This window comes from Achromobacter sp. JCM 18799, from assembly GCF_055395645.1.
Genome location: NZ_AP043866.1, coordinates 4,991,919 through 5,046,638 on the forward strand (window position 1 = coordinate 4,991,919; position 54,720 = coordinate 5,046,638).

The window sequence follows — 54,720 nt, forward strand, 5'->3', positions numbered from 1 at the left end:
ACCAGAGAACCAGTAGTGGTAGAACACTTGGCCATGGACGCCGGCTTTCTTCATCTGCTCGGCCTGCGTGCGCAGCGTATCCGCCGAATCGAGCATGTAATAGCCAATGTCTCTGTGCGGAATGTGTTGTTGGTAATGCCCCTTGAATAGGGGCTGCGCGGCGCCGACCTTGGTCCATTCGGTGAAACCTTCTCCGTGCCATGCGTCATTCAATGGCGTCGGATGGAACTGCGGCAGGTAGTAGGACAGTATCTTGATATCTTTGTGAACGAGCGAGGTGGTGTAGTCGCGCTGCGATTCATACTCGCTATAGTCGTCGATGGCGTCCTGCTTGAAAATGCGATAGATGCGTCCGTCGCTGCGGCTCGCGAGTATCGGCAGTATCCGCTCCAGGGCATAGCCAAGGTGATCATCCAGTAGCAGCGAGCCGGCCGCATCGTCGGCGTGCGCGGCGGGCAGTTTGAAGAATGCCTGGAGGCTGTCTCCTCGCGCCCAGAACATGGAGCCGTTCGGGCTATGGAGTACGGGAAAAGCATTTAGAGGCAGTTCGGCATGCTTGGCCAGCAGGCGTGCCGTGAGCGTGTGTTTATGCGTCACGCCAAATGACGCATCATGCACTTGGTAGGCGACGCCGTCCGGATAGATGAGCTTGGCGTCCTGCCGCAGACTTTGCAGGATATGGGCGAGGCGGGCGCTGCTTGCGCCGATCGGCCCGATCAGCATGTCCAGCAAAGCGCAATCCCTGGCAGGTGCGTCCGCTTTGAGGAAGAAGTGGCCGACCACGTCGTATTTCGAAAGACGCTCGCCAAATTGGATGGTGAATGGCACGATGGCGTCTTCGGTAGGAAAGCCGCTTTCAACCACGATGTCGCGAGCCGAGGGCAAGGAGCGTGACAGTCCGTCGCGCACCGTATCGATAAGTGCAGGGTCATCGAGCGAGACGAACAAATCGAACTCACCGTCGAAGGCAGCCATGCGGCTTGTGAAGGCATCCAGCTGCGTAGCGTTCGAGAGATGCAGGTGCACCGCGATTGAAACGCCTTCTACGCGCACGCCGGCCGATTGATTCAGCAGGGGATCGACATACAGCGGCACGAATAGCATCTCGTCCTCGCTGGAGCGCAGTGCGGCCTGGGCCGCCTGGCTTCGGTCGTTTTCCGTCTGGAGCACGCGCAACCTTAGCCGCACGCCATGCAAACCTTCTTTGCGCAGAATGCTCAAGGCCTTGCCGCCGGCCGACACTATGCCGCCTTTCTGGCGGATTGCCGCAGGCGCTAATGCCGCAGCACGGCGTGCGCGCGACATGTTGCGCGTGAGGAAGCGCAGGCTGGAGGTGGCTCGCCAGCTATTGCTGGCGTAGATTTCCTGGATAGTCGCCAGCAACGCAGTGTTTTCGACTTTTTGGCGCTCGGCCAAGTTCTCCAGGTGACGCAGGCTTTCGTCCCGGGTGATCAAGTGCTCGCGCAACTGTTGGCTGATTGCTTCGGCCTTGACGATCTTCGCCTGCAACCTACTTACTTCGGCGCGCGCAGACACCATGTCCTCTTGCTGCCTGCCTGCTGCCGCCTGTGCAAGCTCCAACTCCGCGTGTACTTTGCCTGCCTCGGTGTGCGCAGACACCAGTTCCGAGTGCAGTCTGCCCGCCTCGGCGTGCGCAGCCCCCAACTCTGTGTGCAGTCTGCCCGCTTCGGCCTGTGTGGACTCCAATTCCTTGCGTAGCGTGCCCTTCTGTGCATGCGCGGACACTAATTCCCTGTGTTGTATATCCACCAGGCGCAAGGGCACCTGCAGCCGATCGAATTCGGCGATCCATTCCCGAGTCAGTGCCGCGGGCGGACATCCTCCGTTGACCGAGTCGTCTTCGGAAGCGCTTAGGAGCGATGTGTATACCTCTTGCAGGAGTGGCGGCCAATTGGAATCCTTGTGAAGCTCCTCGAGCTCAAAGACCGAATGGCGTAGAGTCGAGTCGAGGAACTCGGTCTTGTACACGTTCAGCTCGGTTTGATCGATTGTCGTACCGAGGAAGCGGGAAAGCCGCTCCATTTGACTGTCTGCGTCACGCATGAGGCGGTCGTAGTCGATAACGATCAAGCGTTGTTGCTCGGTGTAGGCCAAGCTCGTGACAACGTGTTCTATCCATAGGAGATAGCTTTTTTTGGGATCGAAGGCATCGCGCTTGGCGAGCGATTTCTCTATGCTCAAGGGATTGCGGATAGCCAGCACGTAGTACGGCTGGATGCCCATTGCCTTGAACACTTCAACCCAGAACGGCAGCAGTTTAGAGGTGCGGGGGTCCTTAAATCCATAGGCAGGAGTCTGGCTAAGTTTGGCGCTTAGAAGAACTGCGGCGCGGTCCACGTAGCCCTGGTAGCGCAGGGTTTCGACGTCTGCGGCAGTGATAGCAGCAAGGAAGTGCCAATCACTTTTGAGCGCCGCCAGCATCTCGACGTTGAGGTCGACAATCTCAAGGTCTTCCCAAAACCCTTTTTCATTGACGCCGGCCAATGGCGGCATGAGCTTGTCACCCAGGCCGACTCCAACGGCCTGAAGGCCGCGTGTGATGGCGCTCGTGCCGCTTCGATGCATGCCGAGCACGACTACAAGCTTGCGGTTGAGATTTGTGTCGTTCATAGTCAGTCTAATTATTAGATTCAGAGTTTCTTTATTTCCGGACTGCAAGAGAAATCCACCACGCCTGTCAGTATGGATTCCCCGTCTGCCTGTACGCGGAACATGGCAACATCCACCAGCCGATGTAGATAAGTTTCAGCGCCATTTACTTCGCCGGTAGTTCCGGCGTTGAGGAAATACACGCCGGGTGCGAGCCGGCAGTCGAACTTGAATTCGACGAGGTAGTTCGTACCCTTTTCCACGTAGGGCAGGCTGGTCCTCGCAGAGGCTGCCGACACGGCGCCGCCAAGTTCGATGCCGCTCGTCGTCTTGATCATCATGCCGAAACGTACGTTGTTCCCGCCGTGCTCGAACCTGACGCGGTAGCGATACACATATGTTCTGCCTCGCACGATATTATTCACGCGCTTGCCGTCTAGCGTGTAGATGGCCGGCTCATCAATCTGTGCGCCATGGGATTCGAATGCCATCGTGCTGACTGGGCGCAGGGCCGGGTCATAGCTTTCGCCATGGTCAGCGGCATCCTGTTCTCGCTCGGGCAAAGAGGCGGCCTCTTTGGATATCTCCGTCTTTTCCGAGAGAATGTCGCGCTGATCCTTGATGGCCTCGCGCAGCTCAGCACGCTTATCCGCAGGTGCATACAAAAGCTTCTGATAGCAGCTTACGATATGCTTGGGTGGACCGATGGCCAATTGCTCGCCACTGTCGAGCAATACTGCTCGATCACAGAGTTCGACCACCGTGGCTCCCGAGTGGGAGACAAAAAGAATCGTCGCGCCTTGCGCTCGTATTTGTTCGATACGCGCAAAGCACTTGCGCTGAAACAACTCGTCCCCAACCGAAAGCGCTTCATCCACGACAAGGATCTGCGGGTCGGCATTGATCGCTACCGCGAAAGCCAGTCTTACGACCATCCCACTGGAATAGGTTTTGATTGGCTGGTCGATGAAGTCGTTGATATCGGCAAACGCCGCGATTTCGTCGAAGCGCGCGTCGGTTTCTTCCTTGGTTAAGCCCAGGACGGCGGCATTCAGATAGACGTTTTCACGCCCCGAGAATTCAGGATTGAAGCCCGAGCCGAGCTCGAGCAGGGCCGCAATTCGGCCATTGGTCCTGATATCGCCTTGCGTGGGCGTCAATGTGCCGCAAATGATTTGCAGCAGCGTCGATTTTCCGCTGCCATTGCGGCCGACGATACCAATGGTCTCGCCCTGCCGGATCGTCAGGGAAACGTTGCGCAGTGCCCAAAATTCGCGGAAGTACGTCGTTCCATTTCGCCGGGCTGAGGGCTTGAGCCGCGGAAAGAGAAACTGCTTGAGGCGGTCTCCCGGCTTGTCGTAGATCTGGTAGCACTTGCTCAGGCCGTCGACCTGGATTGCAATGCTTTCGTCAAAGGACATCGGCGAATCCTTTCCTGGTCTTCTGAAACCAAGCATATCCACCCCAGGCAGCGATGGTCGCTCCAAGGAGATAAACGCACAGGCCGAGCCAATTTGGCTGTCGGCCCCAAATCACGACTTCGCGCATTTGTTCAATGATGAAGGTAAGCGGATTCGCCATCAGCCAGGGACGAATGTGCTCGGGAATTGCTGAAATAGGGTAGAACACCGGGGACATGAACAGCAGAACCGCGGTGATGATGCCGACGGTCTGGCCTACGTCGCGTAGGAACACGCCCAGCGACGCCAGGATCCAGGCAAACCCCAACGTCAACACGATAAGTGGAAACAATACCAACGGGGCAAGTATGACCGTCCAGTGCAGGAAGCCATTCAGAAGCAGGAATGCGCCAATCAGCACCACTAGGCTCACCAGGGTATGGAACAGCGCCGCACCCATGGTGATGATGGGTAGAATTTCCAAGGGAAAAACCACCTTCTTCACGTAATTGGTGTTGCCGAGGATGAGCGTGGGCGCCCTGTTGACGACTTCCGCGAAGAGCGCATGCACAAGCATGCCGGTAAACAGGACGAGAGCGAACTGGCCTTTGTTCTCTTCCACGCCCGTTCCCCAGCGCGCCTTGAAAACGACGGCAAAGACAAAGGTGTAAACGCTCAGCATGACCACTGGATTGAAGAACGACCATGCCAGACCCAGCGTGGAACCGCGATATCGGCCAATGACATCACGCTTGCTCATCTGGAGGATAAGCTGTCGATGTTCCAACAGGCTGCGAACCAATGAACCCAGGGAAACTGGTTTTGGCGCGTGAGGATTCGCCGCGTGCGGGGTGGGAGGGCCTGCATTCATGCAAAACACTCCGCTGCCGCAAAGAGCTTACCCTGCTCGTCCTTGGGCGACAGGCGCGGCTCCACGCCCTTGGGCCAGTCAATGGCGAGTTGGGGGTCATTCCAGATGATGCACCGCTCCAGACCGGGTGCGTAATAGTCCGTCGTCTTATACAGAAATTCCGCGCTATCGCTCAGCACGAGGAAACCATGGGCGAAACCGGGTGGAACCCAAAGCTGGCGATGGTTCGTTTCGCTGAGTTCGGCGCTAACCCACTGTCCGAATGTGGGCGAATTCTTTCGAATGTCGACGGCGACATCGAACACCGAACCGCGTACGACGCGTACGAGCTTGCCTTGAGCCTTCGGGGAGAGCTGGTAGTGCAGACCCCTGAGCACGCCTTTCGAGCTCTTGCTGTGGTTATCCTGAACGAAGGTCACGCCCAGGCCTGTCAGTTGTTGGAAAACCTCTTGGTTGAAGCTCTCCATGAAGAATCCGCGGTCATCACCGAAGACCTTGGGTTCGAATAGCACGACCTCGGGAATAGTCAGGCGGGTAGCATTCATCAGTAGACCTTCTCAACAAGCAGACGCTGCAGATACTTGCCGTAGTTGTTCTTCGATAGCGGGATTGCCAACGCTTCGAGTTGTTCTGAAGAAATCCACTGGCGACGATACGCGATTTCCTCGGGGCAGGCGACTTTCAAACCTTGGCGATTTTCTAAGGTGGAAATGAACTGACTGGCCTCCAGAAGCGACTCGTGGGTGCCAGTATCGAGCCAGGCATATCCCCGGCCCATGATTTCGACGGCCAGCTCGCCTTTCTCCAGGTACATCCGATTGACGTCGGTGATTTCCAGTTCACCGCGGGCGGAGGGCCTGATTTGTTTGGCAATATCCACGACCTGCTGGTCATAGAAATACAGGCCGGTCACCGCATAGTTGGACTTCGGCGTCACGGGCTTTTCTTCCAAAGACAGCACTTTCCCGTTCGCATCGAATTCGGCGACACCGTAGCGCTCGGGGTCATGGACGTGGTAGGCGAAAACGCTGGCACCATTCGCGCGCTGATTGGCGCTGCTCAGCAGGTGGGCAAAATCGTGACCATAGAAGATATTGTCGCCAAGGACCAATGCGCAGGAATCGTTGCCGATGAATGACGAACCGATGATGAATGCCTGCGCCAGCCCGTCAGGCGAGGGTTGCACCGCGTACTGTAGGTTCAGGCCCCATTGCTCGCCGGAACCCAGTAGTTGTTCAAAGCGAGGCGTGTCTTGGGGGGTCGAAATGATCAGGATATCGCGTATGCCCGCAAGCATGAGAGTGCTGAGCGGGTAATAGATCATCGGCTTGTCGAAAACAGGCAGCAACTGCTTGCTGATCGCCAATGTCGCCGGGTGCAGTCTGGTGCCGGAGCCTCCGGCAAGAATAATGCCTTTGCGTTTCATGCGGATCGTTCCAATGACATAAGTTGATGCACCGTGCGGTCGACGTGTGCGGTCCAATGAGGTAGCTGCAGCTTCAGTGGGCCAGTCAACGCCCGTGTGCTGAGCCGTGAGTTCTTGGGGCGGGCAGCCGGCAGGGGGTAGTCCTGTGTGGTGATGGGCCGGATGGCTTCGGCGTTTAAGCGCAGCGCGGCGCCGTGCTGTAGTGCCTGCGTGACCACGTGCTGGGCGAGTCCGTGCCAGGTCGTTTCGCCCGAAGCTGACAGATGATAGAGCTCGCGGTCCAGGTTTCCGTGCAGCTTTCCGATGATTGCATGCGCGCTGACATCCGCGATCAGTTCGGCCGACGTGGGAGCCCCATGTTGGTCGGCAACAATACCCAGGGAGTCGCGCTCCTTGGCCAAGCGCAGGATAGTTTTGACAAAATTGCCCCCGTGAGCGGAAAACACCCAGCTCGTGCGCAGGATCAAGGCGCGGCAGCCTGTGTTGAGAATGGCGAGTTCGCCATTGCGCTTGGTGGTGCCATAGACGCTTTGAGGATTTGTTGCGTCGTCTGTTTCATAGGCTGTGGATTTAGCGCCATCAAAGACGTAGTCGGTCGAGTAATGCACCAGGAGGGCGTTGTGATGCTGGGCATATTCGGCCAAGAACCCGACTGCATCCGTGTTGATGGCCCGTGCAGCAACGGTATCGGACTCGGCCTTGTCCACGGCAGTGTAGGCTGCTGCGTTAACAATGATGTCTGGCGAATGTGTCTCGAGTGCAGCTTTCATCTGTCGGACGTTTGTGAGATCGCCGTCTCGCCGGTCGAGAGCTACGAGTTCGCCCAACGGCAGCAAGGTACGCTGCAGTTCATGGCCTACCTGTCCGTTCTTGCCTAAGAGAAGGATTTTCATGGGGAGCGTCAGAGTCGGTTGAATATTGCTGCGGCCAGGAGTCCAAGGTCTCCCAGCCGCGTTTGATGATAGATGCCGGCGCGTAGGATACCGAGAGTACGCGGCAGCACGCAGCGTTGGCGTGCCGATTCGAAGCGTTCATAGAGAGTGCGATTGGCTGGCGTCATTTCCGGCACGAGGGGCCTTAGGGCGCCAAGGTTGGCATCGATCCATTGTTTCAGGCGGCCTTTGCAGAGCATCTTGAGCCGATGTAGCGTGGCACGCAAGCCGGCATTGGAACCGATAAGATTCTCGGAGTGCTGGCGGTACCGCAGCGAGGGGCTTGTGTCGTAACACACGTTGCCGCCACAGGCGCTAACCACGATATAGACCCACCAGTCGTGGGCAACCACTTGCACGTCTGGGCCTGCAAGCATCAGAAGCTGGCGGGCCGGGTTGTTGAACACCATGGTGTTGCCGCCGGCAATATTCTGCACCAGCGCATTGGCGAACGCGGGTTTGCGGGTAAATTGACGGGAGGTGCCGATGAGCATGCCGCACTCATCAATCAACTCTGTACGCGTGCAGTACAGCGCCGGGACATCGGGCGGCACGCTGGCGAGCCATTGCACTGCCCGCGCAAGTTTGTCCGCGTGCCAGACGTCGTCTTGATCGGAAAGTGCGTAGTAGTCTGCTTGAATCTCCGGCCGGCAGATCAGCGACATGAAATTCGCCACGAACCCTTTGCGCGGACCCTCATAAATCTTTAACTTGCCCGCATCCCAGCTTTTTTGATAGGCTTCTAACAGTTGGCGCGTGCCATCCTGTGAGCCATCGTCCGACACCCACGTCGTCCACTGCGCGTGTGTCTGCGCATGGAGGGAGTCGAGTTGTTCGGTCAGGTGCTGCTCACCCTGATACGTACATAGAAGAATAGCGACGTGGGGGCTCATCAGGCCACTCATGCTGATATTAGGTGTATGGCAGGACAGGTCCTGAGAGTGCGGAAGGACCGGCGCCTTTCCGACGCGCGATAGGGTGCGCGGAATGTTCGTGAGGATTTGCGGCTTCTATTCGGTGTACTGGGTCTTCACCCAGTCGCGGTATGCGCCGCTGGTGATGTTGGCGACCCAATCCTGATTGGCTAGATACCACTGCACGGTCTTGCGGACCCCCGAATCGAAGGTTTCCGCAGGCTTCCACCCCAACTCGCGCTCCAGGCGTGAGGCGTCAATCGCGTAGCGCTGGTCATGCCCCGGCCTGTCCTTGACGAAGGTTATCTGGTTCTTGTACGGCAGCCCATCGGCTCGAGGGCTGAGTTCGTCCAACAGTGCACAAAGTGCATGGACAACGTCGAGGTTGGCCTTTTCGTTCCAGCCCCCCACATTGTAGGTCTCACCCAGCTGTCCGTCGGCGAGCACGCGGCGTATCGCTGAGCAATGGTCCTTCACATACAGCCAGTCACGGATCTGCTGGCCGTCACCATAGATTGGCAGCGGTTTGCCGGCGAGGGCGTTGTGGATGACCAGCGGAATCAACTTTTCGGGAAAGTGATAAGGGCCGTAATTGTTTGAGCAATTGGTGGTCAGCACCGGCAAACCGTAGGTATGGTGATAGGCACGCACCAAGTGGTCGCTGGCGGCCTTGCTGGCCGAGTACGGGCTGTTGGGCTCGTAGCGGTTGGTTTCGCTGAAGGCGGGATCGTCTTTTTCCAGGGAACCGTAGACTTCGTCGGTGGACACATGCAGGAAGCGGAACGCGGCGCGTTCATCGTCCGGCAGACCGTTCCAATATGCGCGCACGGCTTCGAGCAAGTGGAAGGTGCCCACGATGTTGGTCTGGATGAATTCACCGGGACCATGGATCGAGCGGTCGACATGCGATTCAGCGGCGAAATTCAGAACGGCGCGGGGCTTGTGTTCGGCAAGCAGGCGGCTGACCAGCTCAAAGTCTCCGATATCGCCCTGGACCAGCTTGTGAGCGGCATTGCCCTTGAGAGAAGCCAGGTTTTCGGGGTTGCCCGCGTAGGTGAGCTTGTCCAATGTCACGACGGGTTCACTGCTTTGCTGGAACCAGTCGAGTACAAAATTGGAGCCGATAAACCCTGCTCCGCCGGTAACAATGATACTCATTCTTGTCTAGTCCTTGAGCTTTGAGCGTGCATGCAAACCCGCTAATTAACCCTCAATTATGCCGCAAGTGCTTTAGCCCGACCTAAAAAATGAAACAAACCATGGGGTGAAATAGAGACGTTCCAGGTACGCCTCCAGCGATGGCCAGAATTTCATCTTGCATTTCATCTCATGAGTTACGTGGTCTTACGCGCATTGGGGCCGGCCCAGAACACATCAGCCGTTCCCCGTGCGCGATTAATGCAGCGCGCCAGGACAAAGAGCAGATCCGACAGCCGGTTCAAGTATTGCCGCACCGGCGGGTGCACCAGATCGACCCGCGCCAGTGCCACCACGGCCCGTTCTGCCCGGCGGCAGACCGTGCGCGCCACATGCGCCTGCGCCGAACCGCGCGAACCGCCGGGCAGGATGAATTCGCGCAGAGGCGGCAAGGCCGCGTTGTAGTGGGCCAGGCGCGCGTCCAGGCGGGCGATGTGCTCGTCCGTCAGGGCGGTGTGACCGGGGATGCAAAGTTCCGCGCCCATGTCGAAAAGGTCATGCTGGATGGCCAGCAGATCCGCGGATATCTCGGCGGGCAGATCCTCGGTCAGCAATACGCCGATTACGCTGTTCAGTTCGTCGACGTCGCCGATGGCCGCGATGCGCGGGGCGTCCTTGGGCGTGCGGGATCCGTCCCCCAGACCCGTGGTGCCGTCGTCTCCCGTGCGGGTGGCGATGACGGATAAGCGGTTGGCCATGGGAGCTCCTGAAATGAGTGACGAAAGGTAGGGGTTTTGCGTCCAGCCATGTATCGGGGCGGCGCGGCCCGCGTATTCCGCAATCAACTGTCAGAATTGTTGCGTCAGGGCGGGGGAACTGTTGCACGAGGGCGGTATCCTAGCACTATGGAAAGCGGGGACGCCGGTTCCGCGCTTTTCCTGCAATCGGAGGATATCTGCATGATTTTTGACCGCAAGTATGCAATGCCCATGGCCGCCGCGGCGACGGTGGCCGTCGTCACGCTGGCCGCGCCGCTGGCGTTCGCGCAGCAGGCCGAGGCCAGCGGGGAAGTGCGGCGGGTGGATCCGGCCGGCGGCAAGGTCACGATCAAGCATGACGCCATCAAGGCGCTGGACCTGCCCGCGATGACGCTGGTCTATGAAGCCGATCCGGCGCTGCTGGCCAAGATCAAGGCGGGTGACAAGGTGCGCTTCACGGCGGTCCGCAAGGACGGCAAGTACATCGTGACCGCGATCAGCAACTAGCGTTCCGGGTAGGCGCCGCGTCCAGGCCGGGCCTGCCGCCCGGCAAAAGAAAACGCCGTCCGCAGCGCCAGGCTGCGGACGGCGTTTTGCTGGCGGCGCGCAAGGCGCGGCCGCGGGGACTACAGCACGTAGCGCGCCAGGTCCTGGCTGCTGGCGGCTTCCGCCAGTTGCGCGTTGACGTAGGCGGCGTCGATCTTGACGTTCTTGTCGCTGCTGGCGGTGGCGTCGAAGGACAGCTCGTCCAGCAGTTTCTCCATCACCGTGTACAGGCGGCGCGCGCCGATGTTCTCGGTGGTTTCGTTGACTTCGAAGGCCAGCTCCGCCAGGCGGCGCACGCCTTCTTCGGTGAACTCCAGCTGCAGGTCCTCGGTCGCCATCAGCGCCGTGTACTGCTTGGTCAGCGAGGCATCCGTGTCGGACAGGATGCGCACGAAGTCCTCGGCGGTCAGCGATTCCAGTTCGACGCGGATCGGGAAACGGCCCTGCAGTTCAGGGATCAGGTCCGAGGGGCGCGACAGGTGGAAGGCGCCGGACGCGATGAACAGGATGTGGTCGGTGCGGACCATGCCGTAGCGCGTGTTGACGGTGGTGCCTTCGACCAGCGGCAGCAGGTCGCGCTGCACGCCCTGGCGCGAGACGTCCGCGCCGCCAGATTCCTGGCGGGCCGCGATCTTGTCGATTTCGTCCAGGAAGACGATGCCGTTCTGCTCGACGTTGTTGATCGCCACGGTGCGCAGGTCTTCTTCGTTGACGCGCTTGGCGGCTTCTTCGTCGACGATCAGCTTGAAGGCTTCGCGCACCTTCATCTTCTTGGGCTTCTTCTTGTCGCGCGCCATGCCGGCGAACATGCCGCGCAGCTGTTCGGCCATTTCTTCCATGCCGGGGGGCGTCATGACGTCCATCTGCGGCACGGCCTGGGCAACTTCGATCTCGATTTCGAGGTCGTCGATCTTGCCTTCGCGCAGGCGCTTGCGGAAGGTCTGGCGGGCGCTGTTGTCCTCGCCGCGTTCCGGTTCGCCGGAGGCGCCGCGCGGGGGCGGCACCAGGGCGTCCAGGATGCGGTCTTCGGCGGCGTCTTCCGCTTGCGTGCGCACGCGGCGCATTTCCAGTTCGCGGGTCTGCTTGATGGAGTATTCGGTCAGGTCGCGGATGATGGTGTCGACGTCGCGGCCCACGTAGCCCACTTCGGTGAACTTGGTGGCTTCGATCTTGATGAAGGGCGCGTTGGCCAGCTTGGCCAGGCGGCGCGCGATTTCGGTCTTGCCCACGCCGGTGGGGCCGATCATGAGGATGTTCTTGGGGTGGATCTCGTGGCGCAGGGGTTCGGCGACCTGCTGGCGGCGCCAGCGGTTACGCAGCGCCACGGCCACGGCGCGCTTGGCGCGGTTCTGGCCGACGATGTACTTGTCGAGTTCGGAGACGATCTCTCCGGGCGTCATGTTGGATGCGGACATGAGGGCGGATCCTTGAAGCTAGGGCAGGCTGGGGTGGCGGCCGCGGCGCGACGGGCGCGCCGCGTGGCGGGCGTCAGTCGCCCAGCGTTTCGATGACGTGGTTCTGGTTGGTGTAGATGCAGAGGTCGCCGGCGATTTCCAGCGATTGCTTGACGACGGCTTCCGGCGAAAGCTCGGTGTTGCGCAGCAGCGCCAGGGCGGCCGACTGGGCGTAGGCGCCGCCGGAGCCGATGGCGGCCAGGCCGTGTTCCGGTTCGAGCACGTCGCCGTTGCCGGTCAGCACCAGCGTGTGCTCGGCGTCGGCCACGATCAGCATGGCTTCCAGGCGGCGCAGGACGCGGTCGGTGCGCCAGTCGCGGGTCAGTTCGACCGCGGCGCGCATCAGGTTGCCCTGGTGTTTTTCCAGCTTGGCCTCGAAGCGCTCCTGCAGGGTGAACGCGTCGGCGGTGGCGCCGGCAAAGCCGGCCAGAATCTTGTCGTGGTACAGGCGGCGGATCTTGCGGGCGGTGCCCTTGATGACGATGTTGCCCAGGGTGACCTGGCCATCGCCGCCCAGTGCGACGCGGTTGCCGCGGCGCACGCACACGATGGTGGTGGCGTGAAATTGTTCCATGCGTTCCTTCCTATGAAGGGATTAGCTGGGGGCGGTTGCGGGGAAATCAAGGCAGGACGCTTGCGTCCCCTTTGCGTGCCGGCCAAAGAAAAAGGCCATGCTGGAAACCAGCATAGCCTTTCAGCGTAGGGCCTGAATACGGGACGGATCAGTCGCCGTAGAGCTTCTGGCGCATCTCGCGGCGTTCCTGCGCTTCGAGCGACAGGGTGGCCGTGGGGCGGGCCAAGAGGCGCGGGATGCCGATGGGTTCGCCGGTTTCCTCACACCAGCCGTATTCGCCGCTGTCGATGCGGGCGATGGACTGTTGCACTTTCTTCAGCAGCTTGCGCTCGCGGTCGCGGGTGCGCAGCTCCAGGGCGTGTTCTTCCTCGATCGTGGCGCGGTCGGCGGGATCGGGCACGAACTGCGTTTCGCGCAGGTGCTCGGTGGTTTCGCCGGCGTTGGCCAGGATGTCCTGCTCGAGTTGTTTGAGCCGTTCCTTGAAGAACGCCAGTTGGCGTTCGTTCATATAGTCGGACTCGGGCATGGCCAGCAATTCCTTCTCGCTGGGCAGATCAATCGCCGTATCGCTCGTCGACTTGCTTGATTTCTTGGTTGCTGCCTTGGTAGCCATGAAAACACTCCACTATGAATCGATCCTGGCGCGGGCGTTCATTCCCGGTCCGTATTACTTGTTGCCTACGCTATTCGTACCTCACAGTACTGCCTTCGTCGCATCACGTCACGTCAGGAAGGGGGATTACCCCGCCAGGCACTGCTCCAAGCCCCGGGTGAAAATCTCCTGGGGCAGCTTACGGCCGATGAAAACCATCTTGGTGGACGGTTTTTCGGCTGCGGTCCACGGCTTGCCGGGTTCGGCGCCCATCATCATGTGCACACCCTGGAACAACATGCGGCGGTTGATGCCCTTCATGTACAGGATGCCCTTGTAGCGCATCAGGTCGGGGCCATAGACCTGCACCACGCCGCCCAGGAATTCCTCAAGGCGCGCGGGATCGAACGGCTTGTTGGAACGGAACACGAACGCGCCGATTTCGTCGTCGTGCTGGTGGTGGTGATGATGGTGGGCATGATTGCAATGCGCCCCGCAGTCGCCTTCGTGATCATGGTCGTGATCGTGGCCATGGTCATGTCCATGGTCGTGATCGTGGCCGTGGTCATGGGCGGCGTCGGGGTGCTCATCGGCCAGGAAATCCGGGTCGATGTCCAGAATGGAATTCAGGTTGAAGCCGCTGATGTCGATGATGGACTTCAGGTCGACTTCGCCGAAGTTGACCGGGGTGATCGGCGCGCGCGGGTTCATGTGAACCAGGCGGTGGCGCAGCGCTTCGTAGTCGACTTCGTTGACCAGGTCGCGCTTGGAGATCAGGATGCGGTCGGCGAAACCGACCTGCTTCTGGGCTTCGGGTTGGGCGTCGAGGGTGGCCATGCCGTGCTTGGCGTCGACCACCGTAACCACCGCGTCCAGGCGGTAGTACTCGGCAATGTCGTCATCCATGAAGAACGTCTGGCACACGGGGCCGGGGTTGGCCATGCCGGTCGTTTCGATGATGACGCGTTCGAAAGACAGTTCGCCGGCTTCGCGCTTGGCGCGCAGTTCGCCCAGCGTGCGCATCAGGTCGCCGCGCACCGTGCAGCAGACGCAGCCGTTGGACAGCTCGATGATTTCTTCGTCGCGGTCCTGCACCAGCAGGTCGTTGTCGATGCTTTCCGGCCCGAACTCGTTTTCGATGACCGCCACGCGGCGGCCATGGTATTCGGTCAGGATGCGTTTGAGCAGGGTGGTCTTGCCCGCACCGAGAAAGCCGGTGAGGATGGTGACGGGAACCATTTTGTCCAAACTGCGCGGGGTGTTCATGGCGAAGCTGCTAGCGTGAAGTCAAGGCGTTAAACAGGAACTCTCGGCGGGGATCGCAACCCTGTCTTGCAACGCCGTCTTGCGACGTTTGGACGGGGTTTCCCAGTCTTTGCCGGAGGATGTTTGCCGCAGGCTGCGTGGGCCGCCTGCAGCGGCCGGACGCAGGATTACAGCACAGTCGGGGGCAGGGGGCAAACCCAGGGTCAACCCTGGGGCCGTAGCCATCCAGATGGCGTCCGTACGCCGTCAAGTATCGGGCGATACCACTATTTGGGGGCGGTTTGCCCGATTTCAAGAGCGCGATGCGCGCATCCGGATGAAACGTTCTGCGCGGGCTTGCATCCGATGGCGGAGAGCGGCGGGCGGGGCTGCCTGCCGGCACTAGTTCTTAATGATGGTGGTGGCCGTGGCCGGCGTCCGCGGCGGGTTGCTTCTGCTGGCACTGGGGGCACAGCGCGCGGATTTCGGTTTCGTGCGTGGCCAGGGCATAGCCGGTCTGGGCGACTCGTTCGGCCAGTTGGCGGCTCATGGCGGGGTCGGACACTTCCGCGACCGCGCCGCAGCCCGTACAGACGACCAGCAGGTCGTGGGGCGCGCCGCCCGCGTCGTGGCAGGCGCTCCAGGCGTTGACGGCGTCCAGGCGGTGGATCAGGCCCTCGTCCATCAGGAAGTCCAGGGCGCGGTAAACGGTGGGGGGCGCGGCGCCCGGATGCACGGCGCGCATCGCATCCAGCAATTCATAGGCCTTCAGGCTGCGGCCGTGGCGCAGCAGCAGTTCCAGCACCTTGCGGCGGATGGGGGTAAGGCGGCGCCCGCGCTGCTCGCACAGCGCTTCGGCGACGCTGAGCTGGGCGCCGACGGTATCGCTGCGAGGGGGGCGGGACGGTGCGGACATGGCTGGCTTTATCTCTATGGAAAACGCGCGCGATGCGCGCGAGATGCCTGGAAGGTAGCAGAAAACCTCCAGATGCGGGCGAACGCCGTGGAATCAAGCCGTTTGGTTATGATATAACATAATAAAACTGGCTGTAGCCGCTATTCGCCTCCGCATTCTTTCCATGTCCCATTTCACGCTTTTGCCCCGGCGGCCCGAAGCCGCACCGCGGCAAGCTCCCCCGCCGCGTTCCGCCTTCCTGGTCTCCGCCTGGCGCCGCATGGCCGCCGCCCTAGCTGCCGCGGCCGCCTTGTGGGCCTTGACCGGGTGGGCGCTGGATTGGTGGGCGCGATGAACGCGCCGGTCACCATCGAACTGGCCGACGCGTCCTTTGGCTGGCATGGGCACGCCGCGCTCAAGTCGGTATCGGGGTGTTTCGCCGCGGGCGGCATGACCGCCGTGGTCGGTCCCAACGGCGCGGGCAAGTCCACCCTGATCAAGGGCATCATGGGCGTGCTGCGTCCCATGGCCGGCAGCGTGCGCATCGGCGGCGCGGGCCGTTCGGAGTTGGCCTGGCTGCCCCAGGCCGCCGAACTCGACCGTTCGTTCCCGGTGTCGGTGCTGGATCTGGTGGCCATGGGCGCCTGGCGCCGAGTGGGGGGATGGCGCCGGTATGCGAACCAGGAGCTCGAGCGCTGCATGGACGCGCTGGAGACCGTGGGCATGGCCGACGCGGCCGGACGCGGCGTGGACGCGCTGTCGGGCGGGCAGATGCAGCGCGCGCTGTTCGCGCGGATGCTGGTGCAGGATGCGCCCGTACTGTTGCTGGACGAACCCTTTGCCGCCGTGGACAGCCACACGGCTGACGACCTGATGGCCCTGCTTTGCGGCCTGCACGGCCAGGGCCGCACCGTGATCGCGGTGCTGCATGACCTGGATCTGGTGCGCGACCATTTCCCCGAATGCCTGCTCCTGTCCGGTTCGGTGGTGGCGTGGGGGGACACCGAGCACACGCTGAACGACGCGCATCTGAAGCGGGCGCGGCAGTGGTTGGCGGAGGCTCGCGCATGAGCCTGGCGCAATGGGTCGTGTCGCCCTTCCTGGACTATGGCTTCATGCGGCGTGCGCTGGCCGGCGCCTGCGCCCTGTCGCTGGGCGCCGCGCCGCTGGGCGTGTTCCTGGTGCTGCGGCGCATGAGCCTGATGGGCGATGCCATGTCGCACGCCATCCTGCCCGGCGTGGCGGCGGGCTTTCTGCTGGCCGGTCTGTCGCTGGGCGCGATGATGCTGGGCGGCATCGTCACCGGGCTGGCCGTGGCGCTGCTGGCAGGACTGGTGGCACGCATGACGCCGCTGCGCGAGGACGCCAGTTTTGCCGCCTTCTATTTGATATCGCTGGGGCTGGGCGTGCTGCTGGTGTCGCTGCGCGGCTCCAATATGGATCTGCTGCATGTGCTGTTCGGCACGGTGCTGGGGCTGGACGACGCGGCATTGCTGCTGGTGACGGCGACGGCCAGCGTGACTCTCTTGGCGCTGGCGGCGATCTACCGGCTGCTGGTGGCCGAATGCCTGGATCCGGGTTTCCTGCGCGCCAGCGGCGGCGGTGGGGGCTGGGTCCACATGGCGTTCCTGGTGCTGGTGGTGGTGAACCTGGTGGCGGGCTTTCAGGTGCTGGGCACGTTGATGGTGGTCGGCATCATGATGTTGCCGGCCGCCGCCGCGCGCTTCTGGGTCCGCTCCGCCGCCCGCCAGGTTCCGCTGGCCGCGGGCCTGGGCGTGGCGGCGTCCACGGCCGGTCTGCTCATTTCGTACCACTTCAACGTGCCGGCCTCGCCCACCATCATCCTGGCGGCCGGCGCCTGCTATCTGTTTTCCATCGTAGGCGGCCCGCAAGGCGGGCTGCTGCCGGCGCGGCGCCGCATGCGCCGCGCCTGACTCATCCAAAGGAGATACGCCATGCGTTTCCATTCCCTGGCGCGCCGCCGCGCGCTGCTCGCCACGGCCGGCCTGTGCCTGTCGGCGCTGTTCGGAACCGCGCATGCCGCCGAGCCGTTGAAGGCCGTGGCCAGCTTTTCGATCCTGGGCGATATCGTGCGGGAAGTGGGCGGCGCCGACGTCAGCGTGGCCACGCTGGTGGGGCCCGATGGGGACGCGCACGAATATGAGCCGACGCCGGGCGACGCGAAGAAGCTCGCAGCGGCGCGCGTGCTGTTCGTCAACGGCCTGGATTTCGAGACCTGGATGCCGCGCCTGGCGAAGGCGTCGGGCTTTGCCGGCGCCACCGTGGTCGCGTCCCAGGGCGTGAAGACGCGCACGTTCGCGGGCGGCGGGCATGATGATGGCCACGACCACGACCACGACCACGACCACGACCACGACCATGGTCATCATCACAGCGGCGCCGATCCGCACGCATGGCAGAACCTGGCCAATGGCGTCATCTACGCTCGCAATGTGGCCGAAGGCCTGGCCGCTGCCGATCCCGCGCATGCCGACGCCTACCGCCAGCGCGCGCAAGCCTATATCGCGCGCCTGCAGGCGCTGGACGCGCAGGTCCGCAAGACCTTCGCCGCGATTCCGGCCGAGCGCCGCAAGATCGTGACCTCTCACGATGCCTTCGGCTATTTCGGCGATGCCTACGGCGTGGCGTTCATTCCCGCGATGGGCGTGTCCACGGATGCGGAACCCGCCGCGGGCCAGGTGGCGCGCATCATCGAACAGGTCAAGCGCGAGCGCGTGCCGGCGGTATTCGTGGAGAACATCAGCAGCCCCAAGCTGGTCCAGCAGATCTCGCGCGAAACCGGCGCCAAGGTGGGTGGTACGCTGTATTCCGACGCCCTGTCCAAGCCCGGACAGCCCGGCGCCACCTACCTGGAAATGTTTGAATGGAACGCACGTCAGCTCGCCGCGGCCATGCAGCCCTGACCGCGGCGGCGATGCTGCTGGCGGCGGGCGCCGCCAGCGCACACCCGCATATGTGGATCGATGCCCGCGCGGCGATCGATATCGATGGACAGCAGCGCATCACGGCGCTGAGGCAGGTCTGGCTGTTTGACGAGATGTTCGGCGCCTACGCCACGCAGGGATTGAAGAAGGGCAAGGACGGTTCGCTGTCGCCCGAGATCCTGCAGGGCATGGCGCGCGATTGGATGCAGGCGCTGGGCGAGCCGATCTCGCACTACTTCACCCGCGTCACCGTGGACGGCAAGACCTCGGCTTTCGCAGCCCCGCAAGATGCGCGCGTCGACTGGAATCCGAAGACCACGCGGCTGACGCTGTCCTTCACCTTGCCGCTGGCCACGCCCGTGGCGCCGGGTGCAGGCGGCGCGCAGGTGGACATCTACGATCCCACCTATTTCGTGGCCTACGCCTTCGATCAAAGCGGCGCGGTATCGCTGGACGGGCAAGGCGCCAAGACCTGCAAGTCCGCCTACCGCAAGCCCAAGGAACTGGATTGGAAAACCATGCAGCAATTGGCCGCGATCCCGGCCGACCCGGACGCCTTGCCGGACGAGTTATTCGCGATCACCAAGGGGTTGACGCACCGCATCGAGGTGCGATGCGAGTAGTGCTCGCGCTGCTGGCCGTGCTGCTGCTGGGCGGCGCGGCTGCGGCCGCGGCCCAAGGCGCGCATCCCTTCGGCGTGCCGGAGGGCGGAGCGAGCGTGGGCGGGCCGGGCTGGCTGGCCGGCTTCTTTGGCCAGGTGTCGGTCTGGCAAAGCCATTTCTACCGGCAGCTGACGGGCGCCGTTCGCGCCTGGCAGGCCGAGGGCGGCGCGGCCTGGGCCTTGATCGGGCTGTCTTTCGCCTACGGCGTATTCCATGCGCTGGGGCCGGGGCATGGCAAGGCGGTGATCTCTTCCTATGTGCTGGCCAACCGCCAGACCGCACGCAACGGCGCGTTGCTGGCGCTGGCGTCCGCGCTGATCCAGGCGTTGGTGGCGATCGCGCTGGTGGCGGTGCTGGCGCTGATCTTCAACGCCACCGCGGCCACGATGAACAACGCGACGCGCTGGCTGGAACTTGGCTCGTATGCGCTGGTGACCTTGTTGGGCATGTGGCTGGTGTGGGTCAAGGCGATCCGTCCGCTGTTGCGGACCCGCGCAGGGCCAGCGCCCGCGGAATCGATGCTTGATCACGGCCATGGGCATGAGCACTCTCACCATCAGCACCACGATCACGATTGCGGCTGTGGCCACGCACATGTGGCTGCGCCCGCACAGGTGTCGGGTCCGCTGAATTGGCGCCGTGCGGCTACGGCCATCCTGGCCGTGGGCTTGCGCCCGTGCAGCGGCGCGTTGATCGTGCTGGTGTTCGCCCTGGCGCAGGGTTTCTTCCTGGCCGGCGTGGCCTCGGCCTTGGCGATGGGTCTGGGTACCGGGCTGACGGTGGCGGCGCTGGCGTGCCTCGCGGTCGCGGCGGGCGGCGCGGCCACGCGCATCGGCAGCCGCCTGTCCAGCGCCGGCGCGGCGCGCCTGCGCTACGGCGTGGAAGCGCTGGCGGCACTGGCGGTGCTGTTGCTGGGCGTGATGCTGCTGGGCGGCGTGATCGCGGGTGGCGGCTAGGAAGCGGCCGTGCGAATTCGCGCAGCCGTTCCCGCGGAACGCGCGGGGCCCGCGGCGTTCAGGATTTGCGTCCGGCCCGAGGATGCGCCTGATCGTAGGCGCGGGCCAGATGCTGGAAATCCAGCCGGGTGTAGATCTGCGTGGTCGAGATGTTGGCGTGGCCCAGCATTTCCTGCACGGCGCGCAGGTCCTGCGCGGATTGCAGCACGTGGCTGGCGAAGCTGTGGCGCAGCACGTGCGGGTGCACATGCGTGGGCACGCCGGCCTGCTGCGCGATGCGCGCCAGTTGCAGCTGCACCACGCGCGGCGAAATCCGGCGGCCGCGCGCGCCCAGGAACAGTGCGGCCGCGTCCTCGGGTTGCGCCGTGAAGGGCGCGAGCTGCGGGCGCGCCGCGATCCATTTGCGCAGGGCCGCCAGCGCGGCCTGGCCCACGGGCACCGAGCGGCGCTTGCCGCCCTTGCCCAGGACGATGACTTCGGCCTCTTCCAGGCTCAGCCAGCCGCGCGATTCGTAATTGCCGGAACGTTCATAGCGCAGGTCCAGCCCGACCAGCTCCGACAGCCGCAGGCCGCTGGAATAGAGCAGTTCGAACATGGCCTGGTCGCGCAACGCGGCCGGTTCGTTCGCCACTTGTGCGGGTGCGCGGTCCAGCAGGGCCTGGGTCTGTTCCACGGACAGGGCCTTGGGCAGGCCGCGCGGCGCCTTGGGGGCGCGCACGCCGGCCACGGGATTGCCAGCCAGTTCGATGGCCGGCGCCCACCATTGATAGAAGCCGCGCCACGCCGCCAGGGTGCGCGCCAGGCTGCGTGGCCCGCGGCCCTGGGCGTGCAGGCGCGCCACGAACTGGCGGATGTGGCCGTTGCCGATCTTGTCCAGCGGCAGCTTGGCCTGGTCGGCAAGCTCGCGCAGGAAATGCAGTTCGCGGCGATAACCGTCCAGCGTGTGGGGCGAGTAGCGCCGGTTGGTTTCCAGATGGCGCAGCCAGGCGCTCATGGCGTCCGGCAGGGGAGTTTCGGGCGGGGCCGCGTCTTGCGCTTGCGTGGTTTTCGCCATGGCGTCCGCCCGTGTCGGTGCTAGGCCTTGGGCGAGGCCGGATTCAGGCGATGCAGCGTCGCCGAAGCCAGCTGGCCGATGGATTCCAGGAAGGTCGTGCCCATTTCAGGCGTGAAGCGCTCGGCGTCGTCCGAACCCAGCACCAGCAGGCCGACGGCGGGACCGTTGGCTTCCAGGCGCAGCGGCACCAGCGCCAGGGACTTGGGCTTGGCATCCAGCCAGCCGGCCGCTTCGAATTCGGTGTCGGCGCCGCAGTACGGCGTCTTCAGGCTGTCGGTAAAGGTGCGTACGTCTTGCGTGACGGGTTCGCCGTAGCCGGTCGCCGGCAGTTCCGACAGATCCCACAGGCGCAGCGCCACGTGGTTCAGCTCGAACTGTTCGGCCAGTCCCAGGGCGATCTCGCCCGGCACATGCTGCGGATCGCATTCGGACAGCAGACGGCAGCACCATTTGGCCACATGCGTGCCGATGCTTTCATTGGCGGTGGCGTTGCGCACGAGTTCGTTCAGGCGCCATTCGAGTTCGCGGTTGCGCTCGCGCAGCGTCAGGATCTGGCGTTCGCCCAGCGAAATGGCGCGCGAACCGTGCGGATGCGGCACCTGCAACGTGGCGAAGACGTCTGCGTGATCGTCGAAGAAGCCAGGGTTCTCTTGCAGGAAATCAGCGACGTCCTGAGCGGTAATAGCGGTATCAGTCATGGCTTATCGGTTCAGCCCCATGGAGAAGACGAGCTTGTCGATATCGACCTGCCCCGTGAAGACGGACTCGGCTGGGCCGGTCATGCGTAATTGCTCGCCGTTCCAGGCGACGGTCAGCACGCCGCCGCGCGCTTGCACGCGCACCGGCGAGTCCAGCAGGCCGCGGCGAATGCCTGCCGCGACGGCGGCGCAGGCGCCCGTGCCGCAAGCCAGGGTTTCGCCGGCGCCGCGTTCGAACACGCGCAGGCGGATGTTGTTGCGGTCGACGATCTGCATGAAGCCGGCGTTGACGCGGCGCGGGAAGCGCGGATGGGTTTCGATCAGCGGGCCGAGCACGGCTACCGGCGCGGTGTCGACGTCGTCCACCACCTGCACGGCGTGCGGATTGGAAATCGCCACGGCGGATAGCGCGACCGTGCGCGGCAGGCCGGCGGGCGCGTCCAGTTCCAGTTCCCACAGCGTGTCCTGGCCTTCGATGCGCGAGGAGAGGCCGGCGGTGTCGAACGGAAGCGCGGCGGGCTCGAAACGCGTGCTGCCCATGTCGACGGTGACTTGTTCGTCGTCGCCTTGGTCCAGCACCAGGATGCCGGTGGCGATTTCGGCGCGCAGCGGATTGCGGTCGGACAGGCCCTGCTCATGCACGAAGCGCACGAAGCAGCGCGCGCCGTTGCCGCAGTGCTCGACCTCGCTGCCGTCGGAATTGAAAATGCGGTAGCGGAAATCGGCGTCGGGCCGGGTCGCGGGCTCGACCAGGAGGATCTGGTCGGCGCCTATGCCGAAATGGCGGTCGCCCAAGGCGCGGGCGCGCTCGGGCGTCATTTCGATGGTCTGGCGGACCCCGTCGAGCACGACGAAATCGTTGCCCGCGCCATGCATTTTGGTGAAGTTCCAGTTCATCACTGGATTATCGCCCATATTGGGGCGCGAGCGGCGCGAGCGGCGCGGGCCGCGGACTCAGTAGAGTTTGGGTTCGCCCGGCGGACGGGTCTTGAAGCGGCGATGGACCCAGTAGTACTGGCTGGGGCAGCGGCGCACCCAGGATTCCAGCTCGCGGTTCAGACGCGCGGTGGCGTCTTCCAGCGAGTCGGTTCCGGGGAAGTCGGCCAGCGGCGGCAGCACTTCGACGTGGTAGCGGCCGGTATCCGGGTTCCAGAAGTCCAGGATGGGCAGCACGGCGGCATCCCATTTTTTGGCCAGTTGGGCGGTGGCGAGCAATGTCGCCGCCGGCACGCCGAAGAACGGCGCGAAGGTGGCGCCCTGGCGGCCGAAGTCCATGTCCGGCAGGTAGTAGACGGGACGGCGCTCGCGCAGGTGGCGGATCAGGTCGCGCACGCCGTCCTTGCGGCTGACCAGGAACACTTCGTTGAAGCGCTTGCGGCCGGCGGCGACGATGGCGTCGACCTGAGGATCGCTTTGCGGCGTGTACATGGTGGCGCCGCTGGGCACCTCCATGGTGAGCCGCGTCGCGGCAGCGTCCAGCCCGATGAAATGGGGCGCCAGCAGGATCACCGGGCGGCCCTGGGCAGTCAGTTCGTTGATGCGGTCAGCGCCAGTTTGCGTGACCATCTCCTTGATGGCCTCGGGCGTGCCGTACCAGAGCACGCCGCGGTCGACGATGGACTGCGCCAGTGCGCGGAAGTGGTCCGCGACCCACTGTTCGCGCACGTGTTCGGGCTGGTCGGGAAAGCACAGTTCCAGATTGCGGCGCACGATACGCGTGCGCGACTTGGCCAGCCGCGGCGCCAGCCAGCCCAGGGTTGCGCCGATGCGCTGCCGGGTCGACGGCTTGATGCGGCCGAACCATTTCATCAGGGATACCAGCGCGCGCGTTTTGAAATCAGTCATGGTGGGAAATAGGGAGCGGACGGGGCGCGGCGGTTCAGCTGGCCGAAGCAGGAGTGTCGGCGGCGGGGGCCGGCGGGGCGCCACGCGGCGTCTTGTAGCGGTTGTAGCTCCAGAGGTATTGCTCCGGACAGCGGCGGATCAGCGTTTCCATGGCGGCGTTGAGCAACGCGGCCTGCTCGGCGGCATCGGCGGGCAGCGGTTCGGGCACGCGGACATAGTGGATGCGCCAGCCCCGGCCTCCCGGCAGCCGTTCGCCAGCGGTCAGGATGATGGGCACGCCCGTTTGCGTGGCCAGCTTGCCGGGCAGCGTCATGGTGTAGGCCATGCGCCCGAAGAACGGCGCCCAGACGCCGTCGCCCACGCTGGGCGCCTGGTCGGGCAGCATGCCGACGGATTCGCCGCGGCGCAGGGCGCGCACGAATTCGCGCACCCCCTGCATGGTGGCCGGCACGGCATTGACGGCCGAGGTATTGCGCGCGGTTTCCAGCAGCGGGGCCAGGATGTCCTTGCGCGGCGGCCGGAACATGACGGTCATGGGCATCTGGCGGGCCAGGTAGCGCGCGGTGATCTCGAAGCAGCCCAGGTGCGGCGTCAGGAACAGGATGCCGCGGTTCTCGGCGCGGGCCGCGCTGACCACGTCGTTGTCGTCCGAGATCACCTGAGCCAGGCTTTGTTCATTGCGGAACCAGACGCGCGGGCTCTCCAGGATCATGGCGCCGATTTCGCCCGCCGCGCGCCGCGCGAACGCCGGATCGGGGTAGCCGGCCTGGGCCGCGTTGGCCTGCAGCCGCCGGCGGTACTTGCCCGGCCAGGCGTAGATCGCGCGCCCGGCCAGCCGCCCCACGGCGTGCGCGACGGAAAGGGGCAGGGCGGCGAATGATCTGAACAGGAAGAGCAGCATGCGGCAGAAAAATGGGACGGACAGAAAGTGCGCCTGGGGCCGGGATATATGCATACGTCCCCCAGCTTTGGCGGCAGAACCGCATTTTCGCTTAAAATAGCGCAGTCGCCGAGTTAACCGACAACTTGCGGGGCGACGGCAAGGGTACAGCGCTTTGCGCGCCTCTTGCCAAATCCGCTAAAGCGTCGCGCCCAGATTTGCGTATGTCATGCGGTCAGGGGTGCAACGCGCCTCGTGAACCTATGCGCCGGCAATGCCGGCCACCAAGGACGCATCTGTGGCCAACAACGACTTTCTCTTTACTTCCGAATCCGTCTCCGAAGGGCACCCCGACAAGGTTGCCGACCAGATCTCCGACTCGATCCTGGACGCGATCTTCACGCAGGACCCGAATGCGCGCGTCGCAGCCGAGACCCTCTGCAACACCGGTCTGGTAGTGCTGGCTGGCGAAATCACCACCACCGCCAACGTCGACTACATCCAGGTCGCGCGCGACACGATCCGCCGCATCGGTTACGACAACACCGAATACGGCATCGACTACAAAGGCTGCGCGGTGCTGGTCGCCTACGACAAGCAGTCGCCGGACATTGCCCAGGGCGTGGACCGCAGCTCTGAAGACTATCTGAACCAGGGCGCGGGCGACCAAGGCCTGATGTTCGGCTATGCCTGCGACGAAACTCCCGATCTGATGCCCGCTCCGATCTGGTACGCGCACCGCCTGGTGCAGCGCCAGAGCGAGCTGCGCAAGGACGGCCGCCTGCCGTGGCTGCGTCCCGACGCCAAGTCGCAAGTGACGTTCCGCTATATCGACGGCCGCCCGGCGGAAGTCGACACGGTGGTGCTGTCGACCCAGCACGCACCCGAGGTTTCGCAAGAAACCATCCGCGAAGCGGTGATCGAAGACATCATCAAGCCCAGCTTCCCCGAAGGCCTGATCACGCCGCAAACGAAGTTCCTGGTCAACCCGACCGGCCGCTTCGTCATCGGCGGCCCGCAAGGCGATTGCGGCCTGACCGGCCGCAAGATCATCGTCGATACCTACGGCGGCGCTTGCCCGCACGGCGGCGGCGCGTTCTCGGGCAAGGATCCGTCCAAGGTCGACCGTTCGGCCGCCTACGCGGCCCGCTACGTGGCCAAGAACATCGTGGCCGCCGGCCTGGCGCGCCAGTGCCAGGTGCAGGTCAGCTACGCCATCGGCGTGGCCGAGCCCATCAACATCACCGTCTACACGGAAGGCACGGGCGTCATCCCCGACGACCAGATCGCCAAGCTGGTGCGCGAGCACTTCGACCTGCGTCCGAAGGGCATCGTCAACATGCTGGACCTGCTGCGTCCGATCTACGCCAAGACCGCCGCCTATGGCCACTTCGGCCGTTCCGAGCCGGAATTCTCGTGGGAAGCCACGGACAAGGTCCAGGCGCTGAAGAAGGGCGCGTAAGCCTTCCCGGCGCTTGAACAAGAAAGCCCCCGCAGTGCGGGGGCTTTTTCATTGCGGCAGCGACCTTACAGCCCCCAGCCTGACAAATCCGGCCGGCGCAGCGCCGGCGCCAGCACCGGCTCCAGCGCCGCGGCGCAATCCAGCATTGCGGCGTCGCCGCCTGCCGGCGCCAGCAACTGCACCGCCATGGGCATGCCTTCGGCATCGAAGCCCACGGGCAGCGAGATGGCGGCCGCGCCCAGGAAGTTGGCGGGGCGCAGCAGCTTGCCCAACCCGGCGTGGCGCGTATCGTCGGCGTCCAGCGCTTGCGCGGCCTGGTCGCAGGCGGGCATCAGCAGGGCGTCCAGGCCTTGCATGGCTTGCGCGAATGCGGCCATGTCGGCGGCGCGGCGTTGCAGCGCGGCTTCATAGTCGGCCTGCGCGATGCGGCCGCCGGCCGCGATGCGCTTGCGCACCACGTCCCACAGCGGCGTGGCCGGGTCTTCGGCCAACGCGCCGTAGTAGCGGTAGGCCTCGTAGGCCAGCACCACGGAGTTGTCGTCGGCCATGCGGGCAAAGGACAGCGCCGCGGGCGGATGCCAGGGCGTGGGCGTGTAGCCGGCGCGCGCCAGGTTTTCCTCGGCCTCGCGCCAGGCGCGCAGGCCGGCCTCGGCCAAGGGGGCGGGCCAGGCCTCGGGCGCCAGCACGGCCACCGGACCCGGGCCGCGCGCGGCGGGCTGGCGCAAGGCGGCGATGGCGCTTGCGGGAAAGTCCAGCGTGGCCGCGTCGCCGATGTCGGGGCCGGCCAGCAGTTGGGTCAGCAGGCGGGCGTCGGCCACGGTGCGCGTGATCGGACCCAGCACGTCCAGCGTATCCGACAAGGGCAGACAGCCGGTGCGGCTGATGACGCCGGTGGACGGCTTGTAGCCCACCAGGCCGTTGAGCGCCGCGGGCGCGCGCACCGAGCCGCCGGTGTCGCCGCCCAGCGCCAGCGGCGCCAGGCCGGCGGCCACGGCCACGCCCGCGCCGCTGGACGAGCCGCCCGGCGCGCGCGCGGTCTGCGCGTCCCAGGGGTTGCGCGCGGTGCCTTGGGTGGGGTTCTGGCCCGACAGGCCGAAGGCGAATTCGGTCATGCGGGTCTTGCCCAGCACCACCATGCCTTGCGCAGCCAGCTGTTGCAGCGGGACCGCCGTGACGTCGCTGATCCGGCCCTGCAGGGCGAGCGAACCCAGACAGACGCTGACGCCCTCCCATTGCACGCTGTCCTTCACCGCCACGGGCACGCCGTGCAGGGGACCCAGCAGAATGCCCGCGGCCAGCAGGCGGTCGGCGGCGTCGGCCTGGGCCAGCGCGCGCTCGGCCGTGACTTCGCTGTAGGCGGCCAGCGCGGGGGCGCGCTCGATACGGTCCAGGAAGTGGGTGGTGACCTGGCGCGAACTCAGTTCGCGCCGGCGGATGGCGCCGGCCAGGGCCTGGGCGTCTTGGAAGTGCAGGGCGGTGTCTAGTGCTGGCATGGGTCTCATCGGAAAAGAAAAAGCTTTCCGGTCCCGCGGGAACCGGAAAGCGCTGGTGCGTGACGTTCGTTCTCTCTGCTTACTTCAGGCTCTGGCCCTTGGTTTCCGGCATGCGGATGAAGGTGATCAGGGTGATCACGGCGCCCGCCAGCACGTAGTAGAAGAACCAGCGCTCCATGCCCTTGCTCTGCAGCCAGGTCAGCAGGTAGGGCGTGGTGCCGCCCAGCAAGGCGACGACCAGGTTGTACGGCGTACCGATGCCGACGGCGCGCACGCTGGTGGGGAACTGTTCGGACATGATGGCCGGCGCGATCGAGGTGTACATGGCATACAGCACCAGGCCGAACAGCTCCACCGCCAGGATCGAACCGAACGACGGGCCCAGCGTGGTCATCAGCGGGTAGAAGAACACCAGGTAGCCGGCGGCGAAGAAGATCAACTGAGGCTTGCGGCCGATGCGGTCGGACAGGATGCCGAACAGCGGCTGCACCAGCATGAATACGATCAGCGCGACGGTGTTTGCGGCGAACGCGGTCTTCGGGTCGGCATGCACCTGGCGGATGGCGTAGGTGGGTACGTAGGCCACGAAGATGTAGAACGCGAACGTGGTCAGGATGGAAAAGCCCACGATGCGCAGCACTTCACGCGGGTGGTCGCGCAGCAGGGTGCGCAGCGGCTGCTTTTCGACGCCGGCCTTCTTGGCGTGCGAGAACGCTTCGGTTTCCGGGATGGAGCGGCGGATCCACATGCCAGCCAGGCCGCCCAAGGCGCCCAGGAAGAACGGGATGCGCCAACCCCATGCGGCCATCTCGGCCTTGGTCAAGGTCGAGGTCAGCACCCAGCCGATGGCCGAGGCGGCCAGGATGCCCACGGCGGCGCTGAAGAACACGAAGCTGGAGTAAAAGCCGCGCTTGTTGGGCGGCGCCATTTCCGCCAGGAAGGTCGTGGCCGAGGCATACTCTCCGCCCAGCGACAGGCCTTGCAAGAGGCGCGCAGCGGTCAGCAGCAGCGGAGCGGCCAGGCCGATGGAGGCGTAGGTGGGGGTGACGGCGATGATCAGCGAGCCGCCGGCCATCATCAGGATGGTCAGGCCCAGCGCGGCCTTGCGGCCGTAGCGGTCGGAGAAGATGCCCAGCAGCCAGCCGCCCACCGGGCGCATGAAGAAGCCCACGGCGAAAATGCCGAAGGTCGCCAGCAGGGCCGTGGTTTCGTTGCCTTCGGGGAAGAACTGGCTGGAGAAGAAGATGGCGAAGGACGCGTAGATGGTCCAGTCGAACCATTCGACGGCATTGCCTACACTACCGGCCAGAATGGTGCGCGAGCGGGAGACGGGCGCGGTGCCGGCCGAGGCGGCTGCCCCCTGCGGCTTGCGCAGGGGCGCTGATGTGCTGCTCATGAAAACCTCAAATAAGAATTTATTTTTGGTCAAAAAGACCGTTTAATTTTGTGTTTTTATCAATGCGCGAAAGTTAAATTAATGAATATGGACACGTCAAGTAAGGGTAAGCCCCTAGCTCCGGGGCTGGACGACACCGATCTCGCCTGTCTCATCGCGCTGCAGGCGGACCCCCGCGCATCCTGGCGCGAGCTGGGCGCCGCCACCGGCATCCCCGAGCGCACCGTCGCGCGGCGCATCAAGCGCCTGATGGATGCCGACGCCCTGCGTGTCATCGCCGAACCCGATCCCTTGGCTACCGGCCGCGGCGTGGTGCTGCACGCCTGGGTGCGCTGCCGGTCGGGCCGCGTGCCGGAGGTGGCGGACCAGCTGGCGCGGCTGGACCTGAGCCAGCTGGTGGTCACGCTGGCCGGTTCGGCCGATCTGATGGCCGAGCTGACGCTGGCGGACGCCGCCGACATGCCGGACGTGGTGACGCGCGTGCTGCCGTCCATCGACGGGGTGGAGCACGTGGAGGCGCGGCTGGTGCTGCGGCCGTTCCGCCGCGCCGGCCAGTGGCGTATCCAGGCCCAGCCCGATGGGGCGGCGGCCGAGCCCGCCGCGGCGCAGCCGCCCGCGGCATTGACGGACGCTGAACAGCGCATGGTGGCCTACCTGATGCGTGATGGCCGCGCCAGCCTGGCGGAACTGGCCGAGCATGCCGGAGTCAGCGAGCCCACCGCGCAGCGTCTCTTGCACAACATGGTGGAGCGTCGCGCGCTGAGTTTCCGCGTGGAAGTGGAGCCGGCGCTGGTCGGCTTTCCGGTGGAGGCGGTGATTTCGGTGCAGGTGCGCCCGCAAGCCGTGGACGCGCTGGCCGCGCATCTGGCGCTGGACCCCAACACCCGCTGCCTGTTCGGCACCAGCGGCGCATCGCAGCTGTTCTGGCACGTGCTGTGCCGCGACAGCCTGCATCTGTGGGATGTCGTGACGCGCCGCCTGGGCGAGCTGGACGGCGTGTTGAACAGCGAAGTCGGCGTGGTGATGCGGGCGCACAAGCGTTGCGGCATCGTGCGCGCCGGCGGGCGGCTGGGGGCGGACGCGTAGCATCGCGGCCGCGCCGGAGCGGGACGCGACCGGTTCACCAGACCGCGTCGTCCGAACCTGGTGCGCGCAGATGCCGGGCAAAGCGCTGCGACAGGAACTCCACGAAGGCGATTGTCTTGGCCGGCAGGTTCAGGCGTTCGGGATACAGCGCATGGATGTCCGCGGGCGGCGTGCGCCAGTCGGCCAGCACCGCGCGCAGACGGCCGGCGCGCAGATGCTCGGCCGTTTCCCATTCCGAACGCATGACGATGCCGTGGCCGTCCAGCGCCCATTCCAGGGCGCTTTGCCCATCGTTGGAGCTGAGCGGGCCGCGCACTTTCACGGTCTCCGCGCGTTGGCCCGATTCCAGCCGCCAGGTGCCATAGGCCACGTCGTTCTCGCGCACCACGATGCAGCGGTGGCGTTGCAGGTCGCCCGGCGCGCGCGGCTCGCCATGGATTTCCAGGTAGCGCGGCGACGCGCACAGCAGCCGCCGGTTGGACGCGATCTTGCGCGCGGTCAGGCGCGCATCGGGCAGGTCGCCAAAGCGCACCGCCACGTCGAAGCCTTCTTCGATCAGGTTCAGCGGCCTGTCGGTCAGGCGCATCTGGACTTCCACTTCCGGGTACTGGCGGGCGAAGTCCGACACCGCGGGCACGATGTGGGCGCGGCCAAAGCCGAATGTGGCATTCAGCCGCAGCAGCCCCTGGGGACGGGCGCGGGCGCTCGATACGGAACGTTCCAGCGCTTCCAGGTCCGTCAGGATGCGTGCGCCTTCTGCCAGATAAAGCTCGCCTTCCTGCGTGACGCTGACCCGGCGGGTGGTGCGGTTCAGCAGCCGCACACCCAGGCGCTGCTCCAGCTTGGCCAGGCGCGTACTGACCGCGGGCGGGGTCAGGCCCAGTTCGCGGGCGGCGGCGGACAGGTTGCCGTGCTTGACCACCAGCGAGAAGAAGGCGAGATCGGAAAGGGCGTCCATGCGCTTATTTATAAACTTAATTTAATAAAGCTTTATCTGGAGAAGTAATTATAAGAACCGGACCGGCTTATACACTGGCCTCACCACTAAAGAGCCGCCTGGCGCGGCCAACCGAGGAGACCAGGAATGAAGATCAACAAAGCTGCCGGCGTTCTATGCGCGGCCATTGCCGCATCCTGTTGGACCCAGCCGGCCGCCGCCGACGCCTTTCCCCAGCGCGCCGTGACGCTCATCGTGCCGTTCGCGCCCGGCGGCAGCGTGGACATCGCCGCACGCCTGATTTCGGATGCCTGGGGCCGCGCCCTGGGGCAGAGTGTGGTGGTGGAGAACCGCGCCGGCGCTTCCGGCAACATCGGCATGGCCGCGGTGGCGCGCGCCGAGCCCAACGGCTACACGCTGGCCGTCAACACCATGTCGCTGGCGATCAACCCGGCGTTGTTCCAGAACATGCCGTTCGACACGACCAAGGACCTGCGTTCGGTCGGCACGATAGGGACGTCGCAGCACGTGCTGACGGTGACCAACCAGTTGCCCGTGGCCAATGTGAGCGAGTTGCTGGCCTATGTGCGCGCGCGGCCCGCCAACGACCTGAGCTTCGGTTCGGCAGGCACGGGCAGCACCTTCCACATGGCCGCGGAACTGTTCAAGTCGGTGTCCAAGACCCAGATCCTGCACGTGCCTTACAAGGGCGGCGGCCCCGCCATGGTGGACACCATCAGCGGCCAGGTGCAGATGAGCTTTCCGGTGCTGTCCGCGGCCAAGCCGCAGGTCGACGGCAAGAAGCTCAAGGCGCTGGGCGTGACCGGCACCACGCGTTCGCCGCTCTTGCCCGACGTGCCCACCATCGCCGAGTCCGGGCTGCCCGGCTACGAGTTCAACACCTGGTTCGTCATCAGCGCGCCCGCGGGCACGCCGCAAGCCGTGATCGACACGCTGAACGCCAAGCTCGAACAGGCCTTGCGTTCGCCCGAGCTGGCGCAGCGCATGGGCCGCGAAGGCTTCGATCCGCTGATTTCCACGCCCGCCAAGACCGACGCGATGGTGGCCGCCGAGATGACGCGCTGGGCCGGCATCGTCAAGGACGCCGGCATCCAGGCCAACTGATCGGGCCGCAAGACCCAACTACGAAGGACGCAAGACATGCCCGGCAAGACGCTGTACGACAAACTGGTGGCCAGCCATGAGGTGGCCCGGATCGACGACGAGCACATCCTGCTTTACGTCGACCTGCACATCATGAACGAATACACCAGCCCGCAGGCCTTCAGCGGCCTGGCCGCGCGCGGGCGCGGCGTGCTGCGTCCCGGGCAGCAGATGGCGGTGGTGGACCACATCATCCCCACGCATCCGGTGCCGGCGGCGCTGCGTGTGATCGCCGACGACGCCTCGTCGCGCCAGGCGCTCAACCTCAAGCGCAACTGCGACGCGCAGGGCATCGCGTTGTTCGACACCACCGATCCGCTGCAAGGGATCGAGCACGTGATCGCGCCTGAGCATGGCATGGTGCTGCCGGGCATGGTGGTGCTGTGCGGCGACAGCCACACCACCACCTACGGCGCGCTGGGCGCGCTGGGCTTCGGCATCGGCACGTCCGAGGTCGAACACATATTGGCCACGCAGACGCTGGCGTACCGGGTGGCGCGCAACATGCGCATCCGCGTCGACGGCGCGCTGCCGGCCGGTGTCACCGCCAAGGACCTGGTGATCTGCGTCGTGCACCGCATCGGCGCGCAAGGCGCGCGCGGGCATGCGGTGGAGTTCTGCGGCGAGGCCATCGCCGCGCTGTCCGCCGAGGCCCGCATGACCTTGTGCAACATGACGGTGGAAGCCGGCGCCCGCGCCGCGCTGATCGCGCCGGACGCCACCACCGAGGCCTACATCGCCGCGCATGCGCCCGAACTGCAAGGCGAGGCGCTGGCGCAGGCGCGCGCCCATTGGGCCACGCTGCGCTCGGACGAGGACGCCGCGTTCGACGCCGAGCATGTGCTGGATGCCGCCGCGATCGCGCCCTTCGTCACCTGGGGCACCAGCCCGGACCAGGCCATGCCGGTGGACGGCGTGGTGCCGGACCCGCAGGCCGAGCCCGACGCGCTGGCCCGCCTGGCGCTGGAGAAGGCCATGGACTACATCGGCCTCGCGCCGGGCACGCCGATAGCCGGCGTGCCGATAGACCGCGTGTTCATCGGCTCCTGCACCAACGGACGCATCGAGGATCTGCGCGCGGCGGCAGCCGTGTTGCGCGGCCGCAAGGTGGCGGCCGGCGTGCGGGCCATGGTGGTGCCCGGATCGGGCGCGGTGCGCGCGCAGGCCGAGGCCGAGGGCATCGCGGCGCAACTGATCGAGGCCGGCTTCGAATGGCGCCAGCCCGGCTGTTCCATGTGCCTGGCCATGAATGACGACGTGCTCAGCCCGGGCGAGCGCTGCGCCTCCACCACCAACCGCAATTTCGAAGGCCGGCAGGGGCGCGCGGGCCGCACGCACCTGATGTCTCCGGCCATGGCCGCCGCCGCCGCGCTGGCCGGCCGCATCGTCGACGTCCGCGTCTGGGAGCAACACGCATGACCGCAATCATCGAGGGCGTCGCCGCGCCGCTGCCTTTTTCCAATCTGGACACCGACCAGATCATGCCCAAGCAGTTCCTGCGCATCATCGACAAGGCAGGGCTGGACCGTGGCCTGCTGCATGACCTGCGCTTTGACGCGGGCGGCGCGCCCAGGCCCGATTTCGTGTTGAACCAGCCCGCCTACGCCGGCGCGTCCATCGTGGTGGCGGGGCCGAACTTCGGCTGCGGCTCCAGCCGCGAGCATGCGGTGTGGGGCTTGCAGCAGTTCGGCATCCGCGCGGTGATCGCGCCCAGCTTCGGCGAGATCTTCTACTTCAATGCGGTGAACAACGGCCTGCTGCTGATCAGCCTGGCGCCGGCCGAGATCGACGCCTTGCTTGCCAGGGTGTCCAATACGGCCTCCAACCGCGTCGGCATCGATGTGGCGGCCGGGCGCGTCACCGCCATGGACGGCTGGACGGCGGCGTTCACGCTGCCTGAACGGCACCGCCGCATGTACGCGCAGGGGCAGGACATGGTGGGCGCATCATTGCAGCGGCTGGACGAGGTGGAACGTTTCGAGGCCGGCCATTGGGCGCGGCATCCCTGGATGAAAGATCTGGCGCGCCGTGTGCGCGACCGCCTGAACCAAGAGGCCATATGACCGCATTCTTCGACCTGCCCGTGCGCCGCATCGCGGCCAACGGCATCGACATCGCAGCCCGCGTCGACGGCGCTGGCCCGCCGCTGCTGCTGCTGCATGGCCATCCCCAGACGCACGCCATCTGGCACCGCGTCTGGCCGGAACTGACGCGCCACCGCACGTGCGTGGCGGCGGACCTGCGCGGCTACGGCGATAGCGACAAGCCGGCCGCGTCGCCGGACCACGCGGCCTATTCCAAGCGGGCGATGGCGGCCGACATGATCGATTTGATGCGCGCCCTGGGCCACCAGCGCTTCGAGGTGCTGGCGCACGACCGCGGCGCGCGCGTGGCGCACCGGCTGGCGCTGGACCATCCCGCCGCCGTCAGCCGCATGATGCTGCTGGACATCGCGCCCACGCTGGACATGTATGAAGGCACCACGCGCGCCTTCGCCCAGGCCTATTACCACTGGTTCTGGCTGATCCAGCCGGCGCCGCTGCCCGAAACCATGATCGAGCGCGACCCGGTGTTCTACCTGCGTTCCGTGATGGGCGGACGGCCCGGCGGACTGGCGCACTTTTCCGCCGAGGCCATGGCCGAGTACGAACGCGCGGCGCAACTGCCCGGCTGGGCCACGGGCATCTGCGAGGACTACCGCGCTTCCGCCACGCTGGACCTGGAGCACGACCGCGCCGGCCGGGAGGCCGGCGAACGCCTGCGCCTGCCATTGCGTGCGCTGTGGGGCGAGCGCGGCGCCGTGGGCCGCAACTTCGACGTGCTGGCGCTATGGCGCGCGATCGCGGACGACGTATCCGGCGGTCCGTTGCCGGGCGCGCACTATCTGGCGGAAGAATGTCCGGACGCGCTGCTGGCGCAGGCCAGGGAGTTTTTCGGCTGGCGCGAATAGAGAGGGCTGCCCGCGTGTAGCACCGTGCGCGCGGGCAGGTATTCAAGTCCGGGCGGGGCATAGGGCCATCCAAAAGGGGACGCACTCCGGGTGTTAACCTACGCCCGATGAATCAGCACCACGTCGACCTCTCCAAACTCCCCGACGCCGAAGACGCGCAACGCGCCTTCAAGGCTTCGGATTCGCCCTGCGTGGCCGTCTGCTCCACGTTGTTTGACGACATTTGCCGCGGCTGCGGCCGCACCGCCATGGAAGTCGCCAACTGGGTGTTCATGACGGAAGAGGAAAAGCGCGAAGTCTGGGTGCGCATCACGGCGCAAGGGTATCCGCGCCGCAACAATTAGCCGGCGGCCGCGCAGGCCGTCTTGGGCATGTCACATGGCGCGGGCTAAATCGCGCTATTGCCCACTTCCGGCTCCATCATGCGCATCGTCCTGGTCACGGATGCCTGGCATCCGCAAGTCAATGGCGTCGTCCGCACCTGGACGACCATGCAGCAGATCCTTGGAGAATGGGGCCACGAGCTGATCGTGGTGAACCCGCAGGGCAGCCGCACCGTGCCGGCGCCCTCCGAGCCCGACCTGCGGCTGTGTCTGCAGCCCGGCCGGCAATTGCGCCGCATCCTGGGCGATATCGTGCCCGACGCCCTGCACATCGCCACCGAAGGCCCGCTGGGCCTGGCCGCGCGCCGTATGGCGCTGGCGCGGGGCTGGCGCTTCACGACGTCGTTCCACACCATGTTCCCGGACTACCTGCAGGCGCGCATGGGCATCCCGGCGGCCTTGCCCTGGCGTTATCTGCGCTGGTTCCACCGGCCCTCGCAACGGGTGCTGGTGCCTACGCCCACGGTGCGAGACGTGCTGGCGCGGCGCGGCCTGGGGAACCTGCAAATCTGGTCGCGCGGGGTGGACCCGCGCAAGTTCCAGCCGGGGGCAGGCCAGGCCTTCCCGGACCTGCCCCGTCCCGTATTCCTGAGCGTGGGCCGCGTGGCGCGCGAGAAGAATCTGGACGCCTTCCTGTCGCTGGACCTGCCGGGCAGCAAGGTGGTGGTGGGGGCGGGGCCGGATGAGGCGCGGCTGAAGAAGCGCTTTCCCGGCGCGATTTTCCTGGGCATGCGGCACGACGAAGCGCTGCCGGCGCTCTACGGGTCGGCCGACGCCTTCGTCTTCCCCAGCCTGACTGACACCTTTGGCCTGGTCATGCTGGAGGCCATGGCCTGCGGCACGCCGGTGGCCGCTTTCCGCAGCGAAGCGCCGCTGGCGGTGGTGACCCAGGGCGTCACCGGTTTCCTGGACGAAGACCTGGCCCATGCCTGCCGCTCGGCCTTGTCGCTGGACCGCCATGCGGTGCGCGAACACGCCCTGACGCGCAGCTGGGACTCGGTGGCCGCGACCCTGCTGGCTGCACTGGTGCCGCTGGACGGGAGCGCCCGCGGCGCGGAGCATGCGCAGGCGTCGTGCGTGCCCGAAGGGGCCGTGCTTGCGCGGCGGCCTGGCGGCGAAATGCCCGCCAGGGAGCCAGGGGTTTGATCCTTGGCGGACGGTTCCCGGGTACAATGCCCGGCAATCCTGAGGAGCGTTGCGACGACCCTGCGGTTCCCGCCAGCCGGCACGGCAAGCGGGGCCAGGCTCGCCAGGCTCAGGAATCCTTGTTCAAGCGGCGCGCCTTGCGCGGCGCTACAGCAACGGCGCTCACCTTTGTCGCATATGGCGGGAAAGGCGAGCACTCGACCTTCGTGGTGCCTTCGCGTTGTCCGGCCATATCCTGCGCCGTTCGTATTTCACGTGGAGCCTACACACCATGAACGCTGTGACCGATAAATCCTTTTCCGACTACCTCGTCGCCGACATGTCGCTGGCCGGCTGGGGCCGCCGCGAACTCGCCATCGCCGAAACCGAAATGCCCGGCCTGATGGCCATCCGCGAGGAATTCGCCGCCAAGCAGCCGCTCAAGGGCGCGCGCATCGCCGGCAGCCTGCACATGACCATCCAGACCGGCGTGCTGATCGAAACGCTGGTGGCGCTGGGCGCCGAAGTGCGCTGGGCCTCGTGTAACATCTTCTCGACGCAGGACCACGCCGCCGCCGCCATCGCCGCGTCGGGCACCCCGGTCTTCGCCGTCAAGGGCGAAACGCTGGAAGAGTACTGGCAGTACACCCACAAGATCTTCGAATGGCCCAATGGCGAAAACGCCAACATGATCCTCGACGATGGCGGCGACGCCACCTTGATGCTGCACCTGGGCACCAAGGCCGAGAAGGACATCTCGGTGCTGGCCAACCCGGGCAGCGACGAAGAGCGCATCCTGTTCGCCGCCATCAAGGAAACCCTCAAGCGCGATCCCAAGTGGTATTCGACCCGCCTGGCCCTGATCAAGGGCGTGACGGAAGAAACCACCACCGGCGTGCATCGCCTGTACCAGATGTCGCAAAAGGGCGAGCTGGCCTTTGCCGCCATCAACGTCAACGACTCGGTCACCAAGTCCAAGTTCGACAACCTGTATGGCTGCCGTGAATCGCTGGTCGACGGCATCAAGCGCGCCACCGACGTGATGGTCGCTGGCAAGGTTGCCGTCGTGGCCGGCTACGGCGACGTCGGCAAGGGCTGCGCCCAGGCGCTGGTCGCGCTGCGCGCCCAGGTCTGGGTCACCGAAGTCGATCCGATCTGCGCCCTGCAGGCCGCCATGGAAGGCTTCAAGGTCGTGACCATGGAAGAAGCCGCCGCCCACGGCGACATCTTCGTCACCGCCACCGGCAACTACCACGTCATCACGCGTGAGCACATGAACGCCATGAAGGACCAGGCCATCGTGTGCAACATCGGCCACTTCGACAACGAAATCGACGTCGCCAGCCTGGCCGACTGCAAGTGGGAAGAGATCAAGCCGCAAGTCGACCACGTCATCTTCCCGGACGGCAAGCGCATCATCCTGCTGGCCCAGGGCCGCCTGGTGAACCTGGGTTGCGCCACCGGCCACCCCTCGTTCGTGATGTCGTCCTCGTTCGCCAACCAGACCATCGCCCAGATCGAGCTGTTCACGCGCAACGAAGCCTACACGTCGGGCCAGGTCTACGTGCTGCCCAAGCACCTGGACGAGAAGGTCGCCCGCCTGCACCTGAAGAAGCTGGGCGTGAAGCTCACGACCCTGCGCCAGGATCAGGCCGACTACATCAACGTGCCGGTGCAAGGCCCGTACAAGCCCGAGCACTACCGCTATTGATGGTTGTAGCAAAATAGGCAAGTGCCGCGCCATGTCGGCGCGGGCTTTCCGGTCTGCGGGACCCCTGTCGCGAACGTATCGCCGCGGCAGGGCCGGCGGGCTCACAACAGGAGATCGAACATGGCATTGATACTCGTCTGGATCCTGAACGCGGTGGCCTTGCTGGCCGTGGCCTACCTGCTGCCCGGCATCACCGTGGCCAGCTTCGGATCGGCGCTCATCGCCGCGCTGGTGCTGGGTCTGGTGAACATGCTGGTCAAGCCGGTGCTGGTGCTGCTGACGCTGCCGATCACGATCGTCACTCTCGGTCTCTTCCTCATCGTCATCAACGCCTTGTTGTTCTGGTTCGTCGGCTCCGTGCTGAAGGGCTTCCAGGTCAACGGGTTCTGGTGGGCCGTGGGCGGTGCGATCCTGTACAGCATCATCTCTGGCCTGCTCACGAAGCTGATCCCCTAATGTCTGATTCGACTACTCCCGCTTTCAGTCTGGAATTCTTCCCGCCGCGCGACCTGGCCGGCCAGGAACGGATGGTGCGCGCGGCCAAGCAGATGCTGGCCATCCAGCCCAAGTACGTCAGCGTGACCTTCGGCGCGGGCGGTTCCACCCGCGCCGGCACGGCGGACGCCGTGCGCACGCTGCGCAACCTGGGTTGCGAGGCGGCGCCGCACCTTTCGTGCGTCGGCGCCACCCGCCAGGATCTGCGGGACATCCTCCAGGCCTACAAGAACGACGGTGTGCGGCGCGTGGTGGCCCTGCGCGGCGACCTGCCCTCGGGCATGGGCGGCGATGCGGGCGAACTGCGTTACGCCAACGAGCTGGTGTCGTTCATCCGCGAGGAAACGGGCGACTGGTTCCACATCGAAGTCGCGGCCTATCCCGAAATGCACCCCCAGGCAGCCAATCCCTCGGCCGACCTGGACCATTTCGTGAACAAGGTCAAAGCTGGCGCCGACGCAGCCATCACGCAATACTTCTTCAACGCCGACGCTTACTTCGACTTCGTCGACCGGGCCCAGGCCAAGGGCGTGAACGTGCCTATCGTGCCGGGCATCATGCCCATCACGAACCACACGCAGCTGCTGCGCTTCTCGGAAATGTGCGGCGCGGAAGTGCCGCGCTGGATCCGTCTGCGCCTGGCCGAGTTCGGCGACGACAAGGCCTCCATCCGCGCCTTCGGCGTGGACGTGGTCACCGAGCTGTGCCAGACGCTGCTGGACAACGGCGCGCCGGGCCTGCATTTCTACACCTTGAACCACGCGGAAGCGCCGCTGGCGGTGTGGAAGGAACTAGCGGTGCAGGCGTAACAGGCTGCCCCGCCATAAAGGCCAAGCCCACCCGAGAGGGTGGGCTTTTCTTTGGCCGCGCGCCCGGTGTGCGCCGTCAGTCGGCGTACACCCCCGCCTTGCGGATGATGCCGCCCCATTTGTCGACCTCGGATTGCAGCCAGGTCTGCAGGCCCTGCGGGGTCTGCTTGGATTCCGGCACGATCTCGGCGCCCAGTTCCGCCATCTTCTGCGTGAAGGCGGGGTCCTTCAGCGCGGCGCGCAACGCTTCGTTGAACTTGGCGACGGCTTCCGGCGGCGTGCCCTTGGGCGCGTAGACGCCATGCCACACCTTGACCTCGAAGCCCTTCAGGCCATTCTCCTGCAGGGTCGGCGCATCGGGCAGCGTCTTGATGCGGTCCAGCGTGGTGACGCCGTACAGCTTCACGCGGTCGGCCTTGATCTGCGGAATGGTTTGGGTGGTCTGATCGCACAGCACGTCCACCTGCCCGCCCAGCAGGGCGGTCATCGCCGGCGCCGTGCCGGCATAGGGCACGGTGGTGAACTGCACGCCCAGCGATTCCTGCAGCAGCATGCCGCAGAGCTGCGACACCGCGCCCAGCCCGGCGTTGGCCAGGTTGATCTTGTTGCCGTTCTCCTTGGCGTACTTGATGAAGTCCTTCATGCCGTCCGCGGGCAGGTCCTTGCGGCCCAGCAGCGTCATGGGAACGTCGGCCACCTGGCCGACATAGGCGAAGTCCGTCAGCGGGTTGAACGACAGCTTGCGGTACAGCGCTGGCGCGGTGGCCATGCCGTTATGGTGTATCAGGAAGGTGTAGCCATCGGGCGCGGCGCGCGCCACGTGCTGCGACGCCAGCGTGCCGCCGGCGCCCGTGCGGTTCTCGATGATGATGCTTTGGCCCAGCGTCTTGGACATGGACGCGCCCAGGCTGCGCGCCACCACATCGGTCGGCCCGCCCGCCGCGAACGGCACGACCAGTGAAATGGGATGGTTGGGATAGGCGCCTTGCGCGCCGGCGGTGCCAGAGACCAGGCAGGACAGGGCCAGCACGGGCCAGGCCGCGCGCTTGAGCGCGCGCGCGTAGATAGGGGGCATGTCTCGCTCCTTGTGGTGTTGTCGGGGCCCCCAAGGCAAAGCATGACGGCCGGACACCAGTGTGGCGCGACAGCGCCCGGATGAGAATTCGCGGTTCCGCAAGCCGGGTTTCGGTTGCTGGAAAGGAGGGTTTACGCGGAAGGCGATATGAGCGGGGGATTTTCCTGCTCGTCCTGCGAACCGAGTCCGCTGCACGGGAGGGCTGCGGCTTGCAGGCGGTCATGAAAGTAATGGTGAAAAATCTCCCAGTCTCGGTACTGCGCGGACGCCACCTGGAAGGCGTACAGCCGGCCCACCAGGCTGCAGATCCAGTCAGCGCATTGAAGGGTCTGGAACAGGTGGCTTTCACCTTGAATCAGCGGCTCGACCAGCGTTCTGCATTGGTCGGTGGCATCTTCGAACATCGCCAGCGTGCAGGCTTCGACATTCATTTCGCGCCACCGGCTGCCCGCCTGTTGTTCGTCGATCAAAAGCATGAAGGTGGCCTGTCTTGCCGAGAAAAACCGATCCGCGCGTCGGACTATGCGTAGCAATTGCTGCTTGAAGATCTCTGCGGGTTGATGCGATGTCGCGTCTGTTGTCTTTTGCTCACCGCTGTAGATCACGTGTCCGCCGATTTGTCTGATCCGGTTCAGCAAACGCCCCGTTGCGGTCCGCAACTGCTGGTACTTTTCAACATTCCGGACGGTATAGAGTGGTGCGCCTTTCTTTTCCCAGCGGTACGCAGGTTGGTCTTGCCGTTCCAGTTCGAACTTCAATAGATGGCATTTCAGTTTGTAGAAGTAGATGGCGAATTCGCGCACGGTTTCCACAGGCAAAACCAACCCGCCGAATCCGAACACCGGGCTCGTCCGGTGTTTACCATGATCACGGGAGACGAAGGGTCCGATGTGGCCGAACTCGTCCAGGTACATGACGTAATGCATGACGTAACCCTTTGCCCGACACATGGCTTGTATGCGAATCGAAGCAGTGTAGGGCGCGGGAGACGGTCGATTTTCCTTCAGTGAATGGAAAGATCGCACTCAAATTCATCGTGGCAACGATCATGCCGCACAAGAACACGAAAGCCCGCAGCAGTGAATTGCGCGGGCCTCGGAAGGTGGGCATATGGCGTGCATATACGTTGAAGAAACTCTATGCCGATTCCGGTCGTGCCACAAGGGATCAAGGCGTCCGGAACACGCAAATGTGCGCGGGAACCTGCGGTATCAGACGGAATCCCGGGCTTCAGCCTGGGAGACTCGGCGTGTTCCTGTCGGCAACGGTCCCTAGTTCGCCTGATCCTTCCCCGGATCTTCCGCCAGTACCTGCGGCGCCGAATAGTTCGACACGGGCGCATCCACCGGCTCCGCACGCAGCGGCTGGTGCACGCGGCTGGGAGGGACCAGCGAATCGGGCGAGTCGGGATTGCTCCAGAGCGGGTCCGGGATCTCGGCGAAGACCTGGCGCAGGCGTTCGCCCCAGGTGCCGCGGATCATGCGGAAGTACTCGTTGTGCTCGTCGATGCTGGCGAAGTGCGTGACGCGCAGCGAGTGCGTGTCGTAGACCAGCAGGTCCAGCGGCAGGCCCACCGAGATGTTCGACCGCAGCGTGGAATCCATGGAGATCAGGGCGCACTTGGCGGCTTCGTCCAGCGAGGTGTCGGGGCGCAGCACGCGGTCCAGGATGGGCTTGCCGTACTTGGCCTCGCCGATCTGGAAGTACGGGCATTCCTGGCCGGCTTCGATGAAGTTGCCCGCCGAATACACCTGGAACAAGCGGCAGCGCTCGGTGCCGATCTGGCCGCCGAAGATCAGGTTGACGTTGAAGTCCACGCCCTGCTCGCGCAGGGCCGGGGCTTCGTGGTGGTAGACGCTGCGCACCGCCGCGCCGACGCGGCGGGTGGCCTCGAACATGTCGGGGGCGTTCCAGACGGTTTCGCCGTCTTCGTCGTGTTGGCGCGCCAGGGCGTTCAGCACCGCCTGGCTGACCGCCAGGTTGCCGGAACTCATCAGCACCATGACGCGGTCGCCCGGGCGTTCGAACACGGTCATTTTGCGGAAGACGCTGATCTGGTCGACTCCGGCATTGGTGCGGGAGTCGGCCAGGAACACCAGGCCGGAATCAAGGCGGGCTGCGACGCAGTAGGTCATGATCAGAAATAGGGAAAACCACGCCGCATTGTATTGCGGCGAGGCCGGCGGGATGTTACTGCTGGGCGCTGGACTGGACCTGCACGCTGACCTCCATGGATTCCTGGCCGCCGCCGTTGCGCACGCCGCGCACCGGCGAGGCCGAGTCATAGTCCCGCGCCACCGCCAGCCGGCAGTGGCAGTCCGAGGCGAACTGGCGGTTGGTGATGTCGACGCTGGTCCAGCCCACGTCGGGCAGCCAGACGTCGGCCCAGGCGTGGCTGGCCGCGTGTTCGGCGGTGGTGTACAGGTAGCCGCTGACGTAGCGCGCGGGCACGCCCAGGCCGCGCACGCAGGCCAGAAAGAGGTGGGCGTGGTCCTGGCAGACGCCGTGGCCCATGGCCAGCACCTGGTTGGCCGCGGTGGTGACGTCGGTGGTGCCGGGCTCGTAGGCGACGCGATCGCTGACCGCCGTGGCCAGGGCCAGGATGTCGTCCGGCGTACGCAGGCCGCCAGGCAGCGCCTCGCGCACGAAGGCCATGACGGTGTCGTCGGCCTGGGTCAGCGGCGTCTGCACGCAATAGGCGTGCACCGGCAGGCGGCTGTCCTCGCTGCCCAGCAGGCCGCGTTCCAGCGGCGCCACCAGCACCTGTCCGACCACGCGCAGCTCGATGTCGGTATGGGGCTGGTTGAGCGTCAGCGTGTGCGTGATGTTGCCGTAGGCGTCCACCTGCTTGTCCAGTTCGCCGGGCGCTTCGATGTGCCAGCGCAGCACGCGCTGGTGTTCGTCGTCGCGCGGGGTCAGGCGCAAGGTCTGGATGCTGTAGGTGACCGGGGCGGTATAGCGATAGTGAGTGACGTGGGTGATGATCTGTTTCATTCTGCTCTCCTGCCTAGGCCGACAGCGGCACCAGGAAGTCCTGGCTGATCCGGTTGCCCAGATCGTTGATGCGGTCGAGGAAGTGCTCCAGGTACTGGTGCAGGCCGCTGGCCAGGATGTCCTCGACGCGGCCGTATTGCAGTTCCGCGCACAGCATGCCGGCGCGCCTTTCGGTTTCGGTCGAGCGCTGGTTGGAAACGCGCGCCAGGTCGTCGGCCACCGCGCGCATCGAGGCCAGCAGCGAGCGCGGCATGTCGCCGTGCAGGATCAGCAGCTCGGCCACGCGGTCGGGGGTGATGACGTCGCGGTACACCTTGCGGTAGATCTCCAGGCCCGACACCGAGCTGAGCAGCGCCGACCAGCGGTAGAACTCGCTCTGCAGCGCGGCCGCGCCGGCGGGCTCAGTTCGGCCGTCATGGCCGTTGGCGCCGCGTTCATGGAACTTCACGTCCAGCATGCGCGCGGTGTTGTCGGCGCGTTCCAGGTGCATGCCGATACGCAGGAAGTACAAGGCCTCGTCCTCCAGCATGGTGCCGATGGTGACGCCGCGCGCCAGGTGCGAACGGAACTTGACCCATTCGAAGAACTCGCCCGGATTGCGCTCCAGCAAGCCCGTATGCAGGTGCTTGAGCAGTTCCAGCCAGGTGGTGTTGTAGGTTTCCCAGACCTCGGTGGTGAGGCTGCCGCGCACCGCGCGCGCGTTCTCGCGGGCGGCGCGCATGCAGGAATAGATGGACGAGGGGTTCTCGGGATCGCGCACCATGTACTGCAGCACGTCGTGCGGCGAGATGGCGGCGTACTTGCTCTGGTACAGGCCTTGCAGCTCGGAGATGCGCAGCACGGCCAGCCACGAGCCTTCGCGCCGCTGCGCGTCCTGCGGCAACAGCGACATCTGCAGGTTCACGTCCAGCATGCGGGCGGTGTTCTCGGCGCGTTCGGTGTAGCGGCACATCCAGAACAGATTGTCTGCGGTTCGGCTCAGCATGTTCAGTTCTCCTCCAGCACCCAGGTGTCCTTGGTGCCGCCGCCCTGGCTGCTGTTGACCACCAGCGAGCCCTCGGTCAGCGCCACCCGGCACAGGCCGCCCGGCACGGTCCGGATGTCCTTGCCGCACAGCACGTAGGGCCGCAGGTCCACGTGGCGCGGCGCCACGCCCGATTCCACGTAGGTCGGCACGGTGGACAGCGCCAGCGTGGGCTGCGCGATGTAGTTGGCGGGGTTGGCGCGCACGCGGTCCTTGAAGGCCTCGACCTCGGCGCGCGAGGCCGACGGCCCCACCAGCATGCCGTAGCCGCCGGAGCCGTGGACTTCCTTCACCACCAGTTCGTGCATGTGGGCCAGCACATGTGACAGCTCGTCCGGCCGGTTGCAGCGCCAGGTGGGGACGTTGGACAGTATCGGCTCCTCGCCCAGATAGAAGCGGATCATGTCCGGCACGTACAGATAGGTGGACTTGTCGTCGGCGATGCCGGTGCCGATGGCGTTGGCCAGCGTGACGCGGCCGGCGCGGTACACCGACAGCAGGCCCGGTACGCCCAGTGCGGAATCGGCGCGAAACGACAGCGGATCGAGGAAGTCGTCGTCCAGGCGGCGGTAGATCACGTCCACCTTGCGGGGCCCCTGCGTGGTGCGCATGTAGACGGTGTTCTGTTCGACGAACAGGTCCTGGCCCTCCACCAGCTCCACGCCCATCTGCTGCGCCAGGAAGGCGTGTTCGAAGTAGGCCGAGTTGTACATGCCGGGCGTCAGCACCACCACGGTGGGATCGTCGCCGCCGTGCGGCGCGACTTCGCGCAGGTTGTCCAGCAGCAGGTCAGGGTAGTGCGCCACTGGCTCCACCTTGATGCGGCTGAAGGCGTCGGGCATCAGCCGCATCGACATCTTGCGGTTCTCCAGCATGTAGGACACGCCGGATGGCACCCGCAGATTATCTTCCAGCACGTAGAACTCGCCCGCGCCGGCGCGCACGATGTCCACACCGGCGATGTGGCAGTAGATGTCCTCCGCCACGTCCACGTCCTGCATCTCGGGGCGGTACTGGGCGTTCAGGAACACCTGCTCGGCGGGCACCACGTCCGCGCGCACGATGTCGTGTCCGTGATAGATGTCGTGGATGAACATGTTGAGCGCGCGTACCCGCTGCTTCAGGCCGGCTTCCAGCAGACGCCATTCGGCGGCGGGAATGACGCGCGGGATCAGGTCGAAGGGGATCAGGCGTTCGGTGCCGGCCGCGTCGCCCGCCACCGAGAACGTGATGCCGACCCGGCGGAAACTCAGGTCCGCTTCCAGGCGGCGCGCGGCCATGGCCTGCGCGGACTGCTCGTCATGCCAGCGCTCGAAAGCCTGGTAGTGGGAGCGTATGCCGCCGGCGCTGTCGCGCATTTCGTCATAGGCGGCGGGACGGGGTGATCTGTCCTTCATGGCTCCTCCGGTACAGTGCCGGCGGCCGGTCTGCGCGCGGCCGCCGTCCGGCCGATATCCGGCCGGTTGCTAGGGATTAAGCAACCCGCATGCCAGCCTGGCCGGCACGCGCGGGGGCGCCCCTGAGGACCAATATCCTCCGAAGGGCGTTGCTGCGCCATCGCCGCGGCGGCTGAGGCCAGGGGATGGCGTGGGCGCCGGGCGCGGATTGGCCGGGCCTGGCGGGTGGAACGGGGTCAGCGGGGCTGGCGCGGAAATGCCTGGCCAGGGGAACGGGCGGGGCGGCGCTGCCGAAGAAAGCGCGCGGAAGTGCGCGGGCGCCGCGTGCTGCGGCCGGGGTCTGGGCTAGGCCCGGCGGCAGTCTCTATGATAGGCCGTGCACCGTTTTGGTGCAAACCGGTGGGGCAAAGCTGGTGCGTCAGTTCATGCGGAAGCTGTGCAGCGTGGTGCCGCCGGTGCCGCCTTGTTCCAGCGGCGCCTGGGGCACCCAGCCGTCCTGGGTCAGCACCGCGTCCAGCGGGAAGTCGTGGCTGGCGGGTTCATAGCCGGCGTCCAGTTCGCCGCAGCTCCAGGCGATGCCGATGGCGATGAACGGATGGCCGCGGTCGCGCAGCGCGGCCAGGGTGCGGTCGTAGTAGCCGCCGCCGTAGCCCAGGCGATCGCCCTGTTCGGTGTAGCCCAGGGTGGGCACCAGCACCACGTCGGGCAGCAGTTCAGCGCCGGCGACGGGTTCCTGGATGCCATAGGGGCCGGCGCGCAATTCGGCGTCCGGCGTCCAGGGCAGGAAGGCCAGCGGGGCGTTGCGTTCGCGCACCACGGGCAGCGCCACGGCCACGCCGTTTTCGACCCATTGCTCGAGCAGCGGGCGCAGGTCGGGCTCGTCGGCCATGGGCCAGAAAGCGGCCACGGTGGCGGGCGCGGGACGGCCCGCGCGCACGGCTTCGTCGCGCGCCACATTCAGCCAGGTGAACAGCCGCGCGCGCATGAGCAGGCCGCCGCGGCTACGCTGGTCTTCCGGCAGTTCGGCGCGCAGTTTCCGCAATCGCGCGCGTAGCGGTACTGCGGTATCCTCTGGAGTATTTTGCGTAGTCATGCGGTGGCTGTAAGAGGGATGGACAAATGATGGCGAATGTGCGGACGCATGCGGACGAACATGTGGATTTCCGGCATGCTGGCGTACGGCAAGGCCAGTGTATGAGGGACAGGGCATGACACAGACTCTGCAACCCGGACGGTATCAGAAAACCGCGCGGAAATCCGGGTCCGCCGCCGCCGCCGAAGCCGCTCCCGGCCTGCGCCGCTGGTTGCCGCTGCTGGCGCTGTTTACCGCGGCCTGTGCGCCCGTGGATGCGCAGCAGCGCAGCGCATCGGTCAACACCCAGCCCCAACCTCAGCCAGCCGTCCAGGCTGCGCAACCCGCCATTTCCGTGCCGCCCGCGGTGCTGGCCGGCCTGCCGCCGACGTCCCAGACCCCCGCGCTGGCCGCCGTGGTCGCCGCGCGCGAAGCCATGAACCGCAAGCAGTGGTCCGTGCTGGGCGCGCTGGTGCCGCAGGCCAAGCCGGATCCGCTGGGCATGTATCCCGAATACTGGCTGCTGCGCTACCAGTTGTGGACCCCGCCCGCCACCGGCCGGCCCACCGCCGACCTGCAGAAGTTCATCAGCGGCAATTCCGACGCCTACCTGGCCGACCGCCTGCGCGGCGACTGGCTGCTGGCCGCGGCCCGCAGCGGGGACTTCGAAACCGTGCGCAAGCTGGCGCCCGTGAAGAACAGCAATGCGCAGATCGAGTGCGCCATCCTCGATGCCAAGCACATGACCGGGCAGCGCGCCACGGCGGCGCAGGCCGCGGCCGTGTTCGCGCCCGGCGGCGCCTGCTGGGCGCTGTACGACCAATTGGTCGCCGACGGCATCATGGGCTGGGAGCAATTGGAGCCCCAGTTGCGCGACGCCATCGAAGCCAACAAGACGGCCGATGCGCGCAAGTTCGCGCAGTACATGTTCGAGCCGGGCGACCTGAAAACCTATGACCTGCTCATGAAGGATCCCATGAAGTGGCTGACGCGCCAGAGCCGTCAGCCAGTGGGCCGCAACGAGAAGGAACTGGTGACCATCGCCTTGGCGCGCCTGGCGCGTTCGGACGTCAGCGTGGCCGACTCCTACTTGCGCCGCGAATGGGGCAAGTCCGGGGACTGGTCCAAGTCCATGGCCAAGTCGAACCTGGCCTGGGTGCGCGGCCAGTACGCGCTGGTCGCCGCGCTGAATCTCGACAGCCGTGCGGACGACTGGTACCACGAGGCCGGCCACATCCGCATGACGGAGTACAACGCCGCCTGGAAGGTGCGGGCCGCCTTGCGCCAGCCCAAGATCGACTGGAAATGGGTCATCGAATCCATCGACCAGATGCCCGCCTCGCAGCAGGCCGACTCGTCCTGGATCTACTGGAAGGCCCGTGGCCAGGCCGCGCGCGGCAACAAGGAACAGGCCGCCACCGCCTACGCCAGCATTGCCGACCGCTTCGACTTCTACGGCCAACTGGCCGCCGAGGAACTGGGCCGCCGCATCACCGTGCCGCCGCGCCCCGCGCCCCTCAGCGATCAGGAAATCACCGAGGCCCGCGCCAATCCCGGCCTGCGCCGCGCGATCCAGCTGTTCCGCCTGGGCTGGCGCGCCGAAGCCGTGCCGGAATGGAACTTCACGCTGCGCGGCATGAGCGACCGCCAACTGATGGCCGCCGCCGAACTGGCGCGTGCCGAAAACATCTACGACCGCGTGGTCAACACCTCCGACCGCACGGAAAAAGAGTTCGACTTCAGCCAGCGCTTCATCGCGCCCTTCGAGGGCCGCGTCACCGCCAAAGCCAACGCCATCGCGCTGGATCCGGCCTGGGTCTATGGCCTGATCCGCCAGGAATCGCGTTTCATCATGGATGCGCGCTCGCACGTCGGCGCCTCCGGCCTGATGCAGCTGATGCCGGCCACGGCCAAGTGGGTCGCGGGCAAGATCGGCATGAGCAATTTCACGCCCGACAGTGTCAACGACTTCGACACCAACACCGAACTCGGCACCAACTACCTCAACATGGTGCTGCGCGACCTGAATGGTTCGCAGATGCTGGCCAGCGCAGGCTATAACGCCGGCCCGCGCCGTCCGCATAACTGGCGCTCGACCTTTACGCATCCGGTGGAAGGCGCGATCTTCGCCGAAACCATCCCGTTCAACGAGACGCGTACCTACGTGAAGAACGTGATGTCCAACTCGGTGTATTACGCGGCCATGTTCACCGGCCAGTCCCAGTCCCTGAAGGAACGCCTGGGCAACATCGTGCCGCTGGGCGCGGAAAGCACCTCGATCCCATGACGCGGGATCCGGCCACGGACGGCCTGCAGGTCTATATCGTGGGCGGAGCGGTGCGCGATGCACTGCTCGGCCTGCCGCCGGGCGACCACGACTGGGTCGTGGTCGGCGCCACGCCCGAGGACATGGCGCGCCGCGGCTTCGTGCCGGTCGGCGGCGACTTCCCCGTGTTTCTGCATCCGCGCAGCAAAGAGGAATACGCGCTGGCGCGCACCGAACGCAAGTCGGGGCGTGGCTACAAGGGCTTCACGTTCTATACCGGCGCCGACGTCACGCTGGAAGAGGATCTGCGCCGCCGCGACCTCACCGTCAACGCCATCGCGCAGAGGCAGGACGGCGAGCTGGTCGATCCCCTGGGCGGCGCCGCCGACGTGCGCGACCGCATCTTCCGTCACGTTGGCGAGGCCTTCGAAGAGGATCCGGTACGCATCCTGCGGCTGGCCCGCTTCGCGGCGCGCTTTGCCGATTTTTCCGTGGCGCCCGAGACCCTGGCGCTGTGCCGCAGCATGGTCGAGGCCGGCGAGGCTGACGCGCTGGTGGCCGAACGGGTCTGGAAGGAATTGTCGCGCGGCCTGATGGCGGCGGCGCCGTCGCGCATGCTGGGCATATTGCAGCAATGCGGCGCGCTGGCCCGCGTCATGCCCGAGCTGCAAGGCGTGGAACAGACTGCGGTCGATGTGGATCGCGCGGCCTCGCAGGGCCTGTCGCTGCCGGGGCGCTATGCCTTGCTGTGCCGGCTGACGCCCGAACGCGATGCCATGGGCCGTCGTCTGCGCGTGCCTACCGAATGCAACGATTACGCACGGCTGTTGCCGGAGGTGCTGGCGGGCCTCGATGCCGTGGAACAGGGTGGCGATGCTGCCGATGCGCAACTGGCGCTGATGGAGCGCGCCGATGCGCTGCGCAAGCCGGAACGTTTTCTGGATTTGCTGGACACGGCTGCCGTGCTGCGTTCCGTGGACCGCGCGGCCTGGCAGTCGCGCGTGGCGATCGTACGCGGCGTGGATGCCGGGGCCATCGCCAAAGCTTGCGCTGGAGAGCCGGCGCGCATCAAGGAGCAGGTGCGCGCCGCGCGCCTGGAGCGCCTGCGGGCGCAGTGATTCCGCTATCGATTTGAAACGTGGCGGCCATGCATGAGGGCCGCCACGCGTTCTTACAGCTTGCCTAGCCGGTCGCCGCGCGAGAACCCTGCCAGCGGTTCAGCAATGCCGCGTCCCACCGCCAATACCTTGAACAGTTCGCCCATCTCCGATTCGGACAGGAGTTTCTGCACGGGCGCCACGGCCTGCGCGTATTGCTGCACGTCGCTCGGGTCCAGTTGCGCCAACAGATCCATCAGCCCCGCGTTCATCAGGAAGCGGGCCTGCGAGGTATAACCCAGGACCTGCAGGCCGGCCTCGAGCGCGGCATCCGCCATGGCGGTGAAATCGACATGGGCGGTGATGTCCTGCAAACCCGGCGCGGTGAATGGATCCCCGTGGGCGTGGTGGCGCAGGTGGCACATGAGCGTGCCGCCGGCGCGCTGCGGATGGTAGTACTCGCCGCGCGGAAAGCCATAGTCCACCAACAGCGCCGCGCCGCGCTCCAGCCAGCCGCCCATGGCGGCGATCCAGGCTTCGCCTTGCAGGTTGATCTCGGACACGTAGCCGGGCAGGGCTGGCATGCGGGCGGCGACGGCGGCGGCCAGCGCCGGCGGCGCGGGCCGGTCTTCCCAGACGAAGCCTTGCGCGGCGTCCACCGCCACGCCGCGTTCCAGCACTTCGCCGGTCTCGCTCCAGCGGAAGATCGACACCGGCATCGCGTCCAGCACTTCGTTGGCCAGCACGCAGCCGGCAAAGCGCTGGGGCAGCGCGTCCAGCCATTGCACGCGCTCGCCGAATGCCGCCAGCCGTTCAGCCTGGCGGGCGCGCAGGTCGGCCGACACTTCCAGGATCAGGTAGCGGGTCTGATCCAGGCCCATCGCGTCCAATTCGCGTAGCACGCCTTCGGCCAGGGCGCCGGTTCCGGCGCCGAATTCCAGCACGGCGTCGGTCTGGGTCTGGCGCAGCACCTGGGCCGCCTGGCGGGCCAGTGTGCGGGCGAACAGCGGCGTCAGCTGGGGCGCGGTGACGAAGTCGCCGGCCGGCGCGCGGACGTCACCGTCGGCGTCGGCCAGCTTGACGTTGCCGGCCGCGTAATAGCCCAGCCCGGGCGCGTACAGCGCTTGCGCCATCCAGTGGTCGAACGACAGCCAGCCGCCGTGGGCGGCGATGGTGGCGCGCAGGTGCGCCGCTGCGGCAGCGCTGTGTTCCTGGGCGGCGGGAGAGAGGGCGGGCAGGTTGGCGGGGGCGGATCGTTGCATGGTCGGGCGGTGCGTGGACAAGCGGACATTTTCCCAAAAAACAAACCCCGCGACAGGCGCGGGGTTTGTGTTGGGCTCAAGCGGGCGGATTAGCCGCGGCGGTCAGCCGACTTGCCGAAGCGCTTGGCGGGGCCGCCGGGGCGCTTGTCGAACGAGGGCTTGCTACGGAAACCGCCTTCCGGACGGTCGCCGCCGCGGAAGCCGCCTTCACGTTGCGGACGGTCGCCGAAGCTGGGACGATCGCCAAAGCTCGGGCGGTCGCCGAAGCTGGCGCGGTCGTTGTAGCTGGGGCGCGAATCGCGGTCGCCGCCACGGAAACCGCCTTCACGCGGGCCGCGCTCGCTGAACGGGCGGGCATCGCGCTGGGGGCGGTCGCCATAGCTGGGACGGTCGCCGAAGCTGGGACGCGAGTCGCGGTCGCCGCCGCGGAAGCCGCCTTCGCGCTGGGGACGGTCACCGAACGGGCGGTTGCCCTGGTAGCCGCCTTCACGCTGCGGACGGTCGCCGAAGCTGGGGCGATCGCTGAAGGAACGGGCCGGGCGGTCGCCGAACGGGCGATTGCCTTGGTAGCCGCCTTCGCGCGGACCGCCCTCGCGGTTGCCTTGATAGCCGCCTTCACGCGGCTTGAACTCGCCACGCGGGCCGCCGAAGGAACGACCCTCGCGGTTGCCCTGGTAGCCGCCGCCGGGACGCTTGCCGAACGGCTTGCCGCCGCGCGGGCCGGCGCCGCCAGCCGAGGGACGCGGGGTGCGCTTGGGTTCCAGACCGGCGATCACTTCAGGGGTGATCGATTGGCCAATGTAGTGCTCGATGCGACGAACCTTGTGGCGCTCGGAATGCGTGGCCAGCGTGAAGGCCAGGCCGCTGCGGCCGGCGCGGCCGGTACGGCCGATACGGTGCACGTAGTCTTCGGCTTGCATCGGCAGGTCGAAGTTGACGGCGTGGCTGATGCCTTGCACGTCGATGCCGCGGGCAGCCACGTCGGTGGCGACCAGGATGCGCAGCTGGCCGCGCTGCAGTTGCGACAGCGTGCGGGTGCGTTGGCGCTGGTTCATGTCGCCGTGCAGGGCGGCGGCGGCAAAGCCCTGGTCGGCCAGGCGGTCGGCCAGATCGTCGGCGCCGCGCTTGGTCGACGTGAAGACGATGGCTTGGTCCAGCGAGGCGTCGCGCAGCACGTGGTCCAGCAGCTGCATCTTGTGGCTGGCGTCGTCCGCGTACAGCAGGCTTTGCGTGATGTTGGTGTGCTTTTCCTTGGCGCCGGCGATCTCGATGCGCTGCGGCTCGCGCATCATGCGCGAGGCCAGCTTGGCGACGGTGCCGTCCAGCGTGGCCGAGAACAGCAGCGTCTGGCGGCCTTCCGGCAGGCGGCTGACGATGGTCTCGATATCTTCGATGAAGCCCATGTCCAGCATGCGGTCGGCTTCGTCCAGCACCAGCGTGTGCACGGTGTTCAGCTTGACGCGGCCCGAGTTCAGGTGGTCGATCAGGCGGCCCGGGGTGGCGACCAGCACGTCCACGCGGCGCGACAGCGCCTTCAGCTGCGCGCCGTAAGGCATGCCGCCCACGACGGTGGCGGTGCGCAGGTCGGCCAGCTTGCGGCCGTAGGTGGCGGTGGCGTCCGTGACTTGCAGGGCCAGTTCGCGGGTCGGGGTCAGCACCAGCACTTGCACGCCGACGCCCTTGTTGGCGGGCATCTGGGCGATGCGGTGCAGGGCCGGCAGCATGAAGGCCGCGGTCTTGCCGCTACCCGTCTGCGAGGACACCATCAGGTCGTGGCCAGCCAGCGCTTGCGGAATGGCCGAAGCTTGGACAGGAGTGGGGGAGGTGAAGCCAGCGTCTTGAATGGCCGACAACAGAGCGGGCGCAAGACCCAGGTTTTCGAAAGACATTACTTTCCCTTGCCGCAATCAATGCGACGCAGTGCTTGGTCGGGCCAGGGGATTAGGCGGCCGGATCCAGGCGACGGTTGATGGAGCATCGTGCCGACCGAATCAACCGTGCGCATGGCGCGTTCTCGTGTACTGAGTGGAACGCAGGGCGAAAGGAAAGGAGGTCAGGAATCGATGATAGTTCGGCATGGGGCCGGGACTGTGTCACCCGGCAGACTGCGAAAACTTCCGCTAAATCAAGGCGGTAAATGCCGAACTCGTTTTGTGCAGTGCGGCGATCATAACCCGAATTCGCCCTGCATGGGAATTATTTTTTTGTCCAGCGCCCAATCAATAGGGTTTTTCCCTTGGTTGGTCAGCCACTGATTGGTGGCCAGGAAATGGCCACAGCCCAGGAAGGGCACCGGGGGCCTTCTGGCAGACAGAGGGGAGGGGTGGTTGGACATCAGGACCAGGTGGCCGCTGTTGTCCGGCAGCAACGCCCGCTTGGCCTGGGCATGGGCGCCCCACAGCATGAAAACCTTGGGCGACGGGTCGCGCGCGACCAGGGCGATCAACGCGTCCGTCACCGTTTCCCAACCGCGCTTGGCATGCGAAGCGGGCTGGCCGTCTTCCACGGTCAGCGCGGTGTTCAGCAGCAACACGCCCTGATCCGCCCAATCGCTCAGATCGTTGCCCGCCGGCACGCGGGTGCCCGGAAACTCCTGGGCGATCTCATTGAAGATGTTGCGCAGGCTGGGCGGCCGCTTGCAGTCGTCGGGTACTGAGAAGGCCAGGCCTTGGGCCTGGCCCGGGCCGTGATAGGGATCCTGCCCCAGGATCACCACGCGCACGTCCGACGGCTCCAGGCCGTGCAGGGCGCGGAAAGGCGTCGCGGGGTAAATGGTCGCACCTTCGCTCAGGCGCCTTTCCACATGTGCGGTCACGGCGGCCAGGGCATCGGCCACAGGCTTGGCGGCAAAAGCCTCCTGCCAGGCGGCTGGCAGTTGCGCCGTCTGGGCGGAGAGGGCTAGGGGAGTCAGTCGGTTGTCGGTCGGCATGGGCGGGATTTTGGCATAGCGCGGACCGCGGGCCGGGGTGAGCCGGCCCGTCTTGCTTCAAACCGGCCACCCATCCTGCCGATAAGCCGAATCCCAGAACATCCATTCCAGCTGCGCGGCACGCGTATACGCGGCGTGCATCTGCGCCAGCGTTTCGGCGGACGCCTTTTCGGCGACGCGGTCGACCGTGGTGATGACC

Annotated in this window: 52 protein-coding genes and 1 riboswitch (2 of these 53 running past the window's edge); of the genes, 19 read left to right on the forward strand and 33 right to left on the reverse strand. The window is 65.7% G+C overall.

The features are described 5' to 3' along the window. The 9 genes from ACZ5YA_RS23540 to ACZ5YA_RS23580 all read right to left on the reverse strand — a co-directional run. On the reverse strand, positions 1–2,631 hold the 5' portion of the coding sequence (locus ACZ5YA_RS23540) for a glycoside hydrolase family 99-like domain-containing protein (RefSeq protein ID WP_464091302.1). 2,067 nt of this gene lie to the left of the window's left edge; only the first 2,631 of its 4,698 coding nucleotides appear in the window; the start codon lies at positions 2,629–2,631; its stop codon lies beyond the left edge, outside the window. A 20-nt stretch (positions 2,632–2,651) separates the two neighbouring features. Next, positions 2,652–4,031: an ABC transporter ATP-binding protein gene (locus ACZ5YA_RS23545; protein WP_464091303.1), complete on the reverse strand. Its 1,380-nt coding sequence runs from the start codon at positions 4,029–4,031 to the stop codon at positions 2,652–2,654. Next, positions 4,021–4,770, reverse strand: coding sequence for an ABC transporter permease (locus ACZ5YA_RS23550; protein ID WP_464092873.1), 750 nt, complete (start codon positions 4,768–4,770; stop codon positions 4,021–4,023). The genes ACZ5YA_RS23545 and ACZ5YA_RS23550 overlap by 11 nt, the downstream gene beginning before the upstream one ends. A gap of 107 nt (positions 4,771–4,877) precedes the next feature. Further along, positions 4,878–5,426: a dTDP-4-dehydrorhamnose 3,5-epimerase gene (rfbC, locus tag ACZ5YA_RS23555; protein WP_464091304.1), complete on the reverse strand. Its 549-nt coding sequence runs from the start codon at positions 5,424–5,426 to the stop codon at positions 4,878–4,880. Then, positions 5,426–6,307 (reverse strand): glucose-1-phosphate thymidylyltransferase RfbA, encoded by an 882-nt coding sequence (gene rfbA / locus ACZ5YA_RS23560; RefSeq protein ID WP_464091305.1) that lies wholly within the window; start codon positions 6,305–6,307, stop codon positions 5,426–5,428. The genes rfbC and rfbA overlap by 1 nt, the downstream gene beginning before the upstream one ends. Further along, on the reverse strand, positions 6,304–7,200 hold the full coding sequence (gene rfbD / locus ACZ5YA_RS23565; RefSeq protein ID WP_464091306.1) for a dTDP-4-dehydrorhamnose reductase: 897 nt from the start codon (positions 7,198–7,200) through the stop codon (positions 6,304–6,306). Before rfbD ends, rfbA begins: the two co-directional genes overlap by 4 nt. 8 nt (positions 7,201–7,208) lie before the next feature. Next, positions 7,209–8,132: a glycosyltransferase family 2 protein gene (locus ACZ5YA_RS23570; protein WP_464091307.1), complete on the reverse strand. Its 924-nt coding sequence runs from the start codon at positions 8,130–8,132 to the stop codon at positions 7,209–7,211. A gap of 117 nt (positions 8,133–8,249) precedes the next feature. Continuing rightward, a complete protein-coding gene (rfbB, locus tag ACZ5YA_RS23575) occupies positions 8,250–9,311 on the reverse strand; it encodes a dTDP-glucose 4,6-dehydratase (RefSeq protein WP_464091308.1) in 1,062 nt (353 codons plus the stop codon). 176 nt (positions 9,312–9,487) lie between these two features. After that, positions 9,488–10,048, reverse strand: coding sequence for a cob(I)yrinic acid a,c-diamide adenosyltransferase (locus ACZ5YA_RS23580; RefSeq protein ID WP_419341989.1), 561 nt, complete (start codon positions 10,046–10,048; stop codon positions 9,488–9,490). A gap of 201 nt (positions 10,049–10,249) precedes the next feature. Between ACZ5YA_RS23580 and ACZ5YA_RS23585 the strand changes: the two genes are divergently transcribed. Further along, positions 10,250–10,555 (forward strand): copper-binding protein, encoded by a 306-nt coding sequence (locus tag ACZ5YA_RS23585; RefSeq protein WP_464091309.1) that lies wholly within the window; start codon positions 10,250–10,252, stop codon positions 10,553–10,555. A gap of 119 nt (positions 10,556–10,674) precedes the next feature. Here ACZ5YA_RS23585 and hslU read toward each other — a convergent pair whose 3' ends face one another. The 5 genes from hslU to ACZ5YA_RS23610 form a co-directional block, all read right to left on the reverse strand. Further along, positions 10,675–12,009 (reverse strand): ATP-dependent protease ATPase subunit HslU, encoded by a 1,335-nt coding sequence (gene hslU, locus ACZ5YA_RS23590; protein WP_059374110.1) that lies wholly within the window; start codon positions 12,007–12,009, stop codon positions 10,675–10,677. 73 nt (positions 12,010–12,082) lie between these two features. Beyond that, positions 12,083–12,622, reverse strand: coding sequence for an ATP-dependent protease subunit HslV (hslV, locus tag ACZ5YA_RS23595; protein ID WP_013396837.1), 540 nt, complete (start codon positions 12,620–12,622; stop codon positions 12,083–12,085). Positions 12,623–12,770: 148 nt separating this feature from the next. Then, a complete protein-coding gene (gene dksA / locus ACZ5YA_RS23600; RefSeq protein WP_006389752.1) occupies positions 12,771–13,235 on the reverse strand; it encodes an RNA polymerase-binding protein DksA in 465 nt (154 codons plus the stop codon). Positions 13,236–13,361: 126 nt separating this feature from the next. Then, positions 13,362–14,480, reverse strand: coding sequence for a CobW family GTP-binding protein (locus ACZ5YA_RS23605; RefSeq protein WP_054457043.1), 1,119 nt, complete (start codon positions 14,478–14,480; stop codon positions 13,362–13,364). 388 nt (positions 14,481–14,868) lie between these two features. Beyond that, a complete protein-coding gene (locus ACZ5YA_RS23610; protein WP_118933502.1) occupies positions 14,869–15,375 on the reverse strand; it encodes a Fur family transcriptional regulator in 507 nt (168 codons plus the stop codon). 330 nt (positions 15,376–15,705) lie between these two features. On the opposite strand from ACZ5YA_RS23610, the gene ACZ5YA_RS23615 reads away from it, so the two are divergent. From ACZ5YA_RS23615 to ACZ5YA_RS23635, 5 genes are read left to right on the forward strand one after another with little or no spacing between them, the layout of a single operon-like run. Then, the gene (locus ACZ5YA_RS23615) at positions 15,706–16,425 is read left to right on the forward strand and encodes a metal ABC transporter ATP-binding protein (protein ID WP_118933501.1); all 720 of its coding nucleotides are present in this window, start codon (positions 15,706–15,708) and stop codon (positions 16,423–16,425) included. Further along, positions 16,422–17,288: a metal ABC transporter permease gene (locus ACZ5YA_RS23620; RefSeq protein WP_464091310.1), complete on the forward strand. Its 867-nt coding sequence runs from the start codon at positions 16,422–16,424 to the stop codon at positions 17,286–17,288. The genes ACZ5YA_RS23615 and ACZ5YA_RS23620 overlap by 4 nt, the downstream gene beginning before the upstream one ends. 21 nt (positions 17,289–17,309) lie before the next feature. Further along, positions 17,310–18,278 carry a metal ABC transporter substrate-binding protein gene (locus ACZ5YA_RS23625; protein ID WP_464091311.1) on the forward strand — a complete coding sequence of 323 codons (969 nt, stop codon included), beginning with the start codon at positions 17,310–17,312 and terminating at the stop codon, positions 18,276–18,278. Beyond that, a complete protein-coding gene (locus ACZ5YA_RS23630; RefSeq protein WP_464091312.1) occupies positions 18,239–18,922 on the forward strand; it encodes a DUF1007 family protein in 684 nt (227 codons plus the stop codon). Before ACZ5YA_RS23625 ends, ACZ5YA_RS23630 begins: the two co-directional genes overlap by 40 nt. Further along, positions 18,913–19,917 (forward strand): nickel/cobalt transporter, encoded by a 1,005-nt coding sequence (locus ACZ5YA_RS23635; protein ID WP_280016619.1) that lies wholly within the window; start codon positions 18,913–18,915, stop codon positions 19,915–19,917. Before ACZ5YA_RS23630 ends, ACZ5YA_RS23635 begins: the two co-directional genes overlap by 10 nt. Before the next feature lie 58 nt (positions 19,918–19,975). On the opposite strand, the gene xerC is transcribed toward ACZ5YA_RS23635, so the two are convergent. The 5 genes from xerC to ACZ5YA_RS23660 are packed head-to-tail and all read right to left on the reverse strand — an operon-like array spanning position 19,976 to position 24,415. After that, on the reverse strand, positions 19,976–20,971 hold the full coding sequence (gene xerC, locus ACZ5YA_RS23640; protein ID WP_251878254.1) for a tyrosine recombinase XerC: 996 nt from the start codon (positions 20,969–20,971) through the stop codon (positions 19,976–19,978). Positions 20,972–20,991: 20 nt separating this feature from the next. Then, the gene (locus ACZ5YA_RS23645; protein WP_464091313.1) at positions 20,992–21,669 is read right to left on the reverse strand and encodes a DUF484 family protein; all 678 of its coding nucleotides are present in this window, start codon (positions 21,667–21,669) and stop codon (positions 20,992–20,994) included. 3 nt (positions 21,670–21,672) lie between these two features. Then, positions 21,673–22,584, reverse strand: a complete 912-nt coding sequence (gene dapF / locus ACZ5YA_RS23650; protein ID WP_118933495.1) for a diaminopimelate epimerase — start codon at positions 22,582–22,584, stop codon at positions 21,673–21,675. 39 nt (positions 22,585–22,623) lie between these two features. Beyond that, positions 22,624–23,514 carry a lysophospholipid acyltransferase family protein gene (locus ACZ5YA_RS23655; protein ID WP_251878252.1) on the reverse strand — a complete coding sequence of 297 codons (891 nt, stop codon included), beginning with the start codon at positions 23,512–23,514 and terminating at the stop codon, positions 22,624–22,626. Positions 23,515–23,548: 34 nt separating this feature from the next. Beyond that, complete coding sequence (locus ACZ5YA_RS23660; protein ID WP_059374122.1) at positions 23,549–24,415, reverse strand: lysophospholipid acyltransferase family protein; 867 nt, start codon at positions 24,413–24,415, stop codon at positions 23,549–23,551. Between the two features lie 277 nt (positions 24,416–24,692). Between ACZ5YA_RS23660 and metK the strand changes: the two genes are divergently transcribed. Continuing rightward, on the forward strand, positions 24,693–25,856 hold the full coding sequence (metK, locus tag ACZ5YA_RS23665; RefSeq protein WP_088143368.1) for a methionine adenosyltransferase: 1,164 nt from the start codon (positions 24,693–24,695) through the stop codon (positions 25,854–25,856). 65 nt (positions 25,857–25,921) lie between these two features. Here the strand turns inward: metK and ACZ5YA_RS23670 are convergent, their stop codons facing one another. After that, positions 25,922–27,349 (reverse strand): amidase, encoded by a 1,428-nt coding sequence (locus ACZ5YA_RS23670; RefSeq protein ID WP_280016618.1) that lies wholly within the window; start codon positions 27,347–27,349, stop codon positions 25,922–25,924. A gap of 79 nt (positions 27,350–27,428) precedes the next feature. Further along, the gene (locus ACZ5YA_RS23675) at positions 27,429–28,745 is read right to left on the reverse strand and encodes an MFS transporter (RefSeq protein ID WP_059374124.1); all 1,317 of its coding nucleotides are present in this window, start codon (positions 28,743–28,745) and stop codon (positions 27,429–27,431) included. Positions 28,746–28,826: 81 nt separating this feature from the next. On the opposite strand from ACZ5YA_RS23675, the gene ACZ5YA_RS23680 reads away from it, so the two are divergent. Beyond that, complete coding sequence (locus tag ACZ5YA_RS23680) at positions 28,827–29,831, forward strand: Lrp/AsnC family transcriptional regulator (RefSeq protein WP_059374125.1); 1,005 nt, start codon at positions 28,827–28,829, stop codon at positions 29,829–29,831. Between the two features lie 34 nt (positions 29,832–29,865). On the opposite strand, the gene ACZ5YA_RS23685 is transcribed toward ACZ5YA_RS23680, so the two are convergent. Next, positions 29,866–30,789: a LysR family transcriptional regulator gene (locus tag ACZ5YA_RS23685; RefSeq protein ID WP_118933261.1), complete on the reverse strand. Its 924-nt coding sequence runs from the start codon at positions 30,787–30,789 to the stop codon at positions 29,866–29,868. Between the two features lie 126 nt (positions 30,790–30,915). Between ACZ5YA_RS23685 and ACZ5YA_RS23690 the strand changes: the two genes are divergently transcribed. From ACZ5YA_RS23690 to metF, 9 genes are all read left to right on the forward strand, one after another. After that, complete coding sequence (locus ACZ5YA_RS23690) at positions 30,916–31,893, forward strand: tripartite tricarboxylate transporter substrate binding protein (RefSeq protein WP_306634582.1); 978 nt, start codon at positions 30,916–30,918, stop codon at positions 31,891–31,893. A gap of 36 nt (positions 31,894–31,929) precedes the next feature. Further along, on the forward strand, positions 31,930–33,351 hold the full coding sequence (gene leuC, locus ACZ5YA_RS23695; protein WP_118933259.1) for a 3-isopropylmalate dehydratase large subunit: 1,422 nt from the start codon (positions 31,930–31,932) through the stop codon (positions 33,349–33,351). Further along, positions 33,348–33,995, forward strand: coding sequence for a 3-isopropylmalate dehydratase small subunit (gene leuD, locus ACZ5YA_RS23700; RefSeq protein WP_419342011.1), 648 nt, complete (start codon positions 33,348–33,350; stop codon positions 33,993–33,995). The genes leuC and leuD overlap by 4 nt, the downstream gene beginning before the upstream one ends. Further along, the gene (locus ACZ5YA_RS23705) at positions 33,992–34,882 is read left to right on the forward strand and encodes an alpha/beta fold hydrolase (protein ID WP_464091314.1); all 891 of its coding nucleotides are present in this window, start codon (positions 33,992–33,994) and stop codon (positions 34,880–34,882) included. The genes leuD and ACZ5YA_RS23705 overlap by 4 nt, the downstream gene beginning before the upstream one ends. Before the next feature lie 107 nt (positions 34,883–34,989). Continuing rightward, complete coding sequence (locus tag ACZ5YA_RS23710) at positions 34,990–35,226, forward strand: DUF1289 domain-containing protein (RefSeq protein ID WP_054457003.1); 237 nt, start codon at positions 34,990–34,992, stop codon at positions 35,224–35,226. A gap of 78 nt (positions 35,227–35,304) precedes the next feature. Continuing rightward, positions 35,305–36,411, forward strand: a complete 1,107-nt coding sequence (locus tag ACZ5YA_RS23715) for a glycosyltransferase family 4 protein (RefSeq protein ID WP_118933263.1) — start codon at positions 35,305–35,307, stop codon at positions 36,409–36,411. 35 nt (positions 36,412–36,446) lie between these two features. Further along, positions 36,447–36,582: riboswitch (S-adenosyl-L-homocysteine riboswitch) on the forward strand. Positions 36,583–36,682: 100 nt separating this feature from the next. After that, on the forward strand, positions 36,683–38,101 hold the full coding sequence (gene ahcY, locus ACZ5YA_RS23720; protein ID WP_059374131.1) for an adenosylhomocysteinase: 1,419 nt from the start codon (positions 36,683–36,685) through the stop codon (positions 38,099–38,101). A 120-nt stretch (positions 38,102–38,221) separates the two neighbouring features. Continuing rightward, the gene (locus tag ACZ5YA_RS23725; protein WP_006389784.1) at positions 38,222–38,557 is read left to right on the forward strand and encodes a phage holin family protein; all 336 of its coding nucleotides are present in this window, start codon (positions 38,222–38,224) and stop codon (positions 38,555–38,557) included. Beyond that, the gene (gene metF, locus ACZ5YA_RS23730; protein WP_059374132.1) at positions 38,557–39,405 is read left to right on the forward strand and encodes a methylenetetrahydrofolate reductase [NAD(P)H]; all 849 of its coding nucleotides are present in this window, start codon (positions 38,557–38,559) and stop codon (positions 39,403–39,405) included. The genes ACZ5YA_RS23725 and metF overlap by 1 nt, the downstream gene beginning before the upstream one ends. A 76-nt stretch (positions 39,406–39,481) precedes the next feature. Here metF and ACZ5YA_RS23735 read toward each other — a convergent pair whose 3' ends face one another. The 7 genes from ACZ5YA_RS23735 to ACZ5YA_RS23765 form a co-directional block, all read right to left on the reverse strand. Beyond that, on the reverse strand, positions 39,482–40,480 hold the full coding sequence (locus ACZ5YA_RS23735) for a tripartite tricarboxylate transporter substrate-binding protein (protein ID WP_118933257.1): 999 nt from the start codon (positions 40,478–40,480) through the stop codon (positions 39,482–39,484). 131 nt (positions 40,481–40,611) lie between these two features. Further along, positions 40,612–41,394: a DUF3800 domain-containing protein gene (locus tag ACZ5YA_RS23740; protein WP_464091315.1), complete on the reverse strand. Its 783-nt coding sequence runs from the start codon at positions 41,392–41,394 to the stop codon at positions 40,612–40,614. A gap of 357 nt (positions 41,395–41,751) precedes the next feature. Beyond that, a complete protein-coding gene (locus ACZ5YA_RS23745; RefSeq protein WP_464091316.1) occupies positions 41,752–42,615 on the reverse strand; it encodes a proteasome-type protease in 864 nt (287 codons plus the stop codon). Between the two features lie 55 nt (positions 42,616–42,670). Further along, positions 42,671–43,474, reverse strand: a complete 804-nt coding sequence (locus ACZ5YA_RS23750) for a transglutaminase family protein (RefSeq protein ID WP_464091317.1) — start codon at positions 43,472–43,474, stop codon at positions 42,671–42,673. A gap of 13 nt (positions 43,475–43,487) precedes the next feature. Continuing rightward, positions 43,488–44,459 carry an alpha-E domain-containing protein gene (locus ACZ5YA_RS23755; protein ID WP_059374137.1) on the reverse strand — a complete coding sequence of 324 codons (972 nt, stop codon included), beginning with the start codon at positions 44,457–44,459 and terminating at the stop codon, positions 43,488–43,490. 2 nt (positions 44,460–44,461) lie between these two features. Beyond that, complete coding sequence (locus ACZ5YA_RS23760) at positions 44,462–45,895, reverse strand: circularly permuted type 2 ATP-grasp protein (protein ID WP_464091318.1); 1,434 nt, start codon at positions 45,893–45,895, stop codon at positions 44,462–44,464. A gap of 418 nt (positions 45,896–46,313) precedes the next feature. Then, positions 46,314–46,988, reverse strand: coding sequence for a 5-formyltetrahydrofolate cyclo-ligase (locus ACZ5YA_RS23765; RefSeq protein ID WP_059374138.1), 675 nt, complete (start codon positions 46,986–46,988; stop codon positions 46,314–46,316). A 115-nt stretch (positions 46,989–47,103) separates the two neighbouring features. On the opposite strand from ACZ5YA_RS23765, the gene ACZ5YA_RS23770 reads away from it, so the two are divergent. Both ACZ5YA_RS23770 and ACZ5YA_RS23775 read left to right on the forward strand, forming a co-directional pair. After that, positions 47,104–49,254: a lytic transglycosylase domain-containing protein gene (locus ACZ5YA_RS23770; RefSeq protein ID WP_059374139.1), complete on the forward strand. Its 2,151-nt coding sequence runs from the start codon at positions 47,104–47,106 to the stop codon at positions 49,252–49,254. Further along, the gene (locus tag ACZ5YA_RS23775; RefSeq protein ID WP_251878245.1) at positions 49,251–50,351 is read left to right on the forward strand and encodes a CCA tRNA nucleotidyltransferase; all 1,101 of its coding nucleotides are present in this window, start codon (positions 49,251–49,253) and stop codon (positions 50,349–50,351) included. Before ACZ5YA_RS23770 ends, ACZ5YA_RS23775 begins: the two co-directional genes overlap by 4 nt. A gap of 53 nt (positions 50,352–50,404) precedes the next feature. Here ACZ5YA_RS23775 and ACZ5YA_RS23780 read toward each other — a convergent pair whose 3' ends face one another. The 4 genes from ACZ5YA_RS23780 to tenA all read right to left on the reverse strand — a co-directional run. Then, complete coding sequence (locus tag ACZ5YA_RS23780) at positions 50,405–51,592, reverse strand: class I SAM-dependent methyltransferase (RefSeq protein ID WP_464091319.1); 1,188 nt, start codon at positions 51,590–51,592, stop codon at positions 50,405–50,407. 89 nt (positions 51,593–51,681) lie between these two features. Then, positions 51,682–53,481, reverse strand: a complete 1,800-nt coding sequence (locus ACZ5YA_RS23785; protein WP_464091320.1) for a DEAD/DEAH box helicase — start codon at positions 53,479–53,481, stop codon at positions 51,682–51,684. 278 nt (positions 53,482–53,759) lie between these two features. Then, positions 53,760–54,521, reverse strand: coding sequence for a uracil-DNA glycosylase (locus ACZ5YA_RS23790; protein ID WP_464091321.1), 762 nt, complete (start codon positions 54,519–54,521; stop codon positions 53,760–53,762). 57 nt (positions 54,522–54,578) lie between these two features. After that, positions 54,579–54,720: the 3' portion of a thiaminase II gene (gene tenA, locus ACZ5YA_RS23795; protein ID WP_118933250.1), read on the reverse strand. It continues 521 nt past the right edge of the window; 142 of the gene's 663 nt are visible here — the last part of the coding sequence; its start codon lies off the right edge, out of view; it ends in the stop codon at positions 54,579–54,581.

What these genes read in the sequence shown, in the direction of transcription:
- ACZ5YA_RS23545 (WP_464091303.1), bottom strand. Translation starts at nt 4,031, where the DNA reads ATGTCCTTTGACGAAAGCATTGCAATCCAGGTCGACGGCCTGAGCAAG.
- ACZ5YA_RS23550 (WP_464092873.1), bottom strand. Translation starts at nt 4,770, where the DNA reads ATGAGCAAGCGTGATGTCATTGGCCGATATCGCGGTTCCACGCTGGGT.
- rfbC (WP_464091304.1), bottom strand. Translation starts at nt 5,426, where the DNA reads ATGAATGCTACCCGCCTGACTATTCCCGAGGTCGTGCTATTCGAACCC.
- rfbA (WP_464091305.1), bottom strand. Translation starts at nt 6,307, where the DNA reads ATGAAACGCAAAGGCATTATTCTTGCCGGAGGCTCCGGCACCAGACTG.
- rfbD (WP_464091306.1), bottom strand. Translation starts at nt 7,200, where the DNA reads ATGAAAATCCTTCTCTTAGGCAAGAACGGACAGGTAGGCCATGAACTG.
- ACZ5YA_RS23570 (WP_464091307.1), bottom strand. Translation starts at nt 8,132, where the DNA reads ATGAGCCCCCACGTCGCTATTCTTCTATGTACGTATCAGGGTGAGCAG.
- rfbB (WP_464091308.1), bottom strand. Translation starts at nt 9,311, where the DNA reads ATGAGTATCATTGTTACCGGCGGAGCAGGGTTTATCGGCTCCAATTTT.
- ACZ5YA_RS23580 (WP_419341989.1), bottom strand. Translation starts at nt 10,048, where the DNA reads ATGGCCAACCGCTTATCCGTCATCGCCACCCGCACGGGAGACGACGGC.
- ACZ5YA_RS23585 (WP_464091309.1), top strand. Translation starts at nt 10,250, where the DNA reads ATGATTTTTGACCGCAAGTATGCAATGCCCATGGCCGCCGCGGCGACG.
- hslU (WP_059374110.1), bottom strand. Translation starts at nt 12,009, where the DNA reads ATGTCCGCATCCAACATGACGCCCGGAGAGATCGTCTCCGAACTCGAC.
- hslV (WP_013396837.1), bottom strand. Translation starts at nt 12,622, where the DNA reads ATGGAACAATTTCACGCCACCACCATCGTGTGCGTGCGCCGCGGCAAC.
- dksA (WP_006389752.1), bottom strand. Translation starts at nt 13,235, where the DNA reads ATGGCTACCAAGGCAGCAACCAAGAAATCAAGCAAGTCGACGAGCGAT.
- ACZ5YA_RS23605 (WP_054457043.1), bottom strand. Translation starts at nt 14,480, where the DNA reads ATGAACACCCCGCGCAGTTTGGACAAAATGGTTCCCGTCACCATCCTC.
- ACZ5YA_RS23610 (WP_118933502.1), bottom strand. Translation starts at nt 15,375, where the DNA reads ATGTCCGCACCGTCCCGCCCCCCTCGCAGCGATACCGTCGGCGCCCAG.
- ACZ5YA_RS23615 (WP_118933501.1), top strand. Translation starts at nt 15,706, where the DNA reads ATGAACGCGCCGGTCACCATCGAACTGGCCGACGCGTCCTTTGGCTGG.
- ACZ5YA_RS23620 (WP_464091310.1), top strand. Translation starts at nt 16,422, where the DNA reads ATGAGCCTGGCGCAATGGGTCGTGTCGCCCTTCCTGGACTATGGCTTC.
- ACZ5YA_RS23625 (WP_464091311.1), top strand. Translation starts at nt 17,310, where the DNA reads ATGCGTTTCCATTCCCTGGCGCGCCGCCGCGCGCTGCTCGCCACGGCC.
- ACZ5YA_RS23630 (WP_464091312.1), top strand. Translation starts at nt 18,239, where the DNA reads ATGGAACGCACGTCAGCTCGCCGCGGCCATGCAGCCCTGACCGCGGCG.
- ACZ5YA_RS23635 (WP_280016619.1), top strand. Translation starts at nt 18,913, where the DNA reads ATGCGAGTAGTGCTCGCGCTGCTGGCCGTGCTGCTGCTGGGCGGCGCG.
- xerC (WP_251878254.1), bottom strand. Translation starts at nt 20,971, where the DNA reads ATGGCGAAAACCACGCAAGCGCAAGACGCGGCCCCGCCCGAAACTCCC.
- ACZ5YA_RS23645 (WP_464091313.1), bottom strand. Translation starts at nt 21,669, where the DNA reads ATGACTGATACCGCTATTACCGCTCAGGACGTCGCTGATTTCCTGCAA.
- dapF (WP_118933495.1), bottom strand. Translation starts at nt 22,584, where the DNA reads ATGGGCGATAATCCAGTGATGAACTGGAACTTCACCAAAATGCATGGC.
- ACZ5YA_RS23655 (WP_251878252.1), bottom strand. Translation starts at nt 23,514, where the DNA reads ATGACTGATTTCAAAACGCGCGCGCTGGTATCCCTGATGAAATGGTTC.
- ACZ5YA_RS23660 (WP_059374122.1), bottom strand. Translation starts at nt 24,415, where the DNA reads ATGCTGCTCTTCCTGTTCAGATCATTCGCCGCCCTGCCCCTTTCCGTC.
- ACZ5YA_RS23670 (WP_280016618.1), bottom strand. Translation starts at nt 27,349, where the DNA reads ATGCCAGCACTAGACACCGCCCTGCACTTCCAAGACGCCCAGGCCCTG.
- ACZ5YA_RS23675 (WP_059374124.1), bottom strand. Translation starts at nt 28,745, where the DNA reads ATGAGCAGCACATCAGCGCCCCTGCGCAAGCCGCAGGGGGCAGCCGCC.
- ACZ5YA_RS23680 (WP_059374125.1), top strand. Translation starts at nt 28,827, where the DNA reads ATGAATATGGACACGTCAAGTAAGGGTAAGCCCCTAGCTCCGGGGCTG.
- ACZ5YA_RS23685 (WP_118933261.1), bottom strand. Translation starts at nt 30,789, where the DNA reads ATGGACGCCCTTTCCGATCTCGCCTTCTTCTCGCTGGTGGTCAAGCAC.
- ACZ5YA_RS23690 (WP_306634582.1), top strand. Translation starts at nt 30,916, where the DNA reads ATGAAGATCAACAAAGCTGCCGGCGTTCTATGCGCGGCCATTGCCGCA.
- leuC (WP_118933259.1), top strand. Translation starts at nt 31,930, where the DNA reads ATGCCCGGCAAGACGCTGTACGACAAACTGGTGGCCAGCCATGAGGTG.
- leuD (WP_419342011.1), top strand. Translation starts at nt 33,348, where the DNA reads ATGACCGCAATCATCGAGGGCGTCGCCGCGCCGCTGCCTTTTTCCAAT.
- ACZ5YA_RS23705 (WP_464091314.1), top strand. Translation starts at nt 33,992, where the DNA reads ATGACCGCATTCTTCGACCTGCCCGTGCGCCGCATCGCGGCCAACGGC.
- ACZ5YA_RS23710 (WP_054457003.1), top strand. Translation starts at nt 34,990, where the DNA reads ATGAATCAGCACCACGTCGACCTCTCCAAACTCCCCGACGCCGAAGAC.
- ACZ5YA_RS23715 (WP_118933263.1), top strand. Translation starts at nt 35,305, where the DNA reads ATGCGCATCGTCCTGGTCACGGATGCCTGGCATCCGCAAGTCAATGGC.
- ahcY (WP_059374131.1), top strand. Translation starts at nt 36,683, where the DNA reads ATGAACGCTGTGACCGATAAATCCTTTTCCGACTACCTCGTCGCCGAC.
- ACZ5YA_RS23725 (WP_006389784.1), top strand. Translation starts at nt 38,222, where the DNA reads ATGGCATTGATACTCGTCTGGATCCTGAACGCGGTGGCCTTGCTGGCC.
- metF (WP_059374132.1), top strand. Translation starts at nt 38,557, where the DNA reads ATGTCTGATTCGACTACTCCCGCTTTCAGTCTGGAATTCTTCCCGCCG.
- ACZ5YA_RS23735 (WP_118933257.1), bottom strand. Translation starts at nt 40,480, where the DNA reads ATGCCCCCTATCTACGCGCGCGCGCTCAAGCGCGCGGCCTGGCCCGTG.
- ACZ5YA_RS23740 (WP_464091315.1), bottom strand. Translation starts at nt 41,394, where the DNA reads ATGTACCTGGACGAGTTCGGCCACATCGGACCCTTCGTCTCCCGTGAT.
- ACZ5YA_RS23745 (WP_464091316.1), bottom strand. Translation starts at nt 42,615, where the DNA reads ATGACCTACTGCGTCGCAGCCCGCCTTGATTCCGGCCTGGTGTTCCTG.
- ACZ5YA_RS23750 (WP_464091317.1), bottom strand. Translation starts at nt 43,474, where the DNA reads ATGAAACAGATCATCACCCACGTCACTCACTATCGCTATACCGCCCCG.
- ACZ5YA_RS23755 (WP_059374137.1), bottom strand. Translation starts at nt 44,459, where the DNA reads ATGCTGAGCCGAACCGCAGACAATCTGTTCTGGATGTGCCGCTACACC.
- ACZ5YA_RS23760 (WP_464091318.1), bottom strand. Translation starts at nt 45,895, where the DNA reads ATGAAGGACAGATCACCCCGTCCCGCCGCCTATGACGAAATGCGCGAC.
- ACZ5YA_RS23765 (WP_059374138.1), bottom strand. Translation starts at nt 46,988, where the DNA reads ATGACTACGCAAAATACTCCAGAGGATACCGCAGTACCGCTACGCGCG.
- ACZ5YA_RS23770 (WP_059374139.1), top strand. Translation starts at nt 47,104, where the DNA reads ATGACACAGACTCTGCAACCCGGACGGTATCAGAAAACCGCGCGGAAA.
- ACZ5YA_RS23775 (WP_251878245.1), top strand. Translation starts at nt 49,251, where the DNA reads ATGACGCGGGATCCGGCCACGGACGGCCTGCAGGTCTATATCGTGGGC.
- ACZ5YA_RS23780 (WP_464091319.1), bottom strand. Translation starts at nt 51,592, where the DNA reads ATGCAACGATCCGCCCCCGCCAACCTGCCCGCCCTCTCTCCCGCCGCC.
- ACZ5YA_RS23785 (WP_464091320.1), bottom strand. Translation starts at nt 53,481, where the DNA reads ATGTCTTTCGAAAACCTGGGTCTTGCGCCCGCTCTGTTGTCGGCCATT.
- ACZ5YA_RS23790 (WP_464091321.1), bottom strand. Translation starts at nt 54,521, where the DNA reads ATGCCGACCGACAACCGACTGACTCCCCTAGCCCTCTCCGCCCAGACG.